The organism is Rossellomorea aquimaris (genome assembly GCF_000935355.1).
Classification (GTDB): Bacteria; Bacillota; Bacilli; order Bacillales; family Bacillaceae_B; genus Rossellomorea; species Rossellomorea aquimaris_B.
On record NZ_JXZC01000004.1, the window covers coordinates 57,672 to 115,342 of the forward strand.

53 protein-coding genes and 1 other annotated feature (1 of these 54 only partly in view) are annotated in these 57,671 nt (G+C 42.0%); of the genes, 31 read left to right on the forward strand and 22 right to left on the reverse strand.

The annotated features are described in order from the left end of the window. Positions 1-14 precede the first annotated feature (14 nt). The gene (locus TV75_RS12210; protein WP_044339059.1) at positions 15-209 is read left to right on the forward strand and encodes a YwbE family protein; all 195 of its coding nucleotides are present in this window, start codon (positions 15-17) and stop codon (positions 207-209) included. Between the two features lie 186 nt (positions 210-395). Here TV75_RS12210 and TV75_RS12215 read toward each other — a convergent pair whose 3' ends face one another. The 3 genes from TV75_RS12215 to pxpB are packed head-to-tail and all read right to left on the reverse strand — an operon-like array spanning position 396 to position 3,338. After that, complete coding sequence (locus TV75_RS12215; RefSeq protein WP_044339060.1) at positions 396-1,586, reverse strand: NRAMP family divalent metal transporter; 1,191 nt, start codon at positions 1,584-1,586, stop codon at positions 396-398. 31 nt (positions 1,587-1,617) lie between these two features. Continuing rightward, a complete protein-coding gene (locus TV75_RS12220) occupies positions 1,618-2,622 on the reverse strand; it encodes a biotin-dependent carboxyltransferase family protein (RefSeq protein WP_044339061.1) in 1,005 nt (334 codons plus the stop codon). After that, positions 2,619-3,338, reverse strand: coding sequence for a 5-oxoprolinase subunit PxpB (gene pxpB / locus TV75_RS12225; RefSeq protein WP_052504549.1), 720 nt, complete (start codon positions 3,336-3,338; stop codon positions 2,619-2,621). The genes TV75_RS12220 and pxpB overlap by 4 nt, the downstream gene beginning before the upstream one ends. Positions 3,339-3,907: 569 nt before the next feature. Here pxpB and TV75_RS12230 point away from each other — a divergent pair. Then, complete coding sequence (locus tag TV75_RS12230) at positions 3,908-5,101, forward strand: MFS transporter (protein WP_253275525.1); 1,194 nt, start codon at positions 3,908-3,910, stop codon at positions 5,099-5,101. A gap of 246 nt (positions 5,102-5,347) precedes the next feature. Continuing rightward, the gene (locus tag TV75_RS12235) at positions 5,348-8,092 is read left to right on the forward strand and encodes a hypothetical protein (RefSeq protein ID WP_044339064.1); all 2,745 of its coding nucleotides are present in this window, start codon (positions 5,348-5,350) and stop codon (positions 8,090-8,092) included. Between the two features lie 62 nt (positions 8,093-8,154). On the opposite strand, the gene TV75_RS12240 is transcribed toward TV75_RS12235, so the two are convergent. Then, positions 8,155-9,018, reverse strand: a complete 864-nt coding sequence (locus tag TV75_RS12240) for an STAS domain-containing protein (protein ID WP_044339065.1) — start codon at positions 9,016-9,018, stop codon at positions 8,155-8,157. Positions 9,019-9,277: 259 nt separating this feature from the next. Between TV75_RS12240 and TV75_RS12245 the strand changes: the two genes are divergently transcribed. The 3 genes from TV75_RS12245 to TV75_RS12255 all read left to right on the forward strand — a co-directional run bounded on the left by TV75_RS12245 (position 9,278) and on the right by TV75_RS12255 (position 11,628). Next, positions 9,278-10,093 carry a basic amino acid ABC transporter substrate-binding protein gene (locus TV75_RS12245; protein ID WP_044339066.1) on the forward strand — a complete coding sequence of 272 codons (816 nt, stop codon included), beginning with the start codon at positions 9,278-9,280 and terminating at the stop codon, positions 10,091-10,093. 159 nt (positions 10,094-10,252) lie between these two features. After that, positions 10,253-10,909, forward strand: a complete 657-nt coding sequence (locus TV75_RS12250) for an amino acid ABC transporter permease (RefSeq protein ID WP_044339227.1) — start codon at positions 10,253-10,255, stop codon at positions 10,907-10,909. After that, positions 10,906-11,628: an amino acid ABC transporter ATP-binding protein gene (locus tag TV75_RS12255; protein ID WP_044339067.1), complete on the forward strand. Its 723-nt coding sequence runs from the start codon at positions 10,906-10,908 to the stop codon at positions 11,626-11,628. Before TV75_RS12250 ends, TV75_RS12255 begins: the two co-directional genes overlap by 4 nt. Positions 11,629-11,688: 60 nt before the next feature. On the opposite strand, the gene TV75_RS12260 is transcribed toward TV75_RS12255, so the two are convergent. Genes TV75_RS12260 through TV75_RS12275 form a run of 4 tightly spaced genes read right to left on the reverse strand, consistent with a single transcriptional unit; the run spans position 11,689 to position 15,468 of the window. Continuing rightward, positions 11,689-12,219: an RNA polymerase sigma factor gene (locus TV75_RS12260; protein ID WP_044339068.1), complete on the reverse strand. Its 531-nt coding sequence runs from the start codon at positions 12,217-12,219 to the stop codon at positions 11,689-11,691. A gap of 19 nt (positions 12,220-12,238) precedes the next feature. Beyond that, the gene (locus TV75_RS12265; RefSeq protein ID WP_052504550.1) at positions 12,239-14,212 is read right to left on the reverse strand and encodes a DUF6449 domain-containing protein; all 1,974 of its coding nucleotides are present in this window, start codon (positions 14,210-14,212) and stop codon (positions 12,239-12,241) included. After that, positions 14,184-15,086: an ABC transporter ATP-binding protein gene (locus TV75_RS12270; protein ID WP_044339069.1), complete on the reverse strand. Its 903-nt coding sequence runs from the start codon at positions 15,084-15,086 to the stop codon at positions 14,184-14,186. The genes TV75_RS12265 and TV75_RS12270 overlap by 29 nt, the downstream gene beginning before the upstream one ends. Then, positions 15,073-15,468, reverse strand: a complete 396-nt coding sequence (locus TV75_RS12275; protein ID WP_044339070.1) for a GntR family transcriptional regulator — start codon at positions 15,466-15,468, stop codon at positions 15,073-15,075. Before TV75_RS12275 ends, TV75_RS12270 begins: the two co-directional genes overlap by 14 nt. A 320-nt stretch (positions 15,469-15,788) precedes the next feature. On the opposite strand from TV75_RS12275, the gene TV75_RS12280 reads away from it, so the two are divergent. After that, positions 15,789-16,604: a ZIP family metal transporter gene (locus tag TV75_RS12280; RefSeq protein ID WP_044339071.1), complete on the forward strand. Its 816-nt coding sequence runs from the start codon at positions 15,789-15,791 to the stop codon at positions 16,602-16,604. Between the two features lie 79 nt (positions 16,605-16,683). After that, entirely contained in the window at positions 16,684-17,226 is a 543-nt protein-coding gene (locus TV75_RS12285; protein ID WP_044339072.1) for a histidine phosphatase family protein, read from the forward strand. Between the two features lie 36 nt (positions 17,227-17,262). On the opposite strand, the gene TV75_RS12290 is transcribed toward TV75_RS12285, so the two are convergent. Further along, on the reverse strand, positions 17,263-17,586 hold the full coding sequence (locus TV75_RS12290) for a general stress protein (protein WP_044339073.1): 324 nt from the start codon (positions 17,584-17,586) through the stop codon (positions 17,263-17,265). 124 nt (positions 17,587-17,710) lie between these two features. On the opposite strand from TV75_RS12290, the gene TV75_RS12295 reads away from it, so the two are divergent. The 7 genes from TV75_RS12295 (at position 17,711) to TV75_RS12330 (ending at position 25,994) form a co-directional block, all read left to right on the forward strand. After that, a complete protein-coding gene (locus tag TV75_RS12295) occupies positions 17,711-18,037 on the forward strand; it encodes a thioredoxin family protein (RefSeq protein ID WP_044339074.1) in 327 nt (108 codons plus the stop codon). Positions 18,038-18,269: 232 nt separating this feature from the next. Further along, a complete protein-coding gene (locus TV75_RS12300; RefSeq protein WP_044339075.1) occupies positions 18,270-18,569 on the forward strand; it encodes a hypothetical protein in 300 nt (99 codons plus the stop codon). Between the two features lie 786 nt (positions 18,570-19,355). Then, complete coding sequence (locus TV75_RS21190; RefSeq protein ID WP_052504551.1) at positions 19,356-19,946, forward strand: DedA family protein; 591 nt, start codon at positions 19,356-19,358, stop codon at positions 19,944-19,946. A gap of 184 nt (positions 19,947-20,130) precedes the next feature. Further along, the gene (locus TV75_RS12310) at positions 20,131-20,880 is read left to right on the forward strand and encodes a threonine/serine exporter family protein (RefSeq protein ID WP_044339230.1); all 750 of its coding nucleotides are present in this window, start codon (positions 20,131-20,133) and stop codon (positions 20,878-20,880) included. Between the two features lie 46 nt (positions 20,881-20,926). After that, on the forward strand, positions 20,927-21,382 hold the full coding sequence (locus TV75_RS12315) for a threonine/serine exporter family protein (protein ID WP_044339076.1): 456 nt from the start codon (positions 20,927-20,929) through the stop codon (positions 21,380-21,382). A 694-nt stretch (positions 21,383-22,076) separates the two neighbouring features. Continuing rightward, the gene (locus TV75_RS12325) at positions 22,077-24,266 is read left to right on the forward strand and encodes a beta-propeller domain-containing protein (RefSeq protein WP_044339078.1); all 2,190 of its coding nucleotides are present in this window, start codon (positions 22,077-22,079) and stop codon (positions 24,264-24,266) included. A gap of 159 nt (positions 24,267-24,425) precedes the next feature. Further along, complete coding sequence (locus TV75_RS12330; RefSeq protein WP_044339079.1) at positions 24,426-25,994, forward strand: mechanosensitive ion channel; 1,569 nt, start codon at positions 24,426-24,428, stop codon at positions 25,992-25,994. Positions 25,995-26,066: 72 nt separating this feature from the next. Here the strand turns inward: TV75_RS12330 and TV75_RS12335 are convergent, their stop codons facing one another. Both TV75_RS12335 and TV75_RS12340 read right to left on the reverse strand, forming a co-directional pair. Next, complete coding sequence (locus tag TV75_RS12335; RefSeq protein WP_044339080.1) at positions 26,067-26,957, reverse strand: manganese catalase family protein; 891 nt, start codon at positions 26,955-26,957, stop codon at positions 26,067-26,069. Positions 26,958-26,979: 22 nt separating this feature from the next. Next, on the reverse strand, positions 26,980-27,204 hold the full coding sequence (locus TV75_RS12340) for a YuzF family protein (RefSeq protein ID WP_044339081.1): 225 nt from the start codon (positions 27,202-27,204) through the stop codon (positions 26,980-26,982). 221 nt (positions 27,205-27,425) lie between these two features. Between TV75_RS12340 and TV75_RS12345 the strand changes: the two genes are divergently transcribed. Together TV75_RS12345 and TV75_RS12350 are read left to right on the forward strand one after the other, a co-directional pair. Beyond that, entirely contained in the window at positions 27,426-29,114 is a 1,689-nt protein-coding gene (locus tag TV75_RS12345; protein ID WP_253275535.1) for an ABC transporter ATP-binding protein, read from the forward strand. Then, positions 29,107-30,888, forward strand: a complete 1,782-nt coding sequence (locus TV75_RS12350) for an ABC transporter ATP-binding protein (RefSeq protein WP_044339083.1) — start codon at positions 29,107-29,109, stop codon at positions 30,886-30,888. The genes TV75_RS12345 and TV75_RS12350 overlap by 8 nt, the downstream gene beginning before the upstream one ends. A gap of 571 nt (positions 30,889-31,459) precedes the next feature. Here TV75_RS12350 and TV75_RS12355 read toward each other — a convergent pair. Further along, positions 31,460-31,882, reverse strand: a complete 423-nt coding sequence (locus TV75_RS12355; RefSeq protein WP_044339084.1) for a pyridoxamine 5'-phosphate oxidase family protein — start codon at positions 31,880-31,882, stop codon at positions 31,460-31,462. Between the two features lie 131 nt (positions 31,883-32,013). On the opposite strand from TV75_RS12355, the gene TV75_RS12360 reads away from it, so the two are divergent. After that, positions 32,014-32,673 carry a uracil-DNA glycosylase gene (locus TV75_RS12360; RefSeq protein WP_156142425.1) on the forward strand — a complete coding sequence of 220 codons (660 nt, stop codon included), beginning with the start codon at positions 32,014-32,016 and terminating at the stop codon, positions 32,671-32,673. 27 nt (positions 32,674-32,700) lie between these two features. On the opposite strand, the gene TV75_RS12365 is transcribed toward TV75_RS12360, so the two are convergent. Beyond that, positions 32,701-32,949 carry an alpha/beta-type small acid-soluble spore protein gene (locus tag TV75_RS12365; protein WP_044339085.1) on the reverse strand — a complete coding sequence of 83 codons (249 nt, stop codon included), beginning with the start codon at positions 32,947-32,949 and terminating at the stop codon, positions 32,701-32,703. A 178-nt stretch (positions 32,950-33,127) separates the two neighbouring features. Between TV75_RS12365 and TV75_RS12370 the strand changes: the two genes are divergently transcribed. Next, positions 33,128-34,585, forward strand: a complete 1,458-nt coding sequence (locus TV75_RS12370) for an alanine/glycine:cation symporter family protein (protein WP_044339086.1) — start codon at positions 33,128-33,130, stop codon at positions 34,583-34,585. 745 nt (positions 34,586-35,330) lie between these two features. Further along, entirely contained in the window at positions 35,331-36,497 is a 1,167-nt protein-coding gene (locus tag TV75_RS12380; RefSeq protein ID WP_044339087.1) for an acyl-CoA dehydrogenase family protein, read from the forward strand. Positions 36,498-36,549: 52 nt separating this feature from the next. Here TV75_RS12380 and TV75_RS12385 read toward each other — a convergent pair whose 3' ends face one another. The 3 genes from TV75_RS12385 to TV75_RS12395 all read right to left on the reverse strand — a co-directional run bounded on the left by TV75_RS12385 (position 36,550) and on the right by TV75_RS12395 (position 39,188). Further along, positions 36,550-37,623, reverse strand: a complete 1,074-nt coding sequence (locus tag TV75_RS12385) for an aromatic acid exporter family protein (protein ID WP_253275526.1) — start codon at positions 37,621-37,623, stop codon at positions 36,550-36,552. Positions 37,624-37,737: 114 nt separating this feature from the next. Continuing rightward, the gene (locus TV75_RS12390) at positions 37,738-38,064 is read right to left on the reverse strand and encodes a cyclic-phosphate processing receiver domain-containing protein (protein ID WP_044339089.1); all 327 of its coding nucleotides are present in this window, start codon (positions 38,062-38,064) and stop codon (positions 37,738-37,740) included. 182 nt (positions 38,065-38,246) lie between these two features. Further along, a complete protein-coding gene (locus TV75_RS12395; RefSeq protein ID WP_044339090.1) occupies positions 38,247-39,188 on the reverse strand; it encodes a glycerophosphodiester phosphodiesterase in 942 nt (313 codons plus the stop codon). A 307-nt stretch (positions 39,189-39,495) separates the two neighbouring features. Here TV75_RS12395 and TV75_RS12400 point away from each other — a divergent pair, with 307 nt between their 5' ends. Then, complete coding sequence (locus tag TV75_RS12400; RefSeq protein WP_044339091.1) at positions 39,496-40,545, forward strand: ATP synthase beta subunit C-terminal domain-containing protein; 1,050 nt, start codon at positions 39,496-39,498, stop codon at positions 40,543-40,545. Positions 40,546-40,727: 182 nt separating this feature from the next. After that, positions 40,728-42,038 (forward strand): ATP-binding protein, encoded by a 1,311-nt coding sequence (locus tag TV75_RS12405; protein ID WP_044339092.1) that lies wholly within the window; start codon positions 40,728-40,730, stop codon positions 42,036-42,038. 54 nt (positions 42,039-42,092) lie between these two features. Here TV75_RS12405 and TV75_RS12410 read toward each other — a convergent pair whose 3' ends face one another. After that, positions 42,093-42,692: a YczE/YyaS/YitT family protein gene (locus tag TV75_RS12410; protein WP_044339093.1), complete on the reverse strand. Its 600-nt coding sequence runs from the start codon at positions 42,690-42,692 to the stop codon at positions 42,093-42,095. Between the two features lie 100 nt (positions 42,693-42,792). On the opposite strand from TV75_RS12410, the gene TV75_RS12415 reads away from it, so the two are divergent. Beyond that, the gene (locus tag TV75_RS12415) at positions 42,793-45,054 is read left to right on the forward strand and encodes an ATP-dependent DNA helicase (RefSeq protein ID WP_044339094.1); all 2,262 of its coding nucleotides are present in this window, start codon (positions 42,793-42,795) and stop codon (positions 45,052-45,054) included. 35 nt (positions 45,055-45,089) lie between these two features. On the opposite strand, the gene TV75_RS12420 is transcribed toward TV75_RS12415, so the two are convergent. After that, the gene (locus tag TV75_RS12420; RefSeq protein ID WP_044339095.1) at positions 45,090-45,527 is read right to left on the reverse strand and encodes a ferritin-like domain-containing protein; all 438 of its coding nucleotides are present in this window, start codon (positions 45,525-45,527) and stop codon (positions 45,090-45,092) included. A 148-nt stretch (positions 45,528-45,675) separates the two neighbouring features. On the opposite strand from TV75_RS12420, the gene TV75_RS22120 reads away from it, so the two are divergent. Then, a complete protein-coding gene (locus tag TV75_RS22120; RefSeq protein ID WP_172655736.1) occupies positions 45,676-45,831 on the forward strand; it encodes a hypothetical protein in 156 nt (51 codons plus the stop codon). Between the two features lie 61 nt (positions 45,832-45,892). After that, positions 45,893-46,138, forward strand: coding sequence for a YkuS family protein (locus tag TV75_RS12425; protein ID WP_044339096.1), 246 nt, complete (start codon positions 45,893-45,895; stop codon positions 46,136-46,138). Positions 46,139-46,377: 239 nt separating this feature from the next. Here the strand turns inward: TV75_RS12425 and TV75_RS12430 are convergent, their stop codons facing one another. After that, positions 46,378-47,340 (reverse strand): S8 family peptidase, encoded by a 963-nt coding sequence (locus tag TV75_RS12430; RefSeq protein WP_044339097.1) that lies wholly within the window; start codon positions 47,338-47,340, stop codon positions 46,378-46,380. Positions 47,341-47,724: 384 nt separating this feature from the next. Here TV75_RS12430 and TV75_RS12435 point away from each other — a divergent pair, with 384 nt between their 5' ends. Beyond that, a complete protein-coding gene (locus tag TV75_RS12435; protein WP_044339098.1) occupies positions 47,725-48,246 on the forward strand; it encodes a superoxide dismutase family protein in 522 nt (173 codons plus the stop codon). 49 nt (positions 48,247-48,295) lie between these two features. Here TV75_RS12435 and TV75_RS12440 read toward each other — a convergent pair whose 3' ends face one another. After that, a complete protein-coding gene (locus tag TV75_RS12440) occupies positions 48,296-49,639 on the reverse strand; it encodes a sodium-dependent transporter (protein WP_044339099.1) in 1,344 nt (447 codons plus the stop codon). A gap of 78 nt (positions 49,640-49,717) precedes the next feature. Continuing rightward, positions 49,718-49,927 (reverse strand) — a binding site (T-box leader). A gap of 209 nt (positions 49,928-50,136) precedes the next feature. Between TV75_RS12440 and TV75_RS12445 the strand changes: the two genes are divergently transcribed. Together TV75_RS12445 and TV75_RS12450 are read left to right on the forward strand one after the other, a co-directional pair. After that, complete coding sequence (locus TV75_RS12445; protein WP_044339100.1) at positions 50,137-51,294, forward strand: NAD(P)/FAD-dependent oxidoreductase; 1,158 nt, start codon at positions 50,137-50,139, stop codon at positions 51,292-51,294. A gap of 62 nt (positions 51,295-51,356) precedes the next feature. Beyond that, positions 51,357-52,913, forward strand: a complete 1,557-nt coding sequence (locus tag TV75_RS12450; RefSeq protein ID WP_044339101.1) for an ABC-F family ATP-binding cassette domain-containing protein — start codon at positions 51,357-51,359, stop codon at positions 52,911-52,913. Positions 52,914-52,965: 52 nt separating this feature from the next. Here the strand turns inward: TV75_RS12450 and TV75_RS12455 are convergent, their stop codons facing one another. Next, positions 52,966-53,649: a GntR family transcriptional regulator gene (locus TV75_RS12455; RefSeq protein WP_172655739.1), complete on the reverse strand. Its 684-nt coding sequence runs from the start codon at positions 53,647-53,649 to the stop codon at positions 52,966-52,968. 123 nt (positions 53,650-53,772) lie between these two features. Next, the gene (locus tag TV75_RS12460; RefSeq protein WP_044339103.1) at positions 53,773-54,618 is read right to left on the reverse strand and encodes a YitT family protein; all 846 of its coding nucleotides are present in this window, start codon (positions 54,616-54,618) and stop codon (positions 53,773-53,775) included. Positions 54,619-54,855: 237 nt separating this feature from the next. On the opposite strand from TV75_RS12460, the gene TV75_RS12465 reads away from it, so the two are divergent. The 3 genes from TV75_RS12465 to TV75_RS12475 form a co-directional block, all read left to right on the forward strand. Further along, positions 54,856-55,311: a MarR family winged helix-turn-helix transcriptional regulator gene (locus tag TV75_RS12465; RefSeq protein ID WP_052504553.1), complete on the forward strand. Its 456-nt coding sequence runs from the start codon at positions 54,856-54,858 to the stop codon at positions 55,309-55,311. Between the two features lie 13 nt (positions 55,312-55,324). After that, positions 55,325-56,923, forward strand: coding sequence for an MDR family MFS transporter (locus TV75_RS12470; protein ID WP_044339104.1), 1,599 nt, complete (start codon positions 55,325-55,327; stop codon positions 56,921-56,923). A 486-nt stretch (positions 56,924-57,409) separates the two neighbouring features. Then, positions 57,410-57,671, forward strand: the start of a protein-coding gene (locus TV75_RS12475; protein ID WP_044339105.1) for a phenylacetate--CoA ligase family protein. It continues 1,064 nt past the right edge of the window; the window shows 262 of its 1,326 coding nt (coding positions 1-262); the start codon lies at positions 57,410-57,412; the stop codon falls past the right edge of the window.

A 57,671-nucleotide genomic window follows, 5' to 3' on the forward strand; every position in this document is an offset into this window, starting at 1 on the left:
AATGGAGAAATACAATGAGCGGACAACAGCGTTCCAATATTAAACAGGGTCTTGAAGTGGATATCGTCCTGAAAAAAGACCAAAGAACAAATAAACTTACACGTGGGATTGTTAAAGATATTTTAACCAACTCACCGAATCATCCCCACGGTATTAAAGTCCGTTTAGAAGATGGACAAGTCGGGCGAGTGAAGAATATTATTCAGTAGTGTTTGGAGAGAGGCCTTTAGTGGTCTCTTTTTTTATCTTTGGGTATTTTATTAATTTTGGTGCCAGGCATAAAAGTGTGGATCGGTGCCAGGCACCAATCAAAGGCACCGATCAAGACTCCGCCATCGAATCCCATAAACAAAAAAGACCTCGATCCAAAATGGATCGAGGTTCTTCTTTTCCACTTAACTAAACAATTGAGGAATGCCCTTGATTAACGAGTAAACACCCATGTATGACATGGCCACGACAATCAACGCACCGAAAATGGTCATCCAGACCGGGTGCTTGTAATCACCGACGATTTTGGTTTTATGAGCGGCGATAAGCATAACACCTAATGCTATTGGCAATATCAATCCGTTAAGTGCACCAACAAGGATTAAAATCGCGACAGGTTTACCTACAATGACGAATACTAGTGTTGAAACGGTAATGAATCCAATGATTAGCCACTTATGATATTTCTCGAGAAGCGGGCTGAACGTCCGAATAAAGGACACGGATGTATAGGCAGCGCCCACAACGGACGAAACAGCAGCGGACCACATGACGATCCCGAACATCTTGTACCCTATATCACCTGCAGCCAGTTGGAATACGGAGGCCGGCGGGTTGGAAGGGTCCAATTGCAAGCCTTGCGACACGATCCCCAAAGCAGCAAGGAAAAGGAAGATTCGCATGATGGACGCGATACCGATGGCAGATACTGAGCTTTTCGTGATCTCAGGAATGGCTTGTTTCCCTGTTATTCCGGCTTCTAATAACCGGTGACCACCAGCGAATGTGATATATCCGCCAACGGTTCCTCCTACCAGCGTAATGATGGCAAGAAAATCAATGGTGTCTGGTGCAAATGTTTTCGTAACGGCTTCTCCTACAGGAGGATTTGCTGTAAACATCACGTACACCGTAAGGATAATCATGAGTAACCCGAGGATCTGGGCGAACTTGTCCATTAATCTGCCGGCTTCTTTCACCAGGAAGATTCCAACGGCGACAATTCCACTGAATAATGCGCCCATTTCAGGTGAAATACCAAAAAGAACATTCGTACCCAATCCTGCTCCGGCAATATTTCCAATGTTAAAGGCCAATCCACCCAGGACGATGAGGATGGCAAGGAAGTAGCCTAATCCCGGTAAGACATCGTTGGCGATATCCTGAGCCCTTTTTTCAGAAATGGCAATGATGCGCCATATATTAAGCTGAGCACCAATATCAATGAGGATTGAAACAAGGATGACGAAACCAAAGCTTGCGGCCAAGGTTTGAGTAAAAACGGTTGTTTGAGTCAGGAAGCCTGGTCCGATGGCGGATGTGGCCATTAAGAACGCAGCCCCTAACAATACGCTGAAATTTGATTTTTTCTTCAAGACGTTCGCTCCTTTGCTGTCATGGGATGTACTACGTGTTGAATTTCAAAGCAACACCCTGCTTTAATTGCCTTAATTGGCGTTCACGGTCTATGTAGAGTTCCTGGGCTTTTTCATGAGAAATCATCGTAAAGGTCAATTCCTCTCCAGGCTTTGCTTGTGCAATCAGAGGAAGATCCACTGATGCGATATCACCGATCCTTGGATAGCCTCCCGTTGTTTGGCGGTCCGCTAACAGAACAATAGGCTTCCCGTTCGAAGGAACCTGAATCGTTCCAAAGGCAACCGCTTCTGAAATCATATCAAATTCCTGCTCGAGATGGAGGGACGGACCTTCCAGGCGGTAGCCCATTCGGTCGGATTGAGCAGACACTTTAAATGGTTTATTGAAGAATTGTTCCCGGCTTTCTGGTGAAAAAAGATCATACTCGGTTCCCGGCATCACTCGAATGGTTTTCTTTTGATGATAAGCCGAGATAAATTCAGATGATATGGACCAATCAATTTCTGTGAAATCATTGTCCTCTAAAAAGGGAAGTAAATATTCGATCATATTTTCGGATTCTTCCTTGATCGTTCCTGGTTCCAAGGTGTCACCTTCTTTTAATGAGCGGCCATTCAATCCTCCAATCCCAGCTCTTGAGTAAGTTGATTTGCTATTCATGACCGTCGCTACATTGAATCCACCTGCAATCGCAAGGTAACTGCGGCAGCCGCTCTTGCATGCCCCGAATTTAAGTACGCTTCCAGCTTTGATCAATAGTGATCTCCTTAAAGGAACCGGCTTCCCGTCAATGGTTGGAGATAAGTCTCCTCCACAAATTGATATAAGTGTAGTTTCCTGGAACTCAAGTGTTGGGCCCATAAGTGTCATTTCAAGGGTCGCATCGTTTTCATCATTACCCACCAGCAGATTAGAGATTTTATGAGCGAGAGGATCCATACTCCCACTCACGATGACACCATATTTTTGATATCCATACCTTCCCAGGTCCTGAATCGTTGAAAGGAGGCCCGGTTTCATTACGTTAATCATTGTTCCTCCTCCAATGCTTTATATTCTTCGAGTGAAATGGGGGTGAAACGAATTCGATCCCCTGCTTTTAGTAAGCTTGGTGAGTCGTCGTCATTTGGTTTGAATAATTTTAAGGGGGTACGGCCAATCAGCTGCCATCCTCCAGGTGTTTCAATTGGATAAACGCCTGTTTGTTCTCCTGCAATCCCGACTGATCCCGCCGGTATTTTGAGGCGTGGTGATTCTCTTCGAGGGGTGGCAATCTCCGGGGACATGCCTCCGATATAAGGGAATCCCGGGGCGAATCCAATCATGTATACGAGGTAGTCACCATTCGTATGTTTCTCAATGACATCTTCAGTAGACATATGATTGTGGTTCGCTACTTCTTCAAGATCCGGTCCGAATTCTCCTCCGTAGCAGACGGGAATGTCGACGATCCGGGCATCTGATTGTTCTAAGGTTGTAAGTTTGGAAAGCAGCTGTTCAATTTCAGAGCAGACAATTGTGTAAGGTAATGTGTTCTGAAATGGCTTGTGAGATTCTATGATTTTGATTGGGTCGTAATAAAGTGTGACGGTTGTAAATGCAGGGATGAGTTCAACAAGCCAGTCGATTGTCAGGTTTTCGAAAAATGTGGTGACGGCTTTGACCATTTCGTGTGTTTCTTGCTGAATGGACTTTCCTAATTGTATAACGATGGCATGATCGCCGAGGGGGCGTAACGAATAATTCAAAGAACTACCTCCAGTCGTAATTGTATGATTATAAGAAATATAAAATATTTATGTATGAGTAGGCGTGCAAATAAGATTATTCAGAAATTTAGGGCATGTTGTTATTATAGTATAATTCTTTGAGTTTTCAATAAAAGGTTGGGAAATAGATGGTTCTACCAAGGAGTTTTCTTCCAATAAAAATGGTTGAGGGGTCTTTTCATATTGCATTCCTTTTTTTTGACTCATTCGAGTGAAACGTTCGTTTCACTCGCCTTTCAGCAGAAGCTGAAAGGCCGGGGATAGAAGGACAACCGCAGGAGCAAATTCATTTGCTCCTGCGGTTGTCCTTCTATCCCCGGAATGAGCCAAAAAAAATAGTTAGTACTACTAACCCTCTATATTCCTGCGTTCAATCATAAAAGTCCTTCAATTTTCACTTCGCGATTTTTGTAAAAAACTAGCATATTTCATCAGGCTTAAATCGTATCGCAATTGTGTTTTATGTGCTATTATTTAGTAATCCGAAATATTATTCTCATTTAGTTTCAATTAGTGGTTAGTGATAGATGTTGAAAGGGGGTTTTCTTATGGGTAAGGTAAAGGATCCTTTATGGACGAGGTCTTTTATTATGCTTATGGTAGGAAACTTGTTTGTGTTTATGTCGTTTCAGATGCTGATACCGACTCTTCCTCCTTATATAAAGTCGATAGGTGCTTCAGGTTTGGAAATTGGATTAGTGACGACGTTATTTTCGATAGGTGCTGTTTTAAGTCGGCCATTTATTGGGTTTATGTTGGAATATAGAGACAGGAAACCTCTCGTTTTAATAGGGGGGATCTCGTTATTATTGATAACGGTGATTTATCCATTGTCCAGTGTGGTCTTCATCTTTCTTTTATTCAGGTTTGTACACGGACTGGCGTGGGGATGGTCCACCACGGTTAATGGGACGGCAGCCGTGGATGTGGTGCCGAAATCCCGTCTGGGTGAAGGGATGGGGTATTACGGATTGTCGATTACGATTGGAATGATCATTGCTCCGAGTCTCGGAATTTATTTATTCCAGGTAACGACATTCACGAATCTGATCATTACTTCCAGCGCTCTGGGTGTCATTGCCATTATCTTGTTGGGAATCGTTCATTACCATACACCTCAAGTCGTCAAAGAAACGAAAAAGGAAGATTTGAAATTTTCATATCTTGGCTCTTTAGTTGAAAAATCCAGCTGGTTCCCGGCGTTCATTACGATTATGGTGACCTTTGGGTACGGATCGATCGTAACGTTCATCGTCATCTTTGGAGAAGAACGTGGAATACAGCATATCTTTTTATTCTATTTATGTAATGCGATCATGGCCTCTCTATCAAGACCGATTGCCGGGAAATGGTTCGATGAACGAGGACCTAAAGGTCTTGTGCTCTTTTGTATCGTGATCACCTTTATAGGCATGTGGGTATTATCTTATGCTCATTCTGATTTTCTCATTGTCGTATCAGGTATTTTGTTTGGAGTTGGATTTGGTTCGCTTATACCGACACTGCAATCCTGGACACTGTCGTTAACTCCCGACAATAGAAGGGGAGTAGCGAATGGGATGTTCTTCTCCTCCATTGATCTTGGAATCGGCTTAAGCGGGTTAGTATTCGGCGTGCTGGCTCAATATGTTGAGACGGGTGTTTTATTCCAGATCTCCAGCCTATTCCTGCTCATTGCTTTAGTCGTGGCGCTACTGGAAGGCCGTAAACAAAAAAAGTTTGTTCATCAGACATCCGCCTAGTTTGATGACTGAATAATGGTGGTAAGTAAAAAGGACTATTTGTTTTTGAAGGTGCAGACCGCCTTTAGTAACGGATAGTCCTTTCTTCTGTAATGGAAGTGATTCCTATGAATCCCGGCAGAAAGTATCAATCGGAAATTGAAAAGGAAATGAAATTTTATCCCTATGAAATTCTGTTAGAATGATAGAAATAGACTAGTCTGTGAGGTTTCTCAAAAAGGAGATCCACATATAACGGAGGACATTATGACAGAAGAAAAATTACTAATGGAAAAGTCATTCTATGGAACTTTTTTAGTAGACCATGACGTGAACCTTCATCCAATTGAAGTCCTTGGACAAGCTTTTGTAGAAGAGCAGCAAAACGAACCGTATGATTTATCGTACATTCGATATGCTCAAGGTGAGGTCTACTTTCATAGCAAGGACTATGAAGCGGCTATTTTCAAATGGGAAAGCATCCAGAACGAGTTAGAACCTTGGGCCAAGAAGAATATCGCGGATTCTTACTATGAGCTCGGGATGTTATCTTCAGCGGAGGATGTATATACAGCGATCCAGTCGGAAAGCTCGATTTTAACGTTGGAAGTATCCCTTCAGTTATTCTCTCTTTATATCGAACGAAACAAGATCAAGTCAGCCTATCGTACGATTGAAAAAGCGTTGAAGATTGATCCGGACTATCCGAATGTGGCCGAACTTGCCAGGGCTTTTTATGAGGAACAAGAGGATTGGAATAAGGCTGTGGAACTCGCGGTACAGGAGTCGATTCGGACAAGGGAACCTGCGTGGTTCATGATTCTGAGAGACTATGCGGATCAAGGTCATACAACGTCATTTGCGCCTGACTATTTCTATGATATGTTGATTGCAGTTTATGAAAAGGATCGTAAACAGTTTAAGGACCTCGTGTCTTCCCTATGGACAAGCTACAGAAGGAATTCTGTGGCCCATATTGAATGGATGCTTACGGTCAATACGATCTTTGAATACGTGGAAGTACTTCCGAACGAATCATGGGAAGACATCTTATCACAATTCCAGGAAGCTTACATAGGGTTCTTGGAAGGTCATTACTTAGTGAAAGACCTGGAAGGCTTTATGCCTACTATGCTGAGCAATTGGCTGAAAGTGAGCAGGGATCATCAACCCCTTTTCCCGGCGGCGGCCGTTTTGGCCTGGAACGATGTCTTTTCTTACAGCATTGAACAGATGGTCACGGATGAGGCAGAAATGATCCTGCTGGAAGCAGACTCTTCTCAGGCGCGCTTTGAAGACATTATTCTGTTCTTAAATAAAATCATCGATTGGTCAGAACGAAATGATGCTTCTGTAGGTTATAAAACAAAATGGATTGCGGAGCAGTTAATGGATCTCTCCGAACACCACTTATTAATTGCAGGGAGTGGCTCCAGCGGAAAGTCTTCCTTTGTTCAATCCGTTCTAGGTGAGAGCGTGGGCGAGGCTGAAGGCTCAACCATCATTTATGGCTATCATGATCAGCAGGTAGAAGTGAAGGAGATTCACGATCATGGAGTTCACAAGGTAGAGAGCATCGCTGACTTTGAAGAGCTGATGCAAAGAGAAGCATTCGTAGAGTATAAGCTCCCGTCTGAATTCCTTAAGAAAAATAGAAGCTCCATCATTGACGTTCAAACAGGCAAAAGGCATCTGGATGATTTGACAGCCTTTTATCCTGTAGCGGATGGTTTACTGTATGTCTTGAATGCCGATGCCCCGTTTAATGCAGAGGACCGACAGACTTTAAGGAAATTAACGGAAATCGGCCAGCCTGTGAACGTTCATTTCTTATTGAATAAGATGGACAAAGTATCTCATTCTGACCGTACAGAAGAGATCATTGAATCAGCCCGAAATAAAGCCCGGGAATGGTTCCCGGACGCAGAGGTATTACCGTATTCATCCCTGGAAGCCGTTCATCTGCAACGACAGGATGTTCAGGCATTCATAAAGGAACAGTATGAGGTGAAAGGAAGTACGCTCAAAGCGGAACGTGGGGCCAAACTATTTTATCTAGTCAGAAAAACATTAAGAGATCTTTACTCAAAGCGTAAGAATCGTGAAAACGAGTTGAAAGATACAATCGAGAAGAATGAAGATATCTTGTCGCGTTTGAATGGCTTTGAAAACTACCTGGGTGACATGCAAGCAGATAAAGTCTCAGTCATAAAGGACTCCTTCCATCAAAAGAAAGAAGCGATGAAGAAGGAAATCTCCGAGAAAATCCCTGGTATCCTTAGCGGCTGTTCGGAACTGATCAGTGAAGAAAGTGATTTCAGACAAATCCATACGGAACTGAATGAAGCGATGAATACGCGCATTCAAGCCTATATCCAAGAAGATCTCATGCCGCGTTATGTCAAATCTCTTGAGGAATGGCTTGCCTTCTCGAAGCAGGAGCTCCAAGACAGCCAGAACTATTTGACTGAAATGAGTGGAACCTTCAACGAGCTGTTCGGTAAAGACAAAGTCGTTCTACAATGTGATTTTCAAGTAATAGATGACTGGCGTCGGGATGTAAGCCGCATGGGAACGAGGGCTCAGATTGATAAAGAGAATATTTTATTGCGATTCAAACCGGCACAGTTCTTATTAAAGAGTGCAGGGAAGCTGTTAGGTGTTTTACCTCAGAATAAGTCGTTACTCTACAATCAATACAAACGCTATTTAGAGAACGAAGATTATCAAGATATCACGGCATCTGTTGTCAATAAATTCTTCCTTCAGTTTGATTTGTTCGAAAAATCACTGCAGCAGGATGTTCACTCTTTCTTCGCGGAGCCATTCAATCAACTGGAAATCACGATTAAAGATACAGAAACTGATATTGCATCAGACGAAGAAACACTAAAGAAAATGAAAGCCGATCCGGAACGATATTTCGATCCTATCACTCTATTCGAAGTAAAATTGCTTCAGCAAGAGTACATGGTGAAAGCCAGCTATAAAGCTTCTCATCATTATTCATAATAAAAAAGACTGATTCCAAGAGGATACCCCTTTTAGAATCAGTCTTTTTATTTATTACCTTTCTAAACCTGCAAGAATTCGCTATTTTCCTGAATCACATCGGCAATGATCCGTTCAAGAGAATTTTCAGTATGAATGGTAGAGAAATCTAATCCCAGATGAATGGCTGTCTGAGCTACTTCCGGACGGATGCCGGTGATAACCGATTTTACTCCAAGTAGATTTAAGGCATCGATGAGGTGGAAGATTTGCTGAGCGACCATGGTATCAACCAATACCACACCTGATAAGTCGATGATCAACATGGATAAATGGGCATCGGCACTTTGTTGAAGGGTTGCTTCTAATATCGTTCGGGCTCGTGTCGTATCAATATCCCCGATGATAGGCAGAAGTCCTACCTCTGAAGTTAAAGAAATGACCGGTGTACTTAATTCCTTGATCAGGGTAGACTGTGCCTGGAGCCGATTCATTAGTATGTTCAGGAACGTGGCAGTGAACGTTTCCAACACATAATCCAATGCGTAATTGATCTTTCGTTCCCACTCAAATACTTCTTTCAACTGGATGTTTACGTCCGATTCTTCCACAAACTTTTCAACATACGTCCAGTACACTCTTCTGAACACACCTGAGTTACGAACAACCTCATCGAGCGTCGTACTGGATTTACTACGATCTGCAGCTGTTTGTAAAGTCCAGTTATAAATCAATTCCTTTGACTCTTCTTGAGAAAGTAACAGACACTTGGCGATGATCTTCACATAATTAGAGTTTTGTTCTTTTATTTTGTTCAGTACCTCTGGAGGAGAATCAGGCGAATAATGTGAGCCTGATTTAATATTCTGGAACTTTAACCAGTCTTCAGTGAAATCCAAGGCATGATCAACTAAGTATTCATATAAATCAGACGAATGTGTATCCATATATTCTCCCTTTAAACTTGGCTTATACTCTTATTCTGAAACCTAAAGAGGAGACTGTCAATGTTAAAGGTAGAAATGATAATAAAACTAGTAAATAATATACCTCTTTTATTATCCGAAAAAATATACAAAAAAATCCATGATAGCAGAAAGTGATTAGTCTGAATACTAGTAATATTCTAATACTTATTGGTTTTCTAGTAAAATATATGTATAATTATAATTATTAGAAAATACAAACTATTTTAGGGGGCTTACGATGAAGAAGAAAGTAAGAGGGTTATTTCTAGTATTTATGATTGGTATGGCAGGAATTATGACTGCCTGCGGAAGTGAAGAAGCGAGCTCAAGCGAAGATAAAAAAGAGAAGCTTGTAGTGGGTACCGATGCAGCCTTTGCTCCATTTGAGTATATGGATAAAGGGGAAATTGTCGGATTTGATATCGATTTCTTAGAGGCTGTCATGAAAGAGGCCGGCTATGAGTACGAAGTGAAGAACATTGGATGGGATCCATTGTTTGCAGCAGTACAAGGTGGTAAGGAAGTCGATATGGGGATCTCCGGAATTACTATAAATGATGATCGTAAAGAAACGTTTGATTTTTCCAATCCTTACTTTGAATCCACACACATGATCATGTTTGGTGAAGGTGTGGATATCAAGAGTGCCGATGACCTGAAAGGACTAAAGATCGGGGTCCAGAATGGAACGACCGGTCAGGCGGCAGCAGAGAAAATTGTCGGGCAAAACAGCCCTGATATTTCAAAATATGAAAACAATGTAGTTGCCATTACCGCATTAAAGCAAGGTCAAGTAGATGCTGTGGTAACCGATAATACGGTTGTAAATGAATATGTGAAAAATAATCCGGATGACAATTTCAATACAGTTGAAGATCCTGAAAACTTCGAATCTGAATTTTATGGCTTAATGTTCCCTAAAGACAGTGAACTGAAAGCTGATTTTGATAAAGCGGTTAAAGAAGTGATTGAAAATGGTACTTATGCTGAGATTTACAAAGAATGGTTTGGTACAGAACCGAACACTGACGCTTTATTAGAGCAAGCAGAATAAGGGAACAAGGGGCGTAGTGAAAGGTATGGAAGATCTTCTTTATTGGATGTTAAAGAAGATTGTTCCTTCTTCACCTGCCCCTTTTATTATAGTCTATTTACTACTATTGAAAAGGGAAGCGGCATAAGCCGCTACCGAGACAAAAGGAGTTATTATATGCTGGATTTCAGATGGGACATTATTGGAGAATACTTACCTTTTTTTCTAAAGGGAGCATTGTTAACAATCGGTTTATCCGTGGGAGCCATCTTTTTAGGCTTAATCTTCGGACTGCTGATGGGGATATTCAGGATTTCGCCCTACCTGCTCGTTCGAACGCCCTTCATTTGGTACATAAACTTTTTTAGAGGTACGCCATTATTTGTACAGATTCTACTCATTCACTTTGGTGTAATGCCAATGATCATGACGGAAATTAATCCAGCCGTGTCTGCATTAGTGGCACTATCGTTGAACGCCACAGCATATATCGCCGAAATATTCCGCGGCGGAATCCAGTCCATTGACCGGGGACAGATGGAAGCTGCCAGGTCATTGGGGATGACCAATATCCAGGCGATGAGGCATATCATTATCCCTCAAGCATTTAAGCGGATGATTCCTCCACTTGGAAATGAATTTATCGTGTTATTGAAAGACTCTTCCCTGGCAGCGGTCATTGCTGCTCCTGAGCTAATGTACTGGGGCCGGGCCATGCAGGGGCAGTATTATCGTGTATGGGAACCCTATTTAGCAGTCGCTATCATCTATTTAATCCTTACTCTATCTCTTACGTATCTACTAAACTATATTGAGCGGAGGATGGCAACCGAATGATTAAAGCAGTGAATCTTAAGAAGTCCTTTGGAGAATTAGAAGTATTGAAAGATATTAACGTTAATATCGAACCGCAAGAAGTGGTTGTAGTAATAGGGCCATCGGGTTCAGGAAAATCAACGTTTCTGCGTTGTTTGAATCTTTTAGAAACAATTACCGATGGTCATGTGTATATTAAAGACCGGGATCTAACCGCCAAACAAACAGACATCAATAAAGTACGTACGGATGTGGGAATGGTTTTTCAACAATTCAATCTTTTCCCTCATAAAACCGTGATCCAGAACATTATGCTCTCTCCGATGAAGGTAAGAAAGTGGCAAAAGGATAAGGCGGAAAAGAAAGCATTGGAGTTACTTGATAAGGTGGGACTCAGAGAAAAAGCGTATGTGTACCCGGACTCCTTATCTGGTGGACAGAAGCAGCGGGTGGCCATTGCACGGGCCCTGGCCATGGAGCCTGAGATCATGCTGTTCGATGAACCTACTTCAGCCCTTGATCCAGAAATGGTAGGAGAGGTGCTGGAGGTCATGAAACAGCTTGCGAAAGAGGGCATGACCATGGTCGTTGTCACCCATGAAATGGGATTTGCGAGAGAAGTAGGGGATCGTGTCATCTTTATGGACGGCGGGTATATCGTGGAAGAAAACAGACCGTCTGAACTCTTTGGGAACCCAAAACACGAAAGAACCCAGGCATTTTTAAGTAAAGTGTTATAAGGTGGGGTACTAATCCTGAATTCCACAACAAAAGGAGCCTTCTCAACAAGGCTCCTTTTCCTATGCAGTCTTTGCATGAACAATTGAATATAGCTGCTTTCGTGCACGGTGAAATCGTGTTTTGACCGTGGAGGGAGACAGATTCAGCTTTAAGGCAATTTCCCCATCACTAAGATCCTGCGTCACTTTCAAGGACATGACCTCCTGCTGGGTCGGTGGCAGCCTCTTGATGTTTTCCTGGATGCTGTTCTTGAGGAATCGGGCTTCGATCTCCATTTCCAAAGCAATATCATCCTGAATCGGATTGATTTCTTCATAATCTTCTATGCAGACTTCATTGCGTTTCGATTCTTTACGGATAAAATCGATTGCCGTACATCTTGCGATAGAAGTGAGCCAGGACTTTGTTTTGGTCGTATCCAATAAAGTGTCGATTTTGATATACGCTTTAAGAAATGTTTCCTGGACGATGTCCTGTGATAAATGAACGTCCTTCGTCATGTTGTAAGCAATATGATAAATCAGCTTGTGAAATTGATCATACATCTCCTCTAAAGAGGGAGGAGATGCTCTGAACTGAAGTGTGTCCATGTGGCTTCACCTCGACTTTCTATTCTAAATCGTCTAGTTTATTTTTTAGGAATGAAGGTGTATCTTTAGCTTTTAACCCTCGCACTTCGACATTTCCGTGGATTTTATACTTGATGATCACCATATATTCATTTGTCATCTGGTTGTATACGAGTTGATCCATGATGGCTTCAACGTGTTTGGAATCCTCTATTTCAATTCCTTTGTTTTCTTTCTTCAACTCAAGGGCTTCGGTATCTGGATCCATGACGTTGAACAGACGGTTACGGTAACGCTCTTGATCGATCACGTACATCCACTCAATGTCAGATGCAGTCACTCTTACATCTTCAAGGTATCCATTCTCCTGTAGCCAAGATTCGAATTTCTTATCGTTATTATGCACGCCGACATGGGTCCATTTGTTCTCTGAAAGAAGTAATTCAACGTTATAGAGGTTCACTCTATGGCGATCTTTTAACGTATCATTATAGGTTTCTTCTCTTAAAATTCCGATGGCTTCATTGATTTGTTCCGGGTCGACAATGCTTATACTCTGTCTGTTCCCCATATCAGCATAAATCGACAGCTTGTCTACACTGTTTGAATCTACGGCGAAAATCTCATTCGTTGTTTCTTTATAACTTTTCATTTTATATAAAGCAGCATATTGAGATTCAAACTCTTCTATATTCATACGGTAGTTCCTAACAAGCTTGCTTCCATCGTGCATCTTGTAATAAAAGAAGACCTGTTCACTATCCTCGTCTGGGACGGTACGATCGTGATTGTTGACGATTTCCTTATGAAGGTTAAGGACGGCTTTAATGGTTTGAGGGTCGTCTATAAAGTGATCCTTGATAAGGCTATCGGGATTGTCTCTCATGGAATAATAGCTGTTACTGACATGGACCTTTTCTATACCCTTCAAATCAGGAACCTTCTTTTCATACTGAAATAAATCAAATTGGATGAACACCCCGATAAGAGAAATGGTAATGGCAAACCCTGCATATCCTTTCCAGTGCCGGAATACTCTCCAATGTTTTTGTAACACCATCTCGGCAATATAGTAGCCAATGAATGATCCAATAAAATATCCGAATATCGTCCAGATTGCCTCCTGATAGATCTCATGGAAGTACATCCCCCCAACCAGCATGAAACAAAAAGCGACTCCATATTTGAACAGGGGTCTCAGAACAGGAACCACGATGGCTTGAGATGCTGCTTCTACTTTTCTCGTTTTATACAAAACATACGACAAAACATAGAGTAGGAGAGTGATAGCTATGAACAGCGTCACATCTAATCCGGAAAAGATTTTATTCTCAAGATATACGGCCTTGATGACAGGGGAATATTGTTCAATTTGGATATTGAAAAAATAATCTTCTGGAAATCCAAATAAAAGATTTTTCAAGCTAAAGCATATCAGCATAAACATGCCCGCCGGCAATAAGAGCAGGATATAGGTAAGAGCACCTTGTACAGCCGTCAACCCCGTTATCATGGCCACAAAGACAGCGGTTGTGAAGAGAAGAATATTCATCAGAATGGTAATGCCGCACCAGGTGAGAATATCCTGAACTTCAATGTATTGCTGAAGATCTGTCAATGAATAAAGGGAGAGTAAAATAACTGTATTCAGTACAATCGGAATAATGAGTATTGCGAACCCAACCCCGGTAAAATGGAAAAATAATTTGCTGCGTGTAATAGGGAGACTGTGCATAAAGTCCGCAGCTTGTTTCACATGTAAATATCGAAACAGAAACAGGGATAAGATGACTGGAATAAACAGCATCAACCCCATTTGGATCGGGTATTGCATTTTAAACAGATTCTCATAAATGGCTACCGGAAAAGGCTGGTTCTCGTTGGATAGTTTTCCGATAATGTCAATCGGTAAAGAAAAGAGAAGTCCGACAAAATAGACAATGCCTACCCATCCAACATTCCGAAGGCTTTGTAGGATGACTTCCTTATTGATCCATGATGTTTTGGATGGCATATCCAATGTCCTCCATTTCATAAACAAAAATTTCTTCAAGGGTCAACGGCAACAGATCAAAAATCACCGGATGATAAGGCTGGATCATGCTTCTCACCTGTTGTTCGTCACCTCTGACGATGCAGAGGGATATACTTCCCCGGGTCTCTTCATGTAGTAGGTCAAGCTCAGTAAAAAGCTTCTGAGGAATCTCACCTCTGAATGCCAGCTGAACTTTATGAATCCCGGACTTCAAATCATCAAGCTCTTTCTCAAGCAGAAATCTCCCTTGATGCAAAATTCCGATATGATCACAAATATCTTCCACTTCCCTTAGGTTGTGAGAGGAAATCAGAATCGTCATCTCCCGGTTGGCAACTTCTGTGATCAGTACGTTTTTTACTTTCTTACGAACGACGGGGTCTAATCCGTCAAGGGGCTCATCCAGAATGAGTACGTCTGGTTGCGTGGCTAATGCAAGAATAAAAGCTGCCTGACGCTGGACGCCTTTTGAAAATTTATGAAGCTTCTTATGAGGATCGACCCCGAAAAGTCTAGTGAGAGATTTATATTGATGAACATCCCACCGGCTATAAGTATGTTGGTAAAATTGAGCCATTTGACTTAACGTATAGTGGGCAAAGAAAAAAGGTTGATCGGGAATGAAAAACAAGCTTTCCTTCGTCGGGATATTCTCAAATATCGGTTGCTCCCTTAGGAAAATGTCTCCTCTTTCCGGCTTAAACACTCCAGCGATGGACTTGAGTAATGTCGTCTTTCCTGCACCATTCGATCCGAGCAGTCCATAAATTGAACCTTTTTGAACTGAGAATGAAATATTATGGATGATTTCATTACCCTCAAAGGCTTTACTTACTCCTTTAATCTCTATCATCAGCACTCTTACCTCCTACCGATGCCTCGATATCAGCAATCATCTGCTTTAAATCTTCAGGCGTAATTCCTAAATAAAGAGCCTCAGACAAAAGTTTAGACAACTCTTCCTTTACTTTCATGATTTTCTCCGCGTTTTGAATGTGACTTGAAGGATTAACAAAGCTACCCCGTCCTTTCACCGAATAAATATACCCCTGGGTTTCTAATTCCCTATAAGCTTTTTGGATTGTGTTTGGATTTATGGTCAGCTGCTGAGCCAAGGTACGAACAGAAGGCAATTGTTCATCCGGCTTCAACACCTCATTAATGATTAACTCCTTTAATTTCTCGACTAATTGTTCATATATGGGCTTCCGACTTCTTAAATCAAGCTCAAACATATCCACCCTCCCAACTGTATAAAGTGTACTATGTGTCTTAATACAGTTAAAGTATATAACAAGTTCTACCAGTTTGGAAAGAGGGATGTTGAAAAAAAATTTTGAGAAGCTGGTTGGAGTGATATCCACTTTAACTTTTGTGAATAAGGACTCCCTGGTTTGGGAGTATAAACAATGATACAAACACAAACTAAAGATGAATAACATATATATAGAAAAATGATCAGGTATGGTAAATATGACATTTCCTTTGACAAAGAAAGTTTCCTTGATGCAAAATGATGGTATTCAAAATTTTTGATCGGAGGAGAGGGTTGGTTATGTTCTTAGATTGGTTAAGTGGATTCAACCCAGCCGTCCAGGCACTTTTTGGCGGTACATTGACATGGGGATTAACCGCACTGGGGGCTGCAACGGTTTTTTTCTTTACCAAAATAGAAAAGCATACGTTGAATATGATGCTCGGGTTTGCTGCAGGTGTCATGATAGCAGCATCGTTTTGGTCACTTCTTGCTCCATCAATAGAGTTCAGTGAACAAAACGGTCAGATTCCATGGCTCGCTCCTGCAATCGGTTTTTTGCTTGGCGGCCTTTTCATAAGATTATTAGATTTTGTCGTACCTCATTTACACTTAGGGAACTCAGCGGAAAAAGCGGAGGGACCTCCGACTAAATTTAAGAAATCAACCCTTTTATTCCTGGCCATTACTCTTCATAATATTCCCGAAGGTCTAGCGATCGGTGTTGCTTTTGGGGCAGCATCCCTGGGACTTGGGGACGCAACATTGGTAGGGGCAATCGGACTCGCGATCGGAATTGGTATTCAGAATATGCCTGAAGGGGCAGCACTTTCGATACCATTGCGTGGAGAAGGGATGTCACGTTTGAAATCCTTCAACTATGGTCAGCTTTCAGCCATCGTTGAGCCCATTGCTGCCGTGATCGGTGCAGCTGCTGTCCTATTAGTGCAGCCACTGCTTCCTTACGCACTTGCTTTTGCTGCGGGGGCCATGATTTTCGTGGTAGTCGAAGAGTTGATCCCAGAGTCTCAATCATCTGGAAGTACAGACCTGGCCACGCTGGGACTCATGTTGGGGTTTGTTGTAATGATGATTCTGGACGTATCGTTGGGTTAATATAAGAAAGCATGCGGTTTAGATCGCATGCTTTTTTTATTGCCAAAAATAGTATAATGGCAGTGGAGGGGGCGATAGTGTGAAGGTTGGTCTCGTGAGACATTTTAAAGTAATAAGAGGATACCCTGATAGATTTGTGACATCCGAAGAACTGATGAAGTGGGTAGAAGAGTACGATGAGTCAGATGTAGAAGAGAATGAGGTTGATCTTCATGATATTGAATGGAAGAAGTGCTATGCAAGTGACTTAACCAGGGCAGAAGTAACGGCTCGAAAAGTTTATGCCGGGGATATCGTATCATTGAAGGAGCTACGTGAAATCAGACTATCTCCCATATTCAGTTCGAAGAGAAAGCTTCCACTGTTTTTACATTTGTTTATGATCCGGGTAGCCTGGTGGTTTAATCATCGTTCTCAGCCTGAGAGTAAGAATGAAATCCTTGAAAGAATCAATAGGATTGTCGATGCGATCATACAAGAGGGGGAGGACGTTCTCATTGTAGGCCATGGCGGGATTATGATGTTTATGAGAAAAGAGCTGATAAAACGAGGATTTAGAGGTCCTAAGTTTAGAAGACCATCAAATGGGGAGCTCTATGTTTTTCAAGACAAAAAAGGATGATTCCGGGGAATCATCCTAAGCCATTTCTCTTTAAGGTCAGTTTTTAACAATCAATAATATCTTTCCTTCGTCGAGCTTTTCTTCGTACTGATCCGCTTCTTCGTGAGAAAATCCAACTTCCATCAGTTTATTTCGGAGTTCGTCGCCTTTTTTCAGGATCATGTTCCCTACTGCAGTCCCTATGCCTGTTTCCTTGACACCAATCTCATTGGCGTCAGCGCGTTCCGCGACTCTGTCCGTCCGGTTATCATCATGGGATAATACATAAAGATTATGTTTGTCCACGCCTCGAGAAGATAGCTTTTCAACTTCAGTAATTAATTCCTTATCGTCATAAAATTCCTTAACAGTCGGTTTCAATTCAGGTCTCCTCCTTTATAATGTATTGTCGTTTATCTTTTCCCGTGGGTTCAGGGTGGTAAACCTATGGAGATGTGGGTATACCTATTACTAATGTGTCATCAAAGAAAGGAGGTCTCAAGATATGGAAGAAGTTCATTCTTTAGAATCCATAAATGCTACACTTGCTGCAGAAAAGCTGAGTTTACTATACATTTCAAGACCCAATTGCTCTGTTTGTCACGCACTTTTGCCACAAGTGAAAGAAGTATTGGAAGAGTTTCAAGATGTGAGGTCCATTCATGCCGATGCAGAGGAAATACCGGAAATAGCCGGCGGGTTCTCTATTTTTACTGTGCCGGTCATCATCGTATTTGTAGATGGAAAAGAAATGTTCAGGAAGGCCCGATTCGTTCCAATGGATGAGTTGCATACCCAAATGTCCCGTCTCGTGAAGATGTTAGACCACTAAACAAACGTTTGATTAAGAGAGAAAGTTGTTGGTCTGACAAGGTGGAAAGGGTTAAACGGTTGTTTAATACTTTAGAAACTTAATCTTGGGAGCCGTTTAAAGATGAAATTTTATAGCAATAAAAAAAGAGCTGCTAAAAAAAGTAGCTCTTTTGTCATGGTTCGGTGAATAGGTATATAATAGAGAGTATACGAGTATAGTAGTCATGAAGAAATAAAAGGGGGCTTGATGAATGATCAGATTGTCCAGGACAAAGAAAGTCATTTTACTTGGTTTAGCAATCATCCTCATAATAGTAGCCAACCGGATTTCCAGTGTACAACAGCTGACAGCAAGAATTGCCACTAACCTGTATATCAGCATGAAGTATCAAGATCTGGATCTCGAATACCAGAACGTCGAATTCTCACCCCAGTTTGGAGATTATTCTGTAGCGTACAAGGACAAGGATGGAAAAGTCTATGGATTCATGGTTACCCCTAAGTCAATGCCCGTCATCATACTTCACGATCCTCTTAATGAGTCACCTTAATCAAGTCAGAAAGAATCACCTTCGTCTCTATTAAAACCTCTTTTTAAGTACAAAACTTAAAAAGGTATGAACATAGAAATCAGAATAAGCCAGAAGGCATCATAGATCATCCGGACCCGCTCCTATAAAGAGGCTGGTCTTTTTTTGTGAAGGGATCTTTTCGTAAGGCTTGTTGCTATTGTAGATAAGATAGTACTAGTTGATTTCCGCTCCAGGATGCTCGCTTTCCGCGGGGCTGGCGGTGAGCCTCCTCGGCTGCGCCTCCGGGGTCTCACCTGTCCAGCTATTCCCGCAGGAGTCGATCATCCTTCCGCTCCAATCAACTTTCTGAGCATGTATCCTTAATGGTAAACAAAACAATTAAAACAAGTATTTTAGCAACCAATTTCATTGCAGGTATGTACAGATAGATTTTCCTTTTATGGGGATTATTTTTTTTAGTTATATTGTTTCCCTTCACACCTTGAAGCTCTGTCACGAAAAAACTATTAAAGATGGTGAGGGGAACTGCGCAGACTCCTGCGGAAGTACGGGCGTGCCGAGACCCCGGAAGCGAAGCTGAGGAGGCTCGGCCGAACGTCCGCGGAAAGCGGAGCAGTTCCCCTCATCATCCAGCACACACTAATTGACAGAGCCTTGCAGAACGTATGTTTTAAAAAAATCTTTACGAAAAGAGAGTTGGGAAAATACACCCCAGGTCTTAGGAGCAATTACTTCTACGGCTACTGTTTGCATGTTGTCGATTTTTTTATACTTAAGATATTCGTACGGATAGGAGTGACCTGGATGGAAGAAATCATGGCAAATTATTCGGCTGAGTGGGGGATATGGGGTGTATTGCTTTCTCTATTTATTGAAGGAAGTGCTTTCCCTTTTGTGGGTACTTTTTTTATCGTAACAATGGGATTTATTTTAGAATTAACGTGGATGGAGATAGGAGTCATTTCTTTAATAGGAAGTTTTCTTTATACAGTGGGGAGCTATATTCCTTATTTTATCAGTTTGAAATTAGGTGCGAAGCTGGAGGCAAGGCTCAAGCCTGAAAAACGGAAGAAGCTTAAAGAAGCCCAGGAAAGGTTCAACCGCTACGGAATCTGGAGCGTAGCGATCGCAAGCCCCCTTCACTTAGGAAATATCATTCCCTTCATGGCAGGCATGGCAAAAATGAATTTGAAAGTGTATTCCCTCCTAACTATGCTCGGGATTGCTCCGTCTACCTTTTTTTTCTTAGGTATAGGCAAGTTCTATGATGGGGATAAAGAAATGATCCTTGGAGTGGTAGAAGAATATCAAATGTTGGTTGTGGCAGGGTTTGTTCTGGTCACTGTTTTGTACACTCTTTTAAAAAGGAAGAGAGAAAAGGGAATAGGAGGATGAGGTGTGAAGATCCGGAGACTGGAGATTTTTTAACAAGTTGCTCAACATTGGCCCCTAAAACCTTCTACACATATTAAATCTACGTAAAATCATCCCATTCCTCATTGCTTACACCCCTTCTTTCCTATAAACTAGACCTATTCAAAAAATAGCACGTGTGGAGAGATTGATATTGGAAGCAAAAATGATAAGAAGATATGACATTATGGAGGTAAGTCTGCTGGCGGGTAAGATCATGCTGCAGAGTGGTGCAGAAACGTATCGGGTAGAGGATACGATGATGCGGATCGCTGCTTCTTATGGCATTTCAGAATCTCACAGCTATGTTACCCCGACAGGGATCATCTTCTCAATTGAAACGTCTGAACCAACTAAAACGAAACTGATCCGAATAAACGAGAGGTCAACTGATCTTGAAAAAGTAACTCTCGTGAATAGTATTTCAAGGCAAATCAGTAAAGGGCATCTCACTCTTGAAGAAGCATACAATGCTTTGGAAAAGCTGGATCAATCTGATCTTTCCTATTCCTTTGTCATTCAAGTATTGGCCGCTTCGATTGCAAGCGGATGTTTTCTCATCATGTTCCAGGGAATGTGGAATGACTTCATTCCGGCGCTTTTCGCTGGTGGAGTCGGGTTTACGAGCTTGATTTATTTCCATCGACTCGTACCTATTAAATTCTTCGCCGAGTTTCTTGCTTCCTTTATTATCGGAATGCTTTCCTATGGGTTCGTCCAGCTCGGAGTCGGACAGGAGTTGGATAAGATTATTATCGGATCAGTGATGCCCCTGGTACCCGGGCTTCTTATAACCAATGCCGTCAGGGACTTAATGGCAGGGCATTTGGTGTCGGGTTTATCGAAGGGAGCAGAAGCTTTTTTAACGGCGTTTGCCATCGGGACGGGTATTGCCGTAGTTTTCACTCTGACATAGGGTGCATTTGATAAGTATCAAGAATAAAGATTGAGGTGAAAAGGGAATGCTCATCATCGAACAATTAGTGACCAGCTTTATATCCGCAGCTGCATTCGGGATTATCTTCAACGCTCCAAAGCAGTCCCTTTTCAAATGCGGAATTGTTGGAATGTTAGGCTGGATCATCTACATAGGAATGAGTTTAAATGACGCGGATGCGGTGCTTGCGACGTTACTTGCATCCTTTGTCGTTGCCGTGATTAGTCAGGTATTCGCGAAAATGTATAGAACCCCGGTCATCATCTTTTCTGTAGCCGGAATTATCCCTCTTGTACCTGGAGGACTTGCGTACGATGCCATGAGGAATTTCGTTCAAAACGATTACAATGCCGCCATCAACCTGGCAGCAAAAGCGTTCATGATCTCAGGCTCCATCGCCATCGGACTCATCTTCTCGGAAGTCATCAACCAAGTCATCCGAAACGCACGGCTGAATGTAAGTGCAAGACGAATGAGATAGAGGGACGGACCTTACTTTTGTGGGGTCTTTTTTTAAGGCTCTTTTCGCGAAGATTGCTGTTATCTAGCATAGATTCTGCCAGGGCTCTGTCAATCAGGTTTATGCTGGATGGTGTGGGGAACTGCTCCGCTTTCCGCGGACGTTCGGCCGAGCCTCCTCAGCTTCGCTTCCGGGGTCTCGGCACGACCGTACTTCCGCAGGAGTCTGCGCAGTTCCCCTCACCATCTTTAACAGTATTTTCATGACAGAGCTTCAAGGTGTGCAAGAAAACAATGTAACTAGAAAAAATTCTTTTTCAAAAAAGCAAATCAATCTCTACCCTTGAATAAGGTTGTTTGCTAAAAAGCTTGTTTTAATTGTTTTCGATTAAGGATACATGCTCAGAAAGTTGATTGGAGCGGAAGGATGCTCGACTCCTGCGGGAATAGCTGGACAGGTGAGACCCCGGAGGCGCAGCCGAGGAGGCTCACCGCCAGCCCCGCGGAAAGCGAGCATCCTGGAGCGGAAATCAACTAGTACTTTCTCCTCTACAGTAGCAACAAACTTTACGAAAAGAGCCTTTTTTAATTCTTTAGCAGAGCTTAGAAACAAAGTTGAACGAAATGAATCCACCTCCTGCAGAATCTGCGCGTTTGTAACATTTTCTCCCTTCCAACGTCTAATCAACAAATAGAATATATAGGAGGGGCATAGCATGAGTAAGAAATCGTATCTGCTCATTATTGCTGGAATTGTGTTGTTGGTGGCACTTGGAACGTTTATGTATAGTCAAAGACCTGTCGTGAAGGCCGAGGGAAAGATGAAGGGCGATCTTCTCGTGATGGAGAATAACTCTTGGAATCTGCAATTTTCAACGGCCCTGAATAAGGAAACGGTGACGCCCCGGAACATTTATGTAGAAGACTCCAATGGAGAGAGGATCAATGTCTCCTTGAAGTTGGATGAAAATCGAAAGACCCTGCAAATTCAAGCACCGAAAGAAGGATATCCTTCTGATCCACACAAGTATACACTTCATATTTCTCCCAAAGTGAAAACCAAATGGGGTTTTTCTTATGATGGAGATACAGAAATACCCTTTTCTGTCACCTCTAAACTACCCAGTATTCAATCCAAGGAAGAACTAACGAACTATTTTAAACAAATTTTAAAGAAAAATAAGGAAGATACGGAGTTTTCTCTGTTCGGAAGAGAAGGGAATATGGAGTCCAAATCATCGGAAGATAGCGCAGCTGGAGAGTCATCTCAATCGGAATCCATTTTTTCTGAAACGAATAATCAGGTTCAAGGAGTCGATGAAGGGGATATAGTGAAGACTGATGGAAGCTATATTTACCAATTAACAGACCGTAAGCTGCTGATTACAAAGGCAAATCCTGTGAAAGAAATGAAAGTGGTATCCTCTACAAGTTATAAAGAAAATATGCAGCCACATCATCTATTTTTACAGAATGATAAGCTGCTCGTCATCGGGAATAGCTGGTCGCCTGCACATCTTCAAGAGAATAAGCAAAAATCAATTGCTTCCACTATGCCTGTAGAAGGGACGACCGTTGCGATTTTGTATGATATCTCAGATAAAGCAAAACCATCTCTTCTCAGGCATGTTGAGCTAGAAGGTCAATATGTAACGTCCAGGAAGATTGATTCCACGGTATATTTGATTTCGAATTTGTATCCAAACTACTGGATGCTTGAACAGGGGGGGAATCCTGATCTGAGACCCCGGGTGAAAGATAGTTTAACAGGTGATGAAACGACACCACTTCCAATAGAAGATATTAAGTATTTTCCACAGTCCCATTCCCCCAACTATACCTTATTGACGGGAATGAATATGGAAGATCCCAAGGCTACTCTAAACGTTCAATCCTATCTTGGAAGCGGCGATAAAGTGTATATGTCTAAAAACAACCTTTATGTGGCTGTAGAAAAATACAATGAAGATACTATGAAAAGTTGGATCTCTTCAAACACTGAGATTTATAAGTTTTCCGTAAGTGATGGAAAGATTGAATATGCTTCATCAGGTCAGGTAGAAGGAAGAGCGTTAAATCAATTTTCCATGGATGAACATAAAGGTTACTTTCGGATCGCAACGACGAAAGGGGAGGTGTGGAACAGTGATTCCCCTTCAACCAATGCTCTCTATATTCTGGATGAGAACATGAAGAATGTTGGGGAAGTAACGGATTTAGCCAGGGGAGAACAAATCTATTCTGTCAGGTTTATGGGAGATAAGGCATATATGGTGACATTTAAACAAGTCGATCCTCTTTTTGTCATCGATACGGCAGATCCGGAGGCCCCAAAGGTTTTGGGAGAGCTGAAAATTCCAGGTTTCAGCACCTATCTTCACCCTTTAGACGAACACCATCTCATAGGGTTTGGTTTTGATACGAAAGTGGTGGGTGATGACAAAGCAACTAATGAGGAACCCAGAGTCGTTCGACAGGGGATGAAGATTTCATTATTCGATATTACAGACTTTCAGCATCCAAAGGAAACGGACACTGAAATAATAGGCGGGCAGGGTACGCACTCTTTTTTGTTAGACGATCACAAAGCGCTGCTCCATGAGCCTTCAAGAAATCTATATGGCTTTCCCGTTTCTGTTTATGATGAAAAAGAGGGAAGCCGGCATGAACTGGATTTTGACTATCAAGGTGCCCTCCTGTATGAAATCACACCTGAAAAAGGAATCGTTTTAAAGTCTCAGCTCACAGAAGAAGAAAACAGCAACAAAGAATATTACGAACAGTGGGAAGACCAGATTCGAAAACTCCTTTATATTGATGATCAGCTTTACACATTATCACATAATAGAGTGACTGCTTACTCATTAGATGATTTTAAAAAAGAAAACGCAATTGATCTCCCATGATGAAAACCCTTAAGGTGCTTCGCCTTAAGGGTTTTCTATTACATAAGACTCCCTGATGAATCATTTAGACTATCTTTTTTTGTCAGGTTTTGAAAAAAAATCTTTGGGTAGATAACTATTAGCTTTATACAATTTCCATAATTGAAGGGAGAACATCGAATGAACAATGATATAACGCAAGAATGGTACGGGTACTTAGGGAAGCTTCCTGATCTGTTATTAGCTTTATTAGTGTTATTGATCGGGTGGATCATAGCAAAGGCTGTTGAAAAAGCCGTTTACGGAATTTTAAAACGGGTGAAGATCGATGATAACCTTTATTTTGGCAGCAGGAACGGAGAAAGGAAATGGACATCGGAGAAAGTCATTAGTAAAATTGTGTACTTTATCCTTCTTGTGTTCGTGTTTATTGCCTTCTTCAATATGCTTGACTTGAACTTTATTGCTTCACCTTTGGTCGGTATGTTGAGTACGATGGCAGCAGCGATTCCAAATGTATTAAAAGCAGCACTTATTCTATTATTTGCATGGATAGTTGCTTCTGTGCTGAAGGTATTGATAGAGAAACTGGGTACGAGACCTGCGGTTAAACACACGCTGGTAAGATCTAAATTAGCGAAAGATGAGAACGATGTACATCGCTATGTCTATACGGCTGCTAGAATTGTATTCTATCTCGTGCTTCTCATATTCTTACCGGGAGTGTTAGCGGCTCTTAATATCACAGGGGTTTCAGGGCCTTTCACGGAAATGCTCCAAAACTTCCTAGGTTTTATTCCTAAATTGTTTGCCGCAGCTATCATTCTCCTTGTCGGCTGGTTTGTGGCCAAAATCGTCAGGGATATCGTCACGAACTTTTTACAGGCGATCGGAACAGAGAGAGTAGCTGAACGATTCGGCATTGGCAAGCTCTTTCAAGGAACAACGGTTTCATCGGTCATTGGTACGATTGTATTCGTGCTCATTATGATTCCGGTTACCATTTCTGCATTGGATCAGCTGGACATTCGCGGGATTTCAGAACCGGCGATAAACATGCTGAATCAGGTCCTGGTGATGCTTCCGAATATTGCGATTGCGATCTTGCTCATTCTTGCAGGAATCTGGGTTGGTAAATGGGTTGGAGCCATGGTGGCACGTTTATTGAACCGGGTAGGATTCAATTCTTTATTACGTAATATGGGTATTGGACGTATGAACGTCAATAAGAATCCGTATGAACCAGCGGGCTCATCCTATATGAATCTATCAGGACTTGTAGGTAGAGTTGTTCAGATTATCATTGTTTTCCTCTTTGTTGTAGAAGCCCTGGAAATTGTAAGATTGGAATTCCTGGTCGCTCTGGCAACGGGTGTCCTTGCTTACTTACCGCATGTATTGGCAGCCATCTTCATTCTTGGGGCAGGCTTATACTTAGGTAACTTGGTCAAGAACATCATATCCAATGTATTGAGTGATAACTTCCAAGTGCTTTCGACCATTACGAAATATGCAATCATTGCCTTAAGCTTCTTTATGGCCTTGGATCAATTAAAAGTAGCTGATTCCATCGTCAATATTGCATTTATGCTGATTCTGGGTGGACTGGCACTAGCCTTCGGTTTGGCATTTGGTCTGGGTGGAAAGGACTTTGCGCAAAAATATCTTTCTAAACTGGATCGGAAAATTGAAGAAGAAAAGAACAGACCTGATAATGGCGGAACTGATACTCCACCTTTTAATCGATAATAGTAAAACACCACATGGTCCTAATGGGATCATGTGGTGTTTTTTATTCTTGTTGAGGAAGAGGAAATAGCTTTATAAGTTCCTCAACAATCTCTTCGCAATGAGTTCATAATCATCCTTCGAGATACCAGGTGCAAATTCTTCCGGCAGGTCATCCAGGTTAGGGATCGGGGCTCCTTCAGGTGTGCCTTCGATCACCCTTAGTGGCTGCCCGTTTTCAGGATTTGTTCCCTTCCAGATTTGTGCGATATCCTTGTAGTCGTTGTCACTCCAAGTATAAAGAACATTATTAATCCCTTTTTCTTCGAATTTTACAGCTGTATCGAATTTGGAATTATCAAGGTCAGGGATCGGAAGCATCTTGGTAAGGTCCACACCCGTCGCGATTTCCAATGCCTTTGCGTAGGCCAATACATGTGTGCCGCCCCGAACTAGTAAGTACCCGATCATTTCTCTGGCAGTAGGATGGTCGGTCATCTCGTATACCCGCATTTTATGGGTTCTTGCTCCCACTTCCAAGAAGAAATTATGAAGCAGATCCAACACTAAATTTCCAGAGCTGAACACATTATCTCCCGTCCATGCCCTTCCCATGGAATCACCGGCTAAAGCCGTTTGGGCAGTGGCAATGTATTGATACGTGTTTCTGGCATCCAATCCATTTTGGAGAGGGGCGATATTAGGGTCACCGGGGAAGGTATTCCCGACAGACAACAGGTTGATTGTATTGGTTACAAGCTCCACATGACCGAATTCTTCCGCGGTAATACTGGCTACAATATCATAAAAGGGTTTAAGCTTCTTTTTCTGCCGGAAATTAAAGGACTGGAACATATAATTATTTAAAGTGGACATTTCTCCAAACTTACCACCGAGTAATTCCTGAACGGCAGCCGCGGCATTTTTGTCACCGTGTTCAGGGATGGGGAGTTCAATGAGCAGCTTATTCATTCGTTTAAACATGTCTTACCCTCCTTTTCGAATTCTATCGGTCAGCATCTTCAGAACTGGGGAAGAACCATACAATTTGTTGAGATCGAACATAGAATGGCGTTCCACTCACTTCCATGACAATGTGGTCAGGTAAAACACTTGAAAGCTTACCCCGTACAGAGCCTTCACTTGTCTGTATCACCAGAAATTCATCCATCATGCTCATCAATGCTTGATACAAATATGGATCGGTAAAAGTAGACATTTGAATATCCATCACGTCAACTCCTTATCTTTCGATTAATCGTCCCCGTCAGTATATGAAAGGGGCTTGGGCATGGTTAATCGTCCAATTGGCAGAGTGTCGAATATAATGCTTCCAACTACCACCCGGCATAAAAAAACGATATGATGATACATATATACATAATGGAAGCTTTTTGTCAGAGGGGTGTTCATTTGAAGGTCATACATTTTTTAAAGCCTTACCGTGTTGCCATGGCGGTTGCCTGGAGTTTAATGCTGGTAGAGCTTGCTGTAGAACTATTGAATCCGCTGTTTATGGCGAGGATCATCGATGAAGGTATTATGAATGGAGACTTGGACGTAGTGATGAAATGGGGCTTCATCATGGTTGGGATGTCGCTCCTTGCGTTTATTTCCGGCTTGACGAATTCATTTTTCGCCGCCCATACGAGTCAGGGATTTGGCTATGATGTGCGGGAAAGCTTATATAAAAAGGTTCAGTCGTTTTCCTTTGCTAGCTTTCATAAGCTTCCGACATCATCCCTGATCACCAGGATGACCAATGACGTGAGGCAGCTGCAGAATACGATCTTCATGAGTTTGCGCATTATGCTGAGAGCTCCGCTGCTAGTTGTGGGATCAACGATCATGGCACTCATCGTGAATGTTCGTCTTGCCCTTATTCTATTAATCGTGATTCCTTTATTATGGGCGTTCCTGTTATGGGTCTTGAAACGTGGATGGAGCCTTTTTGAAAGAGTTCAATCCCGACTCGACAAAGTAAACGAGGTCATGAAGGAAAACCTCTCCGGGATGAGACTGATTAAAGCGTATACACGAAGCGAGTATGAAGAAGGCCGATTTCATGGAGCAAATGAAGATTTGAAGGACCGGACTGTCCGGGCTCTTCGTTTTATGGAAATCATCATGCCCCTTCTGATGCTCGTGATGAATCTGGCCCTCCTATCCGTTTTGTGGTTCGGAAGTATAGATGTTGCCTCAGGTGGGGCGAGTGTTGGGGAAGTCGTAGCGATCGTGACATATGTTACAAGAATCTCCTCTGTTTTTTCAATTTTCTCATTTATCATTACGAGTTTTTCTAGAGCAAGGGCGTCCGCCGGCAGGGTAGAAGAGGTTCTGCAAACCGAGATAGATTTGAAAGACGGAGAGGAAGTACGACAGGAAAACACAGTGGTGAACGGAGAGATTGCATTCAGAGATGTGTCGTTTCAATACCCTTCAACCCGTGGGAAGGTGCTTGAAGGTGTATCGTTTAAAGTGGAGGCAGGCGAAACGGTTTCGATCCTGGGAGCAACCGGATCCGGCAAAACATCCCTGTTCCAGCTCATTCCCCGCCTGTATGATACGACGGAAGGATCGGTTGAACTGGACGGTCAATGCATACGGTCCATCCCTTTGACTCATGTAAGGAAAAATATTGGGTACGTGCCCCAGGAAGCGGTATTGTTTTCCGGGTCAGTATCAGAAAACCTCCTATGGGGAAAAGAAGATGCCACCAGGGAAGAGATGATTCAAGCTGCAAAGGATGCCCAGATCCATGATACCATCCTGAATCTTTCCCATGGATATGACACAGTTCTCGGTCAAAAAGGGGTCAACCTTTCAGGAGGACAAAAACAGCGTCTGTCGATTGCAAGAGCACTCATTCGAAAACCAAAGATTCTATTACTGGACGATAGTACGAGTGCTTTGGATCTGAAAACAGAATCCAAGCTGCTTCAAGCTCTGAAGCAATACGACTGTACGACAATGATCATTACACAAAAAATTAGTACGGCCATGGAATCTGATACGATTCTGCTCCTGGAAGATGGAGTGTTAATCGGAGAGGGGACACATACATCCCTAATAGAAGATTCCTCCCTCTATCAGGCGATTTTCCAATCTCAATTCGGAGAGGAGGAAATACATCATGTCTAGGCATGTGCGAAAGAAACTGGGGAAAAACGATAAAGCGAAAGATGCAAGAGGGACGCTGCGTCGTCTTTGGAACTATCTTTCCGAAATGAAAGTGATCCTGTATCTCGTCATTCTAATGGTGCTCATCAGTTCGGCAGCTTCTTTACTGGGACCATTCCTAGTGGGAAAAGCGATTGATGAATACATCGTCACGAAAGAGATTTCTGGATTGATTGGGCTTGTATTAGGTTTAATAGTCGTGTACATCTTTCATTCCCTGTCCGTATGGTTCCAAAATTATTGGATGATTGGTGTGGCTCAGGACACGGTCTATCGCTTGCGGAAGGACCTTTTTCATCAATTGCATCAGCTATCGATCCCCTTCTTTGATAAACGGAAGCATGGGGAGTTAATGAGCAGAGTGACGAATGATATCGATAATGTGAGTGCCACGTTGAATAGCTCGTTCATTCAAATCATATCCAGTGTTCTGACTTTAGTAGGGACCGTCACGATCATGCTTTGGCTAAGTCCGTTGCTTACCTTGATCACATTGACCATCGTACCTCTCATGGTTCTCGGCATGAAGTGGATTACGAAAAGGACAGGACGATTGTTTAAACAATATCAGCAAAATATCGGAGAGCTGAACGGCTATATCGAAGAGACGATTTCGGGGCATAGCATCATCAAAACCTTCTCCCGTGAGGATACTGCCATAAAGGATTTCGGGGAAAAAAATCAACGATTGCGAACGGCCGCATATTGGGCGGATACTTATTCCGGGTTCATCCCGAAGCTTATGAATGTGTTGAATAATTTGAGTTTTGCCGTCATTGCCGGAGTGGGAGGGATCTTCGCATTAAATGGTATGATAACCATTGGAGTCATTGTGATATTTGCTGAGTATGCCCGTCAGTTCACCCGTCCGCTGAATGAACTCGCAAATCAATATAACACGTTATTATCTGCCATTGCCGGTGCTGAGCGTGTCTTTCAAATTTTAGACGAAGAGGAAGAAGCGAAGGATGAGGAGGATGCCGTGGAAATCAATTCCGTTAAAGGGAAAGTGGAATTCCGTCATGTATCCTTTTCCTATGAAAAAGGGGATCAAACGCTTGAGGATGTATCCTTTACGATTACACCGGGTGAGACCGTTGCATTGGTCGGACCCACAGGAGCAGGTAAAACGACGATTACCAATCTGCTCTCTCGTTTCTATGAACTGAATGAAGGCACCATTGAGATTGACGACCTGAATATACAAACCATCAAACGAAAGAGTCTTCGCCAGCAAATGGGATTTGTCCTGCAGGATAGCTTCCTGTTTCAAGGAACGATTGCAGACAATATCCGTTACGGCAGACTCGATGCGGACGATGAAGAAGTAAGGGAAGCGGCGAAATTGGCCAATGCCCATTCCTTCATAGAGAAAATGCCTGAGGGCTACGATACTTTATTAAGACATGATGGCAGTGGGATCAGCCAGGGACAGAAACAATTATTATCCATAGCACGAGCAATCCTTTCAAATCCGTCCATCCTTATTCTTGATGAAGCTACGAGCAGCATCGATACGATTACAGAGCTGAAGATTCAGGAAGCCCTCAAGCGATTGATGAAGGGGAGGACAAGTGTAGTGGTGGCCCACCGTCTTAACACCATCCGCCAGGCCGATCAAATACTGGTCCTTGATCAAGGAAAGATCATTGAACGGGGGTCTCATGATGAGCTCTTGAAACAGAAAGGGTTTTATCATGGGTTGTATCATAGTCAGTTGAAGGAAAGCGGCTGATGGGTTATGTGAATCTTCGCGGGAATTCCGGTTTTGAAAATAAATCCTGAGATTTGAAAATAAAATCGTGGAATTGAAAATAAAATGCGAGATTTGAAAATAAAAGTAGAGATTTTGAAAATAAAATGAAATTCGACTGGGGAACAGAGGGAAATACGACCATCAATTCATACAGAACATAAAAAAACACCTCAAAAGTCAGCACTTTTGAGGTGTTTTTAGCTTGTAGAGGGGCTAAATCATCCCGTTAGCGATCCCTCTGGTATTGCCTTAATCGGATAAAGGCAACTCTGTAACTTGCAACATCACAAGTAATATATTTATATCTTGAACGTTGTTTGCAGATAATAAACAGCCGCGGGCAATTCCTTGAGTCGTTTGATATACCTAAACGACGTAAGCCCTACCTCTCTTACATCCTAACGGCTCCGAAGCCGATCCAGTGTGAATAAGTTGTTAAATCAAAACAGAATAGAATTACGAATTATCTTCTCTATCGTTTCAATGTATGTTACAAGATTACAATAATTAAATATAACATCCATACTGAAACGTGTCAAGGGAATCTTGATTATAATTCAAGTGACTGCGGCGAATCCTCATCATCGTTCATTAAGCGGATGGCGGTGGGCTGAATTTTTAAGACGATGTAATTCGGATCGTCCGGCCCTTCAAACCATCTCTTCATATGCTCATTCCATACTTTTTCCTTGTAATGGGCAGAATCCTCTATTGAAGCGCGCCCTTCGACTTCGACAAAGGTATCCCCGTAGCCTTCTCCTTCATAACCAAGCAGGATATGAACGTTGGGGTTGTCCTCGATTTCATCTGTCTTATGCGTTTCCTTGCTTGTTGGCGTATACAGGGTCAGATCATCATGAAAAAAGGTCATATAACGGGAATGAGGCTTATTATTTTTAACCGTTGCCAGCGTCCCGACTTTACTATCCTCAAGGACCTTTAAGATTTGCTGTTTCAGTTCATCTTGTGACACACAATCCATCTCCTTTAAATGATCATTTATTTATATCCATACTATTCCTTTTCTATAGATGAAATAAACATGGGAATGTGTACTTCTGGTGCTATCCGGGAATAACGGAAATAACAAGGAAACAAAGGATGATGAGCGTGATACCGAAAGAATTAGTCGACATCTGCAAGAAGAGGATGGAACCATATGCCTGTGAAGGATTTGTCTACGGTCGTGGTCCGGGTCACCCGACGATTATGATTGTGGGAGAAGCTCCCGGAGAAACCGAGATTCACAATGGAATGCCATTTAGCGGGAGGGCAGGAAAAGTCCTGGATGAGTTCTTTCGTTATTTAGAGGTTCCACGGGAAGACATTTATTTTACCTCGACGGTCAGAAGCAGACCTTATAAAGTTATCCCTAAGAAAGTAGGGGAGAACGAGGTCATAGAGAAGAAGTACAATAGGGCCCCGAATATGAAGGAACAGTTGGCTCATGCACCCATTCTGGATTATGAGCTGCAGCATATTAAGCCGAAACAGCTTGTGACATTGGGGAACATCGGGTTACAGAGGCTGCTGGGGAAACAATATACCATTTCTCAAGTACACGGCCAACTCATTCAATCGAAAGTCAGACGCTTGAAAAATCTCCAGTACAATGAATGGATCATGAGTGATGAAAGCTATTCCATATTTCCAACCTTCCATCCCGCCTCGATTTTCTACAATCGCTCTTTAGAAAAAGAAATATACAAAGACCTGGATAAATTGAAAGAAGCTCTGTGGGGGAATCATTCAAAAGGAGGCTGACATTTCGGAGTGTCAGCCTCCTTTACGCTACTTCTTGTTTAAATTCTCCTGAGCCATTCTCACAAGTTCCTTCACCATATTACCGCCGATCCTTCCGCCTACTTTTCCTGCTTGCTCCGATGTTAACTTTCCGTTATATCCTCTTTGAAGAGGAATGCCTTGCTCTCTCGCCATTTCATATTTCGCTTCTTTGGGATCTTGCGTACCAGAAACTTTGGCTTTTAATTGATCCATTGCAGCTCTGGATTCTGGTACAAGAAGTTTTCGTTTCGACATATTTTCACCCCTTTTTTAGATTGCCCAAATATTTTTTTATAAGTATAAAGTGTTGGAATATAAGGGTTTTTCCACGATAAAGAAATTTTCGTCACAAAAAAAGATTGTCTAATTTGTGTCAAATAAAATATAATTCTTAATAGTTAGATTATTTTTATAAAGAAAAGGGGGAAATGCCATGGAAGAATTAGTTGGCAAGTTGGTAGGAATACTTTGGTCTCCGGTCATGATTTACTTTTGTTTGGGTGTAGGCTTATTATTTTCTATTTTAACGAAGTTTTTACAAGTCAGGCTCTTTAAAGATATGGTTGTTCAAATGTTTAAGGGTGGAAGCTCCAGTGCAGGGGTATCCTCATTCCAGGCCTTGGCGCTTTCGTTATCTGGACGTGTCGGGACAGGTAACATCGCCGGTACTGCAACGGCCATCGCTTTCGGTGGTCCAGGGGCGGTATTCTGGATGTGGACGATTGCATTTATCGGCGCAAGCAGTGCCTTCATTGAGTCCACACTTGCTCAAATTTACAAAGTGAAGCAGGACGGGGAATACCGTGGAGGACCAGCCTACTATATTGAAAAAGGGATCGGTTGGAAATGGTATGCCGTACTATTCTCACTTGCTACACTGCTCGCAATGAGTATCTTAATGCCTGGGATTCAATCGAACTCCATCGCATTAGGACTTGAAAATGCATTTGGTCTCAGCACAACAGTAACAGGCATCGGTCTTGTGGTGTTAATCGGGGTCATCATTTTCGGTGGGGTCAAACGTATCGCTGGGGTAGCTTCTTACGTAGTCCCATTTATGGCCATTGCATATATTCTTCTATCTCTTATCATTGTTGGAATGAACATTACTGAAATCCCTGCAGTTTTTGCTCTTATTTTCAAGAGTGCCTTCGGTTTTGATTCAGCATTCGGAGGAATCATCGGGATGGCCGTATCTTGGGGAGTAAAACGCGGAATTTATTCCAACGAAGCAGGTCAGGGTACCGGACCACATGCTGCAGCGGCAGCTGAAGTGTCCCACCCTGCTAAACAAGGGCTGGTTCAAGCCTTTTCCGTTTATATCGATACCCTTCTTGTTTGTTCGGCAACAGCGTTCATGATTTTGTTTACGGGCTCATTCAATACAGAAGCTCCTGATGGAACGATGCTTGCAAACAACTTGGAAGGAATTGAAGCCGGTCCTGGTTATACACAGGCAGCCATAGAATCAGTCATTCCTGGATTCGGAGCATCATTCGTCGCGATTGCATTATTTTTCTTTGCCTTTACCACAATCATGGCTTACTATTACATGGCTGAAACGAATGTCGCTTACTTAATGAGAGGAAAGAATTCAAAAGTGGCGATGGCCATCTTAAAGGTTGTCCTGCTTGCGGCCACATTCTATGGAGCAGTAAGAGAAGCCGCTTTAGCATGGGCACTTGGTGATATCGGTCTTGGAATCATGGTCTGGTTGAACTTAATCGCCATCCTTATCCTGGCCAAACCTGCCTTGAAAGCCCTCAAGGATTATGAAGAACAGAAGAAACAAGGTCTTGACCCAGTCTTTAACTCTAAAAAGCTTGGTATCAAAAATGCAGAGTTCTGGGAGCAAGAGTACAAAGTAGAAGATAAAGAAAATGCATCTTAATCTACAAAAGAAACCTGTTGCCTATACGGCAGCAGGTTTTTTTCGGCTAATACAGTCCGTATTATTTAGAAACAGGACTCTCAATCCTGGAATAAAGCCGGTCACCGACGTATTTCTGAAATGCATACATAAGCAATGATTTAATGAAAAATAGGACAGTTAACTGGTATTGCTTTAAATGGATCATCTTCCACACACCAAGTTTTTTGAATAAGGAGTAAAATGGGTATGTGAAGAACATATCAACCAGAAAATTGACTAGCACATAAAGATAAAAATTTTTATAGGTGAATTTGAGGATCCAAACAGAACCACTCAAAAAAACCCCAATCACAAAAGGCATGATACCATTCACTTTCGGGAAAAGCCTGGTGGTTATGGTCCACCATTTCATCCTTTCTGCAAAAACATTTTCTGAATAAACGAGTAATGACATAAACATAGAGGCAGGTAAATATTTTTTTAAGCTCTCTTTTCCTGATAATAAGAGGAATACCCAAGAAACGAGCATCAGAATAATTAGATAAAGCTTATTTCTTTTGTTAACCACAGTGATTCCCTCCTAAAAAGGATGACGAGATATCTTAATATTAGATTGGTTTAGTAAAAACAGATTTATACAGAAAAAAGTAAAAATGTATTCCCATCTGATTAGTAGACAATATCTTTGAGTTAGACTTCTAAATTGATTATGATAATTAAAAGAAGTGGAAAAAAGTGATCTTTATCTGGAGGTGCTATTTCAATGGATTTATATGAACCGTATATACAAAGTGACCGGCAAAGAAAGCTGGTAGATTTAGCTGGTGAGCTGGCTGATGCGTTTGATGAACGGGGTGAAGCGTATGACCGTGAAGATGCCTTTCCTTATGAAAATTTCAACGACCTGAAGAAAAAGGGATTTGGAACATTATCTCTTCCTAAAGAGTACGGAGGGGAAGAAATCAGCTTATATGAGCTGGTGATGATTCAAGAAAGGCTTGGTACAGGGGACGCAGCAACGGCTTTGTCCATTGGCTGGCATCTCGGGGGATTGATGGAACTGACGGAAACCCGGACGTGGAATGAAGAGGTGTTTAAGGAGCTTTGTGAGGAGATTGTAGTAAACAATGCTCTCATTAACAGGGCAGCATCTGAACCGGCAACGGGTAGCCCCACTCGTGGAGGACTTCCCGAAACCAAAGCCGTGAAAACGGAAGGGGGATGGAAAGTAAGCGGAAGGAAATCCTTTACTTCTATGGCGAGAGTTCTGGATTATTCTTTAGTATCAGCAACAATCGGTGACACAGAAGAGAAAGGATTCTTCCTGGTGCAACATGACCTGGAAGGAGTAAGCGTTGAGGAAACATGGGATACGATTTCAATGAAGGGAACGGGCAGTGATGATCTCGTTCTGACAGATGTCCAACTCCCATCTTCTGCCCTTGTAGAGCGTGATAGTGAAAATCCAAGAGGGAAGAATGACCTTCCTAAAGCATGGCTCCTGCACATACCGGCATGCTATATAGGAGTTGCGATTGCAGCACGCAACCATGCCATCCAATTTGCAAAGGACTACTCACCAAACAGTTTACCGGGGCCTATCAAGGATGTACCTGAAGTTCAACGGAAAATCGGTGAAATCGAATTAGAACTATTTAAGGCAAGGCAGATTCTTTATTCAGTAGCTGATAAGTGGGTAAGGGAGCCTGAAAAACGGGTAGATATGGGGCCGGAGCTTGCTTCTGTAAAACATGTTGTGACGAACAGTGCATTCCACATTGTCGACATCGCCATGAGAATCGTTGGAGCAAAAAGCCTTTTTCGTTCCAATCCAATGCAGCGTTATTATCGTGATGTCAGGGCCGGCCTTCACAATCCACCCATGGATGATATGGTGATTGGAATGTTAGCGAACAACGCATTGAAATAGGTTTTCAATAGAAAAGGTATAGACAGAATTCTGTCTATACCTTTATTTGTATCTATGGGTGTAACGTTTTCTCCAAGACGGTTTGATGTTGAGCTTCTAACACATGTATTTCACTTAGCTCCTCTATCAGGTCATGAATGGATAGTAGCTCGTATAGCATGACTGTTTCACAGGAAAAATGATGCTTCATGGATTGAAAAGGTTTCGTATGAAGCTCCTCTTGATCTTCCCAGAATTCCTCCAGGAGGTCTTTCATGAGGGTGAAATGCTGCTCAGGTATGTGGAACGATGGGTGATGCATGATTCCTTTCAACGATTGAGTCGCATGCAGGATCCGATCTTTTTCCTCTTCACTGAATGTGTACTGAACAGGTAGATAAATCAGGTTTCCTATATGAAAAAGGATTTGTCTCAACAGGTTAAGCTTTTTGTACTCATAATGGAAATACCTCAACTCCTGACGACTGGAGCGGTGAAGCTTCCATTCTTCCTTTTGGTATTCGCAAAGAGTTTCCGTCGATTCGATATCTCTCAAAATATCATTGAAGATTAATTTTGTATCCCGGTGAAGAGAGTGGTTCTGAAGAACTTCAGATCCTCTTTTTTCTAATAAATTGCCCGTTTTGAAATAGAGATTATGAATCTTGTTTGTAATCGTGTTCGAGTATTTTGGTGGAAGGATCCACAAGTTCACTAGTGTAGACACAATCAGCCCGATGGTAGTCGTGCCCAGACGAATGAAAAAGGTAGCTACATAGTGATCATGTATGGTGGGAATCATGGCAATCCCTGTTAATGTGGCGACCAGGATGCCTGCCCCTAAATGAAGTTTGTGGCAGGTGATGATTGTGAGCAGTGCGACCAGTGCATATGTAATGGGGTGATCCCCGAACGTGGAAGCAATGATCACTGCAAATAGTGCTCCTATCGCCGAAGCGGGAAAACGAATGAATGCTTTTTTGATTGAATTGGCTGCTGTTGGCTCGATGGTGACTATGGCTGTAATGACGGCAAAGGTCGCTGGCCAATTTAAAAGTTCGCAAACAATAGCCGTTAAAAAAACGGCGATACCGGTTTTGGCTATTCTTCCTCCGACAAATTGAAATTTTTTCAGAAACTCCATCATTTAACCCTCTTTTTTAAATTACTGTCGCCTTCATTATAAAGTAAGAAAAACCCAATTGAAATGAATGGACAAAAAAAGAACTGTTCGGGGAACAGTTCTTTTTTATATGATAACTCATCTGAGAGGTAAAGGACGTAATAAAATCTTAATTGATTTAGGCATCTTGTGTTCACTCTGAGCCTCTTTTAAATACTTGAACATTGCTTTGCCTGCAACAGAGTTAGCGGAATGAATCGTGATCCGTTCTGCGAACAGCTGTTTTTCCACCATGTAGTGAACGAGCATTAATCCATTACGGGTCTTACTTTCTAAGTCATGATCTAATGAAAGATGAGCGATAGAAAAATTCAGAAGCAGGTCAATACATTCATCGATGTCTTTCGCGAGAATGTACCCTTGTGGACAGTGGCGATAATCGTCTAAAAATACATTTACTGTCATATTAATTCTTCTTTCGTCATTTGACTTAATTTAAGCCTAACAGAGATTGACTTTTTTCTATATAGGTAAATAGTATGATTAATACAAATATATTTGTAATTTTTTTGTTGGTTTATGGGGGTTAATCTTTATGCGTTTTATGAATGATAGAGGGAAATGACTATTTTCCGTTAATGGAATATTCACCTTTTATCTAGTACTTCCATCAAAAGATCCGGGCGATCTGTGATTATACCGTCTGCTCCCCTTGTTACGAGCATTTTCATGGTTTCTTTGTCATTAATCGTCCAATAATGAATGTGAATGCCCTTACGGTGAGCTCCCTGGATCAGTGTTGACCGGGTCAAGTCAATATTCCGTTCTTGAAGAGGAAGCTGGAAGGCATCGACAGTGGGCTTGTAAAGATTCCTAAGAAAAAAAGTATGAAGGAGGACGAATTTTTTCGCTTCTTGTTTTCCTCCTTCAGTGGCCACTCTTCCTTTTGAATATGTTTCAAATAGATTAATAATGTTCTGATCGAAAGAAGCGATAAGAACTTTATCTTCCATATCATATTCTTCGATGAGCCCCATTAACTTTTGTACGATTTCCTCCATCCTTGTATCAGGATTGTCGTCTTTAATTTCAATGTTCATTCTCATGTTGGGGAATCTTTGAAACACTTCTTCAAGAGTAGGAACGTATACATTCTTTCCGCGGAATGAGTATCCACCATTTAAGTCTTGAAAGGTGTAAGCAGCATCAAGTCTCTGAAGCTCTTTCAGCGTATAATCTTTAACAAATCCACGGCCGTCCGTTGTGGCATCAACGGTCGGATCATGAATCGTCACCAAATGACCGTCTTTCGTAATATGTATATCGGTTTCGATTACGTCCACTCCCAAATTTACGGCAGTCTGAAATGCCTCGATTGTGTTTCCGGGAGCTAGATGTTTTCCTCCCTGGTGAGCAATTACAAGGGGCACGCCATTTTCTTTTTGTAGGAATGGGGGTGGATTCACTTTTTTGACTGGGAGCCAGTACACAAAAGTAGAAAACATCATAAGGAAAGCAATGACCATCGCGATCATCATCAGCCGTTGTTTTCTGGGAGGTTTCGATACTTCGAGATTTGAATTTTTCATGGACTGTCATCCTTTTATAGGGAAGATTCTTATCTTCTATTATAATTATGACTTTGTTTATTTAGGACAATAAATTAGGGTATTTTTGTTCGAGTTTCCTGGAGCGTGAATGAACCACTGCTTTTTTCCTTAAGGTAGCCAAAAACTTTGAAAGAGAGCCGTACGAAAAGAGGAATCTTTAGAAGGGAAGGGTCGAGATTATGAGTTTTTTACCTTTTGAAGTAAAAAGATTACGTTTGAATGATAAAATATATTGCTTTTAGAAGTAAAATGGATTACTCTATAAAGTAAGGAGGGGATATTTACCATGGAAAATAATATAAGGTTGAATGTATCTTTGCTGCGCCGCCGTGTACCCAATCTCACGTCAGCTGCCAAAACGGTGGGGCTAAGGCCTGCGACGGTATCAAACTTGTGTACCGGAAAAATTTCTGTAGGTCGCGCCGAAGTGAAAACGATGGTAACGTTAGCGAATTTGGCCAACTGTACGCTGGATGAACTAATTATTCAAGGAGGGAAATTAAGTATGATTGAAACGGGGATTAAATCGCTTGATTTGTTTGCTCCAATTGTTCAAGGTGGTACGAATGGATTCGTGGCCAGATCACAAGTTGGTCAATTTGTTGTACTGGCAGAATTGACGAAAGTACTAAAAGACAAAGGCTACCAATCGATTTTATTGACATCAAATAAGACGTTCCCTGGGGTGAGTGATCTTGAGGTTTTTGTCGATTCGAAATGCCATACGATAGAAGATGCATTTGCAGAAGTTGCCCTTGTTGAGAACAAAGAGAGTATTCTTCTATATGTTGATCGTTCCTTTATCTTGTCAGGTGACCTGTATGAATTAAGAGAACGATTCGAAGCAGAGAGTTACCCTGAAATCACCACCATTTTGTTTGACCCAAGTGGAGAAGCGGTTGATGAAGATGACCCGTTCGGTCCACTCGATACCTTATGCTACTTCGACATTGATCTGGCTACCCGGGGCATTTACCCAGCCATACATCCCGTGCAATCTACATCGATTTTAATTGAAGACGATACTCTGGACGCAACCCACACGACTATTCACAAGAAAGCAAAGAAACTACTAAGGCGTTACAAAGAAATACGCGTACTGATGAACACGATTGGTAAAGACAAAATACCTGAAGCAGATCTCGAACTATTTCATATCGGAGAACGATTGGAAGCCTACTTGAGTCAGCCATTCTACGTAGCAGAAGAATTCACCAAAACCAAAGGTCAAACAGTCCATATCCAACACACCATCCAAGACATCCAAAAGATACTCCAAGGCAACTACAACCATATCAAACCAACAGATATGACCTACAAAGGGAAACTGAACTGAGGGACGGACCTTCAAATCACCTTAATGTAAATACAAATCGGATAGGGGCGGGCCACGACAGAAAGTCGAGGTCCGTCCCTTGACCGTTACTTTTTTCTTAATTTTGTGTAAGGTGAAAGAGGATTTCCGAGGAATTTGTCGTATGTGTAAAGTAATGACTTTATTTAGTAGGAGACAATTCGATGATTATCGAGAAATTATTATTACATGTGTTGATTATATTGGCTCCTGTTCTTATTCAAACCTCACTTCTTGAAAACCATAGGTTAGGTAAATCTCCTGTTTTTATCGGTGTATTACACGGGGTCGCCGCGTTTATGTGCTTGATTTTTGCTTATGAAAGCTTCGGATTGTACTGGGATTTCCGTTACATTCCATTGGTTCTTTCGATGTTATATGGAGGGCGAAAAGCCGGGGTCATTGTTCTCTTCTTTATTTTAACCGCACGGGTGATTAACGGCGGAGATGCCATCGTTTTCGGTTTTGTCAGTGCATTTTTAGCAGGAACCCTGCCTTTTCTTATTTCAAACCGCTTCTGGACGTTTCCTCCAAAGAAACGGGTGACTTTTGCCGTGTTACTTGGATTCTGGCCTGCCCTGGTAATGTTAGGGATTCTTCTTTCCTTCGCTTTCATCTCTGGTGTTCCTGTTTCGGGTAATAAAGAAATGGGCATCTATGTTCTTATATTCGGTGGGATTCAGGTGTTAGGGGTAGGAGTTGCAGCGCAGCTCAATGAGTGGATGATCGAGAAAAGATTGCTGCGAGAAGAAATTTTGAAATCTGAAAAGCTCAATACATTGGGAGAGCTCGCTGCTTCGATTGCTCATGAAGTCAGGAACCCTCTAACCGTCGTCAAGGGGTTTCTACAATTAATGAAGAAACAGGTGACAGGGGATCATGATGAATATTTGAAGATTGTATTAAGTGAGTTAGGCAGGGCAGAAGAGATCATTAATGATTACTTGAATTTTGCAAAGCCTGAGTTCGAAAAGTTAGAGAAAGTAAATGTGAAAGACGTTCTCTCGGATGTCACAGTTCTCCTGAATGCCTATGCCCTGAAGGATGGTGTATACCTTGAGGCTTGCCTGAAAGAGGATGGTTTTCTATTAACGGATCGGAATAAATTAAAGCAGGCATTCGTCAACATCATAAAGAATGCCATTGAGGCCACTCCACCTCAAGGAAAAGTAACCGTAAATTTGGAAGTCACCCATACCCAAGCGGTCATTACGGTAGAAGACACAGGAAAAGGGATGACAAAAGAACAAATCGCCAGACTTGGAACGCTATTCTTTACAACAAAAGACCATGGTACCGGTTTAGGAACCTCAGTGTCCCTGAGGATAATTGAAGCCATGGGTGGTCATATTCATTATTCAAGCATTGTGAAAAAGGGAACAGTCGTCACAATCAATCTTCCTTTGAACAAAGACAAGGTTGCAAAATTCGATTCGAATCTTGCAAACACGCATATGAATAATCAAAACGCTTAGGTGATTGTCTAAGTGTTTTTTATTTTATCTAGAAAGTGGAGAAAATAAAATCACTCAACTCCATTTCCCGTACATACGTTCCATGATAGGATAGAAGATATGAATGATAAAACCTAACGTACAGGCGACAATCACCGTTCCAATGCCAACAGCCCCATGAAACACCATGGCGAGAGTGATGGCGATCGCTTCGTTTAATAAGCGTGAATTGCGTAAATTCAAACCGAATCTGCGGTGAATCGCCACCATGAAGGTATCCATCGGACTTGAAGGAAGCTTGGCTTGAAGGTAAATGGATATTCCGATACCTAATAGCAAAATGCCAGTCAGAACGAGAGACAACTGTTGAATAAACCCTACCGGTTCAAGTGTTTTAAGACCGACCGAAATCCAATAATCAACCATCATTCCAATCACAAAGATCGAGAGGGCAGCTAACCATTGAATGGGTTCTTTTAATAACAATGCGTTTATACAAATGAGAATACATCCATTGATAAATATGCATGTCCCGATCGAGAGGTGGAACAAGGCAGACTCCCCTACAGCAAGTGCATCCCACGGAGCCGCTCCCATATCTCCTTTAATAATCAGTGAAACACCTAATGATAGTGATAGTAATCCTATACAGTAAAAGATGAATCTTGCCTTCATTCCCGAATCCTCCGTTCAAAAAAGCTTGTCTAATATATATGTTCACTGAAAAAAAGTTAGAATGATAATTTATGCGGGAAAGCCCGAGGTGGAACGTTACATGATGAAAATCGTCAAGATCTCAATCAGGGAATTAGTTGAGTTTGTGTATAAAGAAGGGAGCATAGATGCCAGGTTTCAAGCCCGCTCCTCCATGACCATCGGAACGAAGCTTCATCAAAAACTGCAGAAAGAATACAAAGAAGGTGATGAGAAAGAAGTCTTTCTGAAGGGAGAAAGAGTGGTTGAAGATATTCTCTATCAACTGGAGGGCCGGTGTGATGGAATCCATTATGAAAATGAAGAAGTCATTGTCGAAGAAATAAAGTCAACAGCAAGAAGACTGTCCCAGATGGAGGAAGGATCCCGTGTTCACTGGGCACAGGGAGAATGCTACGCATACTTATTGGCGAAAGAAAAGCAGCTTACCCATATTAGCGTTCAGCTCACGTACATAGAGGTTGAATCGGAAAAAACGAAGTCATTCATCCGCACTTACACCCTTGAAGAGCTGGAACATATGGTTGACGAGACCCTGTCTGCCTATAATCCATTCGCCTACGTGATACTGGCAAACCAGGATAGTCGACTAAAGAGCATTCCAGACCTGGGTTTTCCGTATCCTGTGTATCGAAAAGGCCAGAAAAAGCTTGCTGGTGCTGTTTATAAAACGGTCACTGAATCCAAATCCCTGTATGCGAATGCACCGACGGGAACAGGGAAAACCATTTCAACCTTATTCCCGACCATTAAAGCAATGAGGGGCAAATGGTTTTATGTCACAGCAAAAACGATTACCCGTACGGTGGCAGAAGAAGCGCTACTCCTATTAGAAAGGAAAGGTTTGTCGCAGCGTACCATTACGATTACGGCAAAAGACAAAATCTGCTTTAAAGAAGAAACGATTTGTCAGAAAGAGTACTGTGAATTTGCCAATGGCTATTATGATCGAATTAATGGGGCGCTCCTTGATATATTGACCCATGAGACCACCATCACACGTCCAATCGTTGAATCCTATGCCAGGAAGCACAAGGTGTGCCCATTCGAATATTCTATCGATCTCTCCTATTTGGTAGACGGTGTCATATGTGATTATAACTACATCTTCGACCCTAAGGTTTCGTTAAAAAGAATGAGCGGGGAAAGTAAGAAAAAGACGACTCTTCTTATTGATGAAGCACATAATCTTGTTGGGCGGGGACGGGAAATGTATTCAGCCATCCTGAAAAAATCCGCTTTTTTAGAAATAAAAAGAATGTATCCTGAGCAATCTGTATTAAAGAAAAGCTTGGCAGCGGTTAACAAACAATTTCTCCGCCTGAAAAAAGAACAAGAAGGAGATATGCGGATTGAACTGGATGCACAATTAGTTGATGCGGTGGAAGGTTTTGTTGAGGCAGCCGAAAAAAGCTTGGGAGAAGCAGATGGAGATTGGTCTGAAGGCTTTCTTCAGTTATACTTTGATGCGTTAAGCTTTATGAGAATCGCCAACATCTATTCTGACGAGCACCGCTTTGTAATTACTCAAAGCTCTAATGAAATAGAAGTGAAACTCTTTTGCATCGATCCTTCAAAGCTTATTAAACATATAACCAAATCTTTTCAATCATCGGTATTTTTCTCAGCTACCCTTCATCCTTTTTCATATTATTTTCAGCAATTAGGTGGAAGTGAAGACGATTATCGGTTTCTCATTCCTTCCCCATTTGAAAGAGAACAATGGCAGGTGGGGATCCATCCGATTTCAACTCGATTTAAGGATAGAAATCGGACCCTTTCCTCGATTACACGTTCCATTACAGAAGCGTTCAATGAATATAGAGGTAATTACCTGGTCTTCTTTTCATCTTACATCTATATGCAGGAAGCATTTGAGGAGATGAAGCAGGAATCAATGAACGCAGATTTCATCATCCAGGAACCCAATATGAAAGAAGCAGCCAGAGAGGAGTTTCTTAACCACTATCAAGGTGATAGAGAGCGTCCGGTCATTGGATTTGCCGTGTTGGGAGGGATTTTCTCAGAGGGGATCGATCTTAAAGGTGATCGACTAAAGGGTGTGATCGTTGTAGGGGTGGGGTTGCCTCAACTGAATAGGCAACAGGAAATCATAAAGGACTATTTTAATGAACGGGGGTTGAATGGATTTGACTATGCCTATGTATACCCGGGTTTAAATAAAGTATTTCAATCCGGAGGGAGACTCATCCGTTCAGAGGAGGATACGGGGGTCATCAGATTGATTGATGACCGTTATCTATCACCAAAATATCAGTCATTACTGCTTGAGGAATGGATGGATTATCTAATCATCACATGAAAAAAGACCGCTCATACAGCGGCCTTTTTCGTATATTAGTTAAAAGAAGGATCTTTGAGTAAGCGATCGAATTCTTCAAGATGATGGGTTTCATCTGCAATCATATCGTCAAGCTTGATGCTAAGCTCGACGAGACCCAACTCTTCTGCTTGTTCTTTACGCTTCTTATAACGCTCGATTGTATCAGCCTCAGCTTTACGGCCTTCCTCTAACATTTCCTTCACATTATCTGTTTGCTTAACAGAAGCCGGAGTTGTTGTAGGCTCTCCGCCTAATGTTTTAATTTTTTCAGCTAAGTATAATGCGTGTCCCTGCTCATCAGGGATTTCCTCTTCAAAGAACGGTTTTAGGATTTGACGATATAAACCGCTCACAACAGCAGCGTAGTTTGTATATAGAATAACTGCAGCATACTCATTAGCTAAATCTTCATTTAATCCATCGATTAACTCTTTTAATTTTGCTTCATCCATTAAAATACCACCCTTTTGTTTGTTGTTATATAGACTATTTACCCAGGAAAGAGTAAAAATAAACATTCATAAAGGAATCGAATGCTCTTCAAATATTTTGCCTGGGAATGGGGATTCTAATTCTATAAAAGTCAGAGGAGGGATGAGAATGTCTAAACAAGGAAAGAAGAGCATGGACCAAACATCTGAACAGTTGGCTAAGCAAAAGGCTAAGAATGACGTGGAGTTCGGATCCGATATCCAGGTAGGGAATTCAAAAAGTCAAAGTCAGAAAAAAAGTGGCAAACAAGTAAATAAAAAATAAATGACGAATATCTTTTTCCCTGAAAGAAAAACCTATATGTAGAACCAGGAGGTGTAAAGGCATGACAAGAAGAATTGGTGTTGAACAATCCCTTCAGAACGTTGTACAAGCCTTACGTGAAAAGGGGCATGACGTTGTAGAACTTAAGCAGGAATCAGATGCAAATGGCTGTGACTGCTGCGTAGTGACAGGAATGGATTCCAATGTAATGGGTATTCAAAACGTGGCTACCCAAGGATCTGTTATTGAAGCTAGCGGATTAAGTGCTGATGAAGTGTGTCAGCAAGTTGAAAGCAGACTACAATAGTAGAAAAGCTGTGTAGCACAAAAAGAACAGTCATTGATGACTGTTCTTTTTCTGTAGAATAATAAGAAGAAAAGTGAGTGACGATTTTTGCCTCATTCGATTGAAATAACGTTTCATTTGCTTTCAGAAAAGCTGAAAGGTCCCGTGATTGGAAAGAACCCCCTGCTCAAATGCATTTTGAGCAGGGGGTTCTTCCAATCATGCAGAAATGAACCGAAAATCAACTAGTCGAAAATCCATCACCCAATCTGAGCAAGCGGCTGATTTCTTAAATGTTCCCTCAGGAGGTCGGGTGCAGTTAAAAACAACAATCCATTTCCCTCTAGTGTTTTCGGGAATCCAAGTGGAACGGTACGCTTAATAAGTTGTGCATACACTTCAGCTTCCGATAGTTTACGGTCAAAGGCTGCCTGTTCGAATTCTTTAATGAGGGCCAGTGCTCCGGACACATGGGGCGCAGACATGGAGGTACCGCTGAGCTTAGCGTATTTTTCACCAGGGATGGTCGACAAGATTTGTTCGCCTGGTGCGACTAAGTCAACTTCATTATTGGAGTTAGTAAAGTAAGAAGACTTCCTCTGAAGGTCGATGGCTCCAACAGAAATCACTTCATTGTAGCAAGCTGGAAAAGAGAACTCATCGGTGCTGCTGTTTGAGTCACCTTCATTTCCTGCAGCGCAAACCACTAATATATTTGCATCTACCGCTTTCTGAATCGCTTCGTGCAGGGGTTTGTGGTCTGTGGGGCCTCCCAATGACATGGAAATGATGTCCACCTTTTGTTCAATCGCATACAAGATGCCGTTCACAATCCAATCGTATTTTCCACTTCCACGGCTTCCTGCCAGTACTTTAATAACCAATAAATCAGCCAGGGGAGCAACCCCGATAACCCCATCACCATTTTCACTTGCAGCAATCGTCCCTGCAACATGGGTACCGTGCCCGCTGTAATCAGTAACGTTATCTTCAGCACCGTTGTCATCATCCGTAAAATTGCGGAACCCCTTCACTTTCCCTGTAAGATCCGGATGGTTCATATCGCAGCCTGTATCCAGGACGGCAATCGTCGTACCTTTTCCTTTGTACCCATTCTTCCACATACTAGGAGCTTGGATTAAATCAACGCCTTTAGGAATTTCATTTGCATCAACAACCATTTCGTCCATGAAATATGGAATTAACCTAATTTCACCTTGCATATCAATCCCTCCTAAAATGGTACTGCATATTAGAAATCTGAAGTTTCTGAAAATATAACATTTTTTGGACAAAATGAAAAGTGATAATAGTAATAGGAAAATAAAACCAATCATATTTCCGCTTTCTTCAGCATAGGTGAGAAGATTTTTTGATCTTCAAAGGTGGTTTCCAATGGAAGAATGGGGGAAACCCGCGTAAAGGCGGTAAGTGTATCAATCTCATTGGCAGAAATTTAAACAAACGTTTGACTGATAGGATGAACCATTGAATAGACAAGGTTTTCAAAGGTTAAACAAACGTTTGTTTAAAAAGTGAAGTTCTTTTTTTCATCATGTCAACCAGACTATCAACATAAAATGTCTTGAAGGAAGGGGGGACTGCTGATGAATTATTATCAATATGGCTATCCTGCTTATTCATATTATCGTAATGCTCCTGCCATGGCATACGCTCATATACAGGGAGGTCCATTAGCACAAGGATTGCAGGGATATGTTTTTTTTCGTGAAGTGCAAAATGGGGTGGAAGTTTATGCAGAGATAACAGGTTTACCGGCATATAAGGAAGGCAAAGGAGATCAAAATCCGATCGGTCCACATGGGTTTCACTTACACGAAAAGGGAGTCTGTGAAATTGGCGATCCAAAGGAACCCTTCTCTACTGCGGGAGGTCATTGGAATCCGACGAATCAGCCTCATGGAAATCATGCGGGGGACTTTCCTGTACTATTTTCCAATGATGGATATGCTAAAATGTCTTTTTTTACAAATAAATTTAAAGTGAAAGATGTGATCGGCAAAGGGGTCATCATCCATCAAAGCCCGGATGACTACAGGTCCCAGCCCTCAGGAGATGCAGGGAAACGGCTGGCATGCGGAGTGGTCATGGGGTACGGGATGTCATGATCCAAAATGAAAAGGTTGACCTAATGGGTAAGGTCAACCTTTTTATCGTTTATATGACTCCTAAGACATCCAGCATAACCGCAAGTATTAACAATGGTGCCACAAAGCGAATCAAAAAGAACCACGTTTCAAACAATCCACGCTTCAATCCGCTTCCTTGCTTCAGCTCTTCATAAAGGGCTGTTTTCTTCATTTTCATAGGTACGAATAGTGAAATCAGTAATGACCCAATCGGAAGTAATACATTGCTGACAGCAAAATCAGCCAAGTCAAAAATGGTCTTATCGAATAGCGTGATATCCCCTAGTATTCCAAATGATAATGCCGATGGAATACCGAAAACAAAGATGGCAAGTCCGATGATCCAGGACCATTTTCTGCGCTTTTCAGGTTCTCCTTTAGAAATGACCGAAACAATGATTTCGAGCATGGAGAACGCGGATGTTAATGCTGCGAACAAGAACAGAATAAGGAACGCAATAAAGAAGAACATCCCAAAAGGAAGTTGGCTGAAAACGGTTGGTAAAACATTAAACAGTAGTACAGGGCCTGCCCCAGGCTCTAAATCAAAGGCAAAGACTGCCGGAAAAATGGCCAAGCCCGCTAACAGTACAATGAAAATATTCATAGCCACAATCGAAATGGCCGATCTTGGAAGACTTTGTGTTTTCGGCAGGTAGGAACTATATGTCACCATCACCGATACACCTACACTTAGTGTGAAGAACGATTGTCCCATCGCTTCCAAAATCGTTTGTGATGTCACCTTTGAAAAATCAGGTTGCAGCAGGAATGTGATTCCATCCATGGCATTATCAAGGGTTACAGCACGTACGACCAAGAGAATAAATAAAATAAATAAAGCCGGCATCATAATTTTACTGGCCAGTTCAATACCCTTTTGAACCCCTTTAGCAACCACGATGATGGTCATCAAGATGAAAAGGAATTGAACAAATACACTTGTAACAGGATTAGAGATCGTTGCACCAAATACTTCTGCATACTGGTCAGAGGAAAGATTGTTCAATTGACCCGTAATGGCTTTGAATAGATAAACAACTATCCACCCGCCAATCACGCTGTAGAAGGAAAGTAAGATAAAGGATGTGATCATCCCAAGAATTCCGACCCAGTGCCAGCGTGTACCTGGAGCGATTTTCCGATACGAATCAACGGCGTTACTTTGTGCCGTTCGTCCGATGGAGAATTCTGCTAATAATAATGGAAGTCCGAGTAATAAAGTAAATAGAATGAAGATCAGGAAGAATGCTCCGCCTCCATTTTGCCCAGCGATATAAGGGAATTTCCAAATTGCCCCCAATCCAATCGCAGACCCTGCTGCCGCTAAAATAAAGCCAATCTTTGATGACCATTGTTCGCGTTGACTCATACTCATTCTCCTTTCTGTTTATTATTGACGTGTGGAGGGCCGCTTTTTAAACAAAATAAAAAAATCGCCCCTACATATCGTAGGGACGATTTGGATATCGCGGTACCACCCTAGTTATGAGAAAACGATTCTCATCACTCTTCACACATAACGGCCTTAACCGTCTTTTGATCTCGTCAAAAGAAGCTCCGGAATCGAAATTCGCTTAACCTTTGTACCGGTTCACACCAACCACCGGCTCTCTTTAACAGGGAAATGTCCGCTACTTGTTTCCATCAAAGCTTATTCAATATTAGGTTATACAATTTTTATCATGAAACAAAACAACTTGTCAATCTATTTTGAAAAAAGTAGTGAGAATTGTCTGGAATTGTTGGTGGTATTTGGTGTTGTACCAGGTAAAAACAAGATCACCTTCCTTGAAAACCGCACCTCCATTGAGTTCCATTTACTTCTCAAGTAAAATAAAGAAAAAATGAAATGAAAAGGTGTTTTAAATGAAATCATATATTGTTGTCGGAGCTGGGATTCTTGGTGCTTCTACGGCGTATCATCTTGCTAAGGCCGGGGCAGAGGTCACAGTAGTAGACCGGCAGGATCCTGGACAAGCAACGGATGCAGCGGCGGGGATTGTTTGTCCATGGCTGTCGCAGCGTCGGAATAAAGTGTGGTATCGACTGGCGAGAGGTGGGGCGAAGTATTATCCGAGTATCATTCAGCAGCTGGAAGCAGACGGAGAATCAGAAACAGGGTATAAGCGTGTAGGAGCGATCAGTCTGCATACAGATGAAAATAAGCTTCGGAAAATGGTGGAGAGAGCGGAAAAACGCAGGGAGGATGCACCTGAAATCGGTGAACTCACCATTCTTACTGCTGAGGAAACACGTCAACGTTTCCCGCTTTTATCTGAAGAGTATCAAGCTGTTCATGTAAGTGGGGCTGCACGAGTTGATGGAAGAGCGATGCGTAAGGCGCTTATTAATGGAGCCAAAAAGAACGGGGCGATATTCCGGCAAGGGGATGCCCGGCTTCTGAAAGAACATAACAGGATCACAGGCGTCACAATAGATGAAGAAAAGCTTGGAGCAGATGAAGTGATTGTCACGGCAGGTGTCTGGGCGAAGGCGCTTTTTGAACCCCTGGGAATAGACTTCTTAGTATCTTCACAAAAAGCGCAAATTCTTCATTTAGAAGTAAAGGGGGAAGGAACGAGTGAATGGCCTGTCGTCATGCCTCCGAACGACCAATACCTTCTCGCGTTTCCTGAGGGAAGAGTTGTCGCAGGTGCGACCCATGAAAATGAAGTCGGCTTCGACCGCCGGGTGACGGCAGGTGGTTTACATGAAGTCCTTCACAAGGCGATGGAAGTAGCACCGGGCATTCATGATGGTACGGTGATTGAAACGAGAGTGGGGTTTCGTCCCTTCACCCCTGGATTCCTCCCTGTTTTCGGTGCTATGCCGGGAGTAGATGGGGTGCTGGTGGCGAATGGACTTGGGGCTTCGGGCCTGACGCTCGGTCCATATCTTGGATCTGAGCTTGCGAAGCTCGCCCTCGGTGAACCTACTGAACTGGATCCTGCCGACTACGATGTAGCGGGTGCCACCCGAGTAAAGGAAGAAAAAAACACCAGCTCATTTCCCTCTATCTTCTAAGCAAAATGACCCTTATAATAGAGAGAGCGAATTTTAGTATATAAAGAAAAGGTGTTTACTATATGAGTTTATTAACAGTCAAAAATTTAACTCACGGGTTCGGTGACCGTGCGATTTTTAATGACGTTTCTTTCCGCTTGTTAAAGGGTGAGCATATCGGCTTGATCGGTGCCAATGGAGAAGGAAAGTCTACATTTATGAATATTATTACAGGTAAGCTTGAGCCCGATGAAGGAAAAGTGGAGTGGGCGAAGCGGATCCGTATCGGTTATCTGGATCAACATGCACAGTTGAAGCAGGGCATGACGATCCGGGATGTGTTGAAGACAGCCTTTCAATACCTTTTTGATATGGAAACAGAAATGAATGAACTGTTTGCCAAGATGGGGGAGGCATCTCCTGAAGAACTGGAAGAACTGCTTGAGGAAACAGGGACACTCCAGGATGCCCTGACAAATAATGATTTTTATATCATTGACGCAAAAGTAGAAGAAATCGGCCGCGGCCTTGGATTAGATGATATAGGGTTGGATAAGGATGTACACGATTTAAGTGGAGGACAACGGACGAAAGTCTTACTGGCCAAGCTATTACTTGAAAAGCCGGACATCCTGTTACTCGATGAGCCTACCAACTACCTTGATGAGCAGCATATCAATTGGTTGAGACGCTACCTTCAGGAATATGAAAATGCGTTTATATTGATCTCACATGATATTCCATTCTTAAATAGTGTCATTAATCTTATTTATCATATGGAAAACCAGGAACTGAATCGTTACGCCGGAGATTATCATGAATTCAAACGGGTTCATGAAATGAAGAAGCAGCAGCTTGAGTCAGCTTTTAAGAGGCAGCAGCAGGAAATTTCCGAGCTGAAGGATTTCGTTGCCCGCAATAAAGCACGTGTGTCGACTCGTAACATGGCGATGTCACGTCAGAAGAAGCTGGATAAGATGGATATGATTGAACTGGCTGCCGAAAAGCCGAAGCCGGAGTTTCATTTTAAACAAGCGAGAACCGCAGGCAGGGTCATTTTTGAAACGAAAGATCTTGTAATTGGATATGACGAACCACTGTCGAAGCCACTTAATCTCAAGATGGAGCGCGGTCAGAAGATTGCCCTATCTGGAGCGAACGGGATCGGAAAGACGACTCTTCTACGCAGTATTTTAGGAGAAATCAAACCAATATCAGGTTCAGTGGAATTGGGAGACTATCTTCATATTGGTTATTTTGAGCAGGAAATCAAGTCAAAGAATAATAATACGTGCATCGAAGAGGTGTGGAATGAGTTCCCATCCTATAATCAAGCGGAAGTGCGTGCCGCCCTGGCGAAATGCGGCCTGACGACAAAGCATATCGAAAGCAAGGTAGAAGTGCTGAGCGGGGGAGAAAAAGCGAAGGTCCGCCTATGTAAATTGATGAACAAAGAATCGAACGTCCTTGTATTCGACGAACCGACCAACCACTTGGACGTCGAGGCTAAAGAAGAATTGAAACGAGCCCTTAAAGAATATAAAGGCACCGTTCTCTTAATCAGTCACGAACCTGATTTCTATCAGGATGTGGCGACGGAAGTATGGAATTGCGAAAACTGGACGACGAAATTATTCTAAATGAAAAAGCGGATTCACAAGCATTAAAAGCTTGAGAATCCGCTTTTTTATATTAGTCCTCCAAAACATCTTCCAACGACGAATATCCATTATCCTCTAAACGTAAGTCATCAAAACTATGCTTCATATGAAGGTCGATTAATTCCAGCAGGGTTTGTTGATCGCGGTTTTCAATGGCATTGACCATTTCTTCGTGTTCTCTGAAACGGACATTTTCACCGGGTTCCACGTGATAAAATACATCAAATAAGAATAGATAGACGTTGGACTGAGTAAGCATTTCATCCATGTACCGCATCAGGAATTTATTTCCGCTGACTTCGGCAAGGAATAAATGAAACTGCTTATTGAGCTCTACATATTTTAACAGGTCCTTTTGTCTATAGGTTTCCTGTTCTTCCTTAAGAAAGGTATAGAGCCTCGGCATGTCGTTTTTTTTAACCTTAGGCAGACCATACTTAACAGTAAGGTATTCAAGTTCTTTCCTTAACTCAAAAAAAGAGGTGATTTCTTCTCTTGTGGGATGGACGACAAAAGCTCCCCGGTTTGGGATGATTTGAACCAGTCCTTCTAATTCAAGTCTTTTCAACGCATGCCGAATGGGGGTTCTACTAACAGTCAACTTTTCAGAGATGACTTGTTCGACAAGCTGGGTTCCCGGAGCGATCTTTCTGGCCAGTAAGGCATCCTTCAGTTGCCTATATACTCTAAACTCTGCGGTTTGTCTCTTCTTCACGATCATCATCCATTCAATCTAATAGTTCATAATGTCTATCATATACGAAAAAGAGGCTGATCCAAAATCAGGTGTCTTCAAAATCTCATCAGATTTGTGAAAACGCCTGACTGGATCATCCTCTTAAGCGAATGATTTAAAATTCTGTCCCCATATTTCGTTCATGCTGTGTACGGTGATGAATGCTTTTTCATCGGTTAATTGAATATATGATTTTAATTTCGAGAAGTCTTTGCGATCAAGGATGGTTGTGATGACTTCTTTTTGATCATCTGAAAATGCGCCTTTGGCTGAATGCAGTGTTGCACCTTTTTCCAGGTCTCCTACGATAAACTGCTTAATTTCCTCACTGTGCTCGCTGATGATCACCACTTCTTTGTTTTCATGGAAAAACTGGAGGGTCCGGTCAATCATCATCCCCTTTAATAACAATCCAAAGAATGCATACAAACCGATCTGCAGTCCGAAGAACCAGGCAGACGAAATGACGATCAGAATATCAGAAGCGAGGACTGCCCGTCCCAGCTCAAGACCAGTGAACTTGTGAATGATCTTGGCAAGAACCCCCGTTCCACCGGCAGAAGCTTCTTGATTAAAGATCATTGCGACTCCAATCGCCCCAATGAGCGTACCAATCACAATTTGAATGAGAACGTCATGACCGATGGGACCATGGAGGGGGTGATACACCTCTAAGGCCCATACCATGCCACTTAGTGAGAGGCTTGCAAAGACCGACTTCAGACCGAAGCTTGGACCAATGAGAAGTAAGCCGAGAATAAATAGAAGCATATCGAGTGCAAACATAATCACTCCAACAGGTAAGTCCATGAATTGCGATAGAACGATGCCCGCCCCGCTGGTCCCCCCTGTGCCGACCATATTCGGTGATAAGAAAAAATGAATATTCAACGCAATCAATAAAGCGCCCAACGTTATATTTAGTAAGGATTGAACTTGTTTCATCATGGAGCAAGCTCCTTTCAGTAACGGTAGTTTAAAAAACAATCAACCCGATTATAAAGAGTGAATACTGGGATGTAAATGGTAAATCCCTATGAAAGCATTTACTTATAAAAGTTTTTATTATGGATTTTTTCTGACATTTTTTGAGTGGGATTGGGGAGAAAAATAGATTGACTTTTTTATATAACCTCATTAATATTTAAATAGGTTAAATATTAATGAAGTGAAAAGAGGGACGAAGTGGACTTAGAACATATTAAACACTCCTATATAGATCGTTTATTTACAGCTTTTCAAATTTCAAATCGGCATATTCAACAAGATCTGACTACTTCATTAAAAGAAATGAACTTAACAGGTCCCCAGTTTTATATTCTTTATCTTCTTTCCACATCGGAAGGAACAAAATCGACGGAACTGGCGGATAAGCTCGATGTAAAACCTAGTGCGATCACGGTGATGATCGACCGTTTACTTAAAAACAATTTTGTCCTCCGGGAAAGAGATGAGAAGGATCGCAGAATTGTGAAGTTAGAACTAACCTCTGAAGGACGCGAGGTTTTTGAAAGAGGAAAAGCTAAAAGAAGAGAAATTTTTTCAAAGTATCTCGCTTATCTAGATGAAGAAGATGTAGATCAACTGGTAACGATTTACGAGAAGCTGGCTGCAGCTGTTGAGAACAATACAGAAGAATAAGGAGAGAACGCATATGTCAGTACAACCAGGGATTAATAAACGCTTAGTGCTTACCGGTTTAATCATCGGGATGTTCTTTAGTGCCCTTGAACAAACCGTAGTAGGAACAGCGATGCCGACTATTATCGCTGAGCTTAACGGTTTTTCTATTTTTGCGTGGGTGACCACGGCTTATTTAATTACTTCCACCACTGTTACACCGATCGTGGGGAAACTATCGGATTTATATGGTAGGCGTTTATTGTATTTGATCGGGGTCATCATTTTCATTATCGGATCAGGCTTGTGTGCAACGGCCACTTCCATGGAGCAGCTCGTTCTATATCGCGGTCTTCAAGGGATTGGCGGAGGGATGATCATGCCCCTGTCCCAAACGATTATTGGGGATATCTTCACAGCTGAACAGCGTGCAAAGTGGCAAGGGGTATTTGGGGCATTATTCGGATTAAGCTCAGTGATCGGCCCATTTATCGGCGGTTTCATTGTAGATACCATCAGCTGGCACTGGATTTTCTTAATTAACGTACCATTTGGTTTATTATCGGCACTCCTATTGTTCATCGGTTTAAAGTATGAAAATGCAGGACGCCCGACAGATAAGGTAAGCATTGATTACTTAGGGATCATCACGCTGATTCCGGCGTTAGTGCTTTTACTGATAGGATTGAATTTTGGAGGAGACAAATTCGAGTGGGAGTCAGGAACAAGCTTTCTGATTTTTGGTGGTTCCATCGTGTTACTGCTTCTGTTTGGTTTCATCGAAAACAAAGCAAAGGAACCAATCCTGGATCTGAGCCTGTTCAAGAATAGAGTGTTTGCGACAACGAATGCGTTAGGTTTCCTGCTTGGTCTTGGAATGTTCGGAGCGATTATGTTTGTACCGATGTTCATGCAGGGGATTCTTGGGGTTACACCAACCCAGGCAGGTTCTACGATGACCCCAATGATGATCGCGATGATTACGGCAAGTATCATCGGAGGTAGATTATTACTGAAACTGAAATACCGCACCGTCCTTACGGCAGGTATGCTCACTACTGTAGTCGGCTTTTTCTTGATGAGTACGATGGGGCCGGATTCTCAAGAATATACAGCATACTTTTTTATGGTGGTCATGGGATTTGGAATGGGACTGGTGATGCCAACACTTATGATTGCTGTCCAAAATGAATTCCCTAAGTCACGATTAGGGGCTGTCACATCATCGGCCACCTTCTTCCGTTCAATCGGTGGAACGATTGGGATTACAGTATTGAACGCCGTAATGAATCAATCACTTCAAGAGAATATGAAGGAAGTGACGGCACAGCAGGATAATCCAGCTGCAAGTCAAATCCTTGCAGGGTTAAGCGATAAAACAGATGCCCTGTTCGGACTGCTTGTCACACCAGGTTTACTGGATGTCCCGAAAGAGGTAGGCAGTATCGTGATTGCTTCCATTGAAACAGCATGGTCTGATGCCTTCACAACTGTATTCTTAACAGGTTTAATCTTTATCTCCATTGGTGTTGGAGTAGCCCTTTCAGTCGGAAATGGAAGAATCAAACGAGATAAAGAGTTGCAGGAAGAAGCGGTCAAAGAGGAATCAACGCTTAAACCGGCTACTGAATAATAATATAAGCCTGCTTTGAAAAGTGATTTCAAAGCAGGCTTTTTGTTGTTTTTTCCGGCCTCGGTTGGCATAAGTAAGAATCCTATGCGAGAAAATCGTTATTTTTATAGAAAATGACATAAACTTTTTACTCACTTATCAAATAAAAGCTATATTTTACTTGGTTCATAGAAACCTCCGATAGGATAACGGCGAAATTTTCATTTTAACGGCCGAAATCTCACTTTTAACGGCGAAATTCCAAATATAACGGCGAAACGGATTCTCACGCCCTCTCTATGCCAAGCATCAGAAAGATACCTTTCCCCAAGACATCTTCTCACTCAGCAGCCTGTAAATTCACTTTGGTGAAATTTTCTGAAAATATATTGACAATTTCCAACAGACACGGTATCTTTTGAGTAGATAAATATAACGAATAATTATATAAACGAATTAATAACGTTATATAAATATATTTTTATATAGTGACAGGAGGCCGATGCTTTGATTTTGCATGAGATTGAAACTGCCAGTCGATCGCAAATGGAACGCCTTCAACTAGAGAGATTACAACATATTGCTGCTTATGTGTATGAAAGAGTCCCTTTTTATCGTGAGCAATTTGACTTGAGAGGTCTGAAGCCACAGGATATAAAGTCTTTGTCAAACCTTAAAATGTTACCGCTTACAATAAAAAAGGATTTACGTGAACATTACCCTTTTGGCCTGTTCGCGGTCAAGCGTGAAGAAATGGTAAGGGTCCATG

Coding starts and splice junctions, on each gene's coding strand:
- TV75_RS12210 (WP_044339059.1), top strand. CDS start 15: ATGAGCGGACAACAGCGTTCCAATATTAAACAGGGTCTTGAAGTGGAT.
- TV75_RS12220 (WP_044339061.1), bottom strand. CDS start 2,622: ATGATTAACGTAATGAAACCGGGCCTCCTTTCAACGATTCAGGACCTG.
- TV75_RS12230 (WP_253275525.1), top strand. CDS start 3,908: ATGGGTAAGGTAAAGGATCCTTTATGGACGAGGTCTTTTATTATGCTT.
- TV75_RS12235 (WP_044339064.1), top strand. CDS start 5,348: ATGACAGAAGAAAAATTACTAATGGAAAAGTCATTCTATGGAACTTTT.
- TV75_RS12240 (WP_044339065.1), bottom strand. CDS start 9,018: ATGGATACACATTCGTCTGATTTATATGAATACTTAGTTGATCATGCC.
- TV75_RS12245 (WP_044339066.1), top strand. CDS start 9,278: ATGAAGAAGAAAGTAAGAGGGTTATTTCTAGTATTTATGATTGGTATG.
- TV75_RS12255 (WP_044339067.1), top strand. CDS start 10,906: ATGATTAAAGCAGTGAATCTTAAGAAGTCCTTTGGAGAATTAGAAGTA.
- TV75_RS12260 (WP_044339068.1), bottom strand. CDS start 12,219: ATGGACACACTTCAGTTCAGAGCATCTCCTCCCTCTTTAGAGGAGATG.
- TV75_RS12265 (WP_052504550.1), bottom strand. CDS start 14,212: ATGCCATCCAAAACATCATGGATCAATAAGGAAGTCATCCTACAAAGC.
- TV75_RS12270 (WP_044339069.1), bottom strand. CDS start 15,086: ATGATAGAGATTAAAGGAGTAAGTAAAGCCTTTGAGGGTAATGAAATC.
- TV75_RS12275 (WP_044339070.1), bottom strand. CDS start 15,468: ATGTTTGAGCTTGATTTAAGAAGTCGGAAGCCCATATATGAACAATTA.
- TV75_RS12280 (WP_044339071.1), top strand. CDS start 15,789: ATGTTCTTAGATTGGTTAAGTGGATTCAACCCAGCCGTCCAGGCACTT.
- TV75_RS12295 (WP_044339074.1), top strand. CDS start 17,711: ATGGAAGAAGTTCATTCTTTAGAATCCATAAATGCTACACTTGCTGCA.
- TV75_RS12300 (WP_044339075.1), top strand. CDS start 18,270: ATGATCAGATTGTCCAGGACAAAGAAAGTCATTTTACTTGGTTTAGCA.
- TV75_RS21190 (WP_052504551.1), top strand. CDS start 19,356: ATGGAAGAAATCATGGCAAATTATTCGGCTGAGTGGGGGATATGGGGT.
- TV75_RS12310 (WP_044339230.1), top strand. CDS start 20,131: ATGATAAGAAGATATGACATTATGGAGGTAAGTCTGCTGGCGGGTAAG.
- TV75_RS12315 (WP_044339076.1), top strand. CDS start 20,927: ATGCTCATCATCGAACAATTAGTGACCAGCTTTATATCCGCAGCTGCA.
- TV75_RS12325 (WP_044339078.1), top strand. CDS start 22,077: ATGAGTAAGAAATCGTATCTGCTCATTATTGCTGGAATTGTGTTGTTG.
- TV75_RS12330 (WP_044339079.1), top strand. CDS start 24,426: ATGAACAATGATATAACGCAAGAATGGTACGGGTACTTAGGGAAGCTT.
- TV75_RS12335 (WP_044339080.1), bottom strand. CDS start 26,957: ATGTTTAAACGAATGAATAAGCTGCTCATTGAACTCCCCATCCCTGAA.
- TV75_RS12340 (WP_044339081.1), bottom strand. CDS start 27,204: ATGGATATTCAAATGTCTACTTTTACCGATCCATATTTGTATCAAGCA.
- TV75_RS12345 (WP_253275535.1), top strand. CDS start 27,426: ATGGCGGTTGCCTGGAGTTTAATGCTGGTAGAGCTTGCTGTAGAACTA.
- TV75_RS12350 (WP_044339083.1), top strand. CDS start 29,107: ATGTCTAGGCATGTGCGAAAGAAACTGGGGAAAAACGATAAAGCGAAA.
- TV75_RS12360 (WP_156142425.1), top strand. CDS start 32,014: ATGAGCGTGATACCGAAAGAATTAGTCGACATCTGCAAGAAGAGGATG.
- TV75_RS12365 (WP_044339085.1), bottom strand. CDS start 32,949: ATGTCGAAACGAAAACTTCTTGTACCAGAATCCAGAGCTGCAATGGAT.
- TV75_RS12370 (WP_044339086.1), top strand. CDS start 33,128: ATGGAAGAATTAGTTGGCAAGTTGGTAGGAATACTTTGGTCTCCGGTC.
- TV75_RS12380 (WP_044339087.1), top strand. CDS start 35,331: ATGGATTTATATGAACCGTATATACAAAGTGACCGGCAAAGAAAGCTG.
- TV75_RS12385 (WP_253275526.1), bottom strand. CDS start 37,623: ATGATGGAGTTTCTGAAAAAATTTCAATTTGTCGGAGGAAGAATAGCC.
- TV75_RS12390 (WP_044339089.1), bottom strand. CDS start 38,064: ATGACAGTAAATGTATTTTTAGACGATTATCGCCACTGTCCACAAGGG.
- TV75_RS12395 (WP_044339090.1), bottom strand. CDS start 39,188: ATGAAAAATTCAAATCTCGAAGTATCGAAACCTCCCAGAAAACAACGG.
- TV75_RS12400 (WP_044339091.1), top strand. CDS start 39,496: ATGGAAAATAATATAAGGTTGAATGTATCTTTGCTGCGCCGCCGTGTA.
- TV75_RS12405 (WP_044339092.1), top strand. CDS start 40,728: ATGATTATCGAGAAATTATTATTACATGTGTTGATTATATTGGCTCCT.
- TV75_RS12410 (WP_044339093.1), bottom strand. CDS start 42,692: ATGAAGGCAAGATTCATCTTTTACTGTATAGGATTACTATCACTATCA.
- TV75_RS12415 (WP_044339094.1), top strand. CDS start 42,793: ATGATGAAAATCGTCAAGATCTCAATCAGGGAATTAGTTGAGTTTGTG.
- TV75_RS12420 (WP_044339095.1), bottom strand. CDS start 45,527: ATGGATGAAGCAAAATTAAAAGAGTTAATCGATGGATTAAATGAAGAT.
- TV75_RS22120 (WP_172655736.1), top strand. CDS start 45,676: ATGTCTAAACAAGGAAAGAAGAGCATGGACCAAACATCTGAACAGTTG.
- TV75_RS12425 (WP_044339096.1), top strand. CDS start 45,893: ATGACAAGAAGAATTGGTGTTGAACAATCCCTTCAGAACGTTGTACAA.
- TV75_RS12430 (WP_044339097.1), bottom strand. CDS start 47,340: ATGCAAGGTGAAATTAGGTTAATTCCATATTTCATGGACGAAATGGTT.
- TV75_RS12435 (WP_044339098.1), top strand. CDS start 47,725: ATGAATTATTATCAATATGGCTATCCTGCTTATTCATATTATCGTAAT.
- TV75_RS12440 (WP_044339099.1), bottom strand. CDS start 49,639: ATGAGTCAACGCGAACAATGGTCATCAAAGATTGGCTTTATTTTAGCG.
- TV75_RS12445 (WP_044339100.1), top strand. CDS start 50,137: ATGAAATCATATATTGTTGTCGGAGCTGGGATTCTTGGTGCTTCTACG.
- TV75_RS12450 (WP_044339101.1), top strand. CDS start 51,357: ATGAGTTTATTAACAGTCAAAAATTTAACTCACGGGTTCGGTGACCGT.
- TV75_RS12460 (WP_044339103.1), bottom strand. CDS start 54,618: ATGATGAAACAAGTTCAATCCTTACTAAATATAACGTTGGGCGCTTTA.
- TV75_RS12470 (WP_044339104.1), top strand. CDS start 55,325: ATGTCAGTACAACCAGGGATTAATAAACGCTTAGTGCTTACCGGTTTA.